This is a genomic window from Sphingobium sp. LSP13-1-1.1 (assembly GCF_040676415.1).
Classification (GTDB): Bacteria; Pseudomonadota; Alphaproteobacteria; order Sphingomonadales; family Sphingomonadaceae; genus Sphingobium.
Genome location: NZ_JBEGHU010000034.1, coordinates 115344 through 170646, shown reverse-complemented (window position 1 = coordinate 170646; position 55303 = coordinate 115344). Strand labels below are relative to the sequence as shown.

Genomic DNA, 55303 nt, shown 5'->3' with positions numbered 1-55303 from the left:
CCCGATCCATGCGCGCTTGTCCCGCGCGTTGCAAGGATAACCCTGAACCATGAACAAAAGGTCATAACGCCTTGTGCATGAAGGGATACAAAGCGCGGGAGGGGCGTATCTCGTCCCATGAGCATATTGATCGAGGATAATCAATGAGCGGCGCGCGGGGCATAGGGGAGATGATCGCCGCCCAGGGCGCGCTGGGCGCGCTGACCGCGCGCATCGACGCCGGGTCGCCGCTGGGGCCGGTTGACGGCTGGTCCCCGGCGCTGGTGTCGGCGGTCCGGCTGATGCTGTCGTCGCAGGCGGAAATCGTGCTGTTCTGGGGTCCGGAGCTCTGCGCGCTCTATAATGAAGCCTATGCGCCCACGATCGGGGACAAGCATCCCCGCGTGCTCGGCCGCCCGGCGCGGGAGGGGTGGACGGAGCTTTGGGACGATCTGGAGCCGCTGCTGCGCTCCGTCGTCGAACAGGGGCAGCCGGTGCATGCCAAGGACCGGCCCTTCTATATCGAGCGGGCCGGCGGGCTGGGCGAACAGGTGTTCTTCGACATCAACTATTCGCCGGTCTACGAGGCGGACGGCTCCATCGGCGGCGCGCTCTGCATCGTCAGCGAGACCACCAAGAGGGTGATGGCGGAAAAGGAGATGCGCGCCGATCGCGCCCGTCTCTGGGCATTGGCGCGCGACCCCTTCCTGGTTGCTGACCGGGACGGCACGTGGCTGGCCGCCAGCCCGGCCTGGACCGACATATTGGGTTGGAGCGAGGCCGAGCTGATCGGCCGCACGTCCGAATGGATGGAGCATCCCGAGGATCTGGCGAAGACCAGGGGCGAAATCGCCGCCCTGGCGCAAGGCATGCCGACGGCGCGGTTCGAGAACCGTTTCCGGGCAAAGGACGGCAGCTACCGCAATTTCAGCTGGACGGCGGTGCCCGAAAACAACCTCGTCTATTGCGTCGCCCGCGACGTGACCGAGCAGCGCGCCCGTGCGCGGGCCCTCGCGGACGCCGAGGATGCGCTGCGACAGGCGCAGAAGATGGAGACGCTGGGCCAGTTGACCGGCGGCGTGGCGCATGATTTCAACAATCTGCTGCAGATCGTCACCGGCAATCTGGAACTGCTGCAACGCGACCTTCCCGAGGATCAGGCGCGGCTGCGGCGCGCGGCGGACAATGCGATGGCGGGCGCGGAGCGCGCGGCGCTGCTGACGCAAAGGCTGCTCGCCTTCTCTCGCCGCCAGCCTCTGGCGCCCGAACGAATCGATCCCAACCGGCTGGTGAGCGGCATGTCCGACCTGCTCAACCGCACATTGGGCGAGACGATCGAGGTGGAGACGATCCAGAGCGCGCGGATCTGGCCGGTCGAGATCGACGTCAACCAGATGGAGAATGCGTTGCTGAGCCTGGCGGTGAACGCGCGCGACGCCATGCCGGACGGCGGCAAGCTGACCATAGAGGTCGCCAACACCCATATCGACGAGGCTTACGCCGCGCAGGAGGCGGAAGTGTCGCCCGGCCAATATGTGCTGATCAGCGTATCCGACACGGGCCAGGGCATGGACGAGGACGTGCTGAGCCACGCGATAGAACCCTTCTTCACCACCAAGGAGGTCGGGCGCGGCACCGGGCTGGGCCTGTCGATGGTCTATGGTTTCATCAAGCAGTCGGGCGGCCATATTCGCGTCTATTCCGAACGCGGCCATGGCACGACGGTCAAGATATACCTGCCGCGCTTCTACGGCCCCCTGCCCGACAATGACACGGGCACGGTCAGCCGGGCCACGCCGGTATGCGGCGGCGGCGAGACGGTGCTGGTCTGCGAGGATGACGACAAGGTGCGCGCCTATACCGTCGATGTGCTGAAGGAACTGGGCTATCGGGTGATGGAGGCGGACAACGGCGCAGCGGCGCTGCAGGCGCTGGAAATGGCGTCGGAGCCCATCGACCTGCTGTTCACCGACGTCATCCTGCCCGGCGGCATGACCGGCGCCGACATCGCCCAGCAGGCGCGGGCGCAGCAGCCGGGGCTGAGGATATTGTTCGCCACCGGCTATGCGCGCAACGCCATCATTCATCACGGCCGGCTCGATCCGGGCGTAGAACTGCTGACCAAGCCTTTCACCTATGCCGAACTGGCCGCCAAGGTCCGCGACATGCTGGACCGCGACGACGCGCGGCAGGCGGGATGATGCCTCCCGGCGGTCAGAGCGACTGCCGCCAGGCGGCGACCAGTTCGACCGCCCGGTCCCGCACCGAGGCACCGCCGTCGCCCGGCCGGTAGAGCGCACCGCCGACGCCGATGCCTTCGCAGCCGGCGGCCAGCCATTCCCCGATCGAATCCGCGCCGGTGCCGCCGACCGCCCAGATGCCGACATGGCCGGGCAGCACGTCCTTCAGCGCCCTTACATAAGCGGGGCCGAGACGGGCGGCGGGAAACAGCTTGATCCGGCGCGCGCCGGCCTGCACCGCGGCGAAGGCCTCGCTGGGCGTCATGAAGCCGGGGAGAAGCTCCAGTCCCAGTTCCGCCCCGCGCGCGATCACCTGCATGTCGCTATTGGGCGTCACCATGATCCGTCCGCCAGCGCCATGCAGTTCCTCCACCGCCGTCACGGACAGTACCGTGCCGCCGCCGATCAGCGCGCGATCGCCATATTCGGCCTGCATTGCAGCGATGCTGCGAAGCGGATCGGGGGAGTTGAAGGGCACTTCGAGAATGCGGATGCCGGATTCGATCAGGACGGCGCCGATCTCCAGCGCTTCTTCCGGCCGGAGACCGCGCAGGATCGCGCAAATAGGCGGCGCGCCGTCGGCCAGCAAATCATCGAGGGTCATGGTGGGACTCCGTTGGAATAGGGCAGATGCGCCGGGGACGCCGAATGCTCCCGCCAGCAGGAGATGGGGGAATGAAATGGTCCCCATCCCTCATCAGGAAAGGCCGAGGCCGGCGAGCGCGCAGGCATCGCCCTCCAGCACCTGCGTCGCCAGCCCCCGCCTGCCCAGCGCCTGGGCATAGAGCATCGAGAGGCGGCCGTCGCCGATCAGCAGGATATCGTCATCCTGTTCCAGCATGTCCGCGACTTCCGCGATCTCCACCCCGATCAGCAGGCCGGACAGATAGCCCGCCGCCCACTGAGCCGATCGCCCCGCCCGCAGCCGCATGCTCCGCGCGGCGAACAGGGAGGAGAGCAGCCGCCCTCCCTCCGCACGCGCCAGGCCTTCGGCAAAGCCCTGCGCCTCCTGCGCGGGATCGGGCTGGTCGGTCTGGGCGCCGAGGGTGGAATGGTCCCGCAGCAGCGCGAAAAGCTCTCCCGTCGGCATGGTGCGGAAGGTGGTGACATGGCCGTCCTCCACCACCGCCCATTTATTGTGCGTGCCGGGCAGGACGACCAGCCGGCGGCCCTGGCCCAGCGCGGGATCGCGCGCGATGGCGCCGAAGATCTGCGTCTCCTCCCCGCGCATCACGTCGGGCGCGCCGTTCGGGTTCGTGCAGGCAAGGCCGGCCATGATCGCGACGGGCACGCCACGCCATTCGAACCGGGCCGACGCCATGCGCCAGGCGACGGCGTCGGCCGGACAGTCCGCATAGGGCGCCTCCACCCAGCCGTCGCGGGCGCCGGCCATGCCGCACAGGCGGATCTGCGCGGGTGCGGCCTGGTCCAGCCAGGGGCCGATGGTGGCAGCGAAGGCCGCCTCCGCCTGTCCCCGCGCCGCGGCGATGCCGGGGCCGTCATGACGCGCCGTCACGCGGCCCTGCTCCACCCGGAACAGCCTCAGGCGGCTGGTGCCCCAGTCCCCGACAACCTCATAGCGGCCCATCAAATCCATCACTTTGTCCGAAGCATCCTTGATATTCTATTTGTATGAGTATATCGGAGAGGCAAGCGGGTCAACTTGCCCGGAATAAAATGGTCATTTTCTTCGACAGGTGCCTTTTCCATGAATGATTCGTCCAAGCCCGTTAACAAGCTTCGCAGCCGCGCCTGGTTCGACAATCCAGACAATATCGACATGACCGCGCTCTATCTGGAGCGTTACCTGAATTTCGGCCTCAGCCTGGAAGAACTGCGCAGCGGCAAGCCGATCATCGGCATCGCCCAGACCGGCAGCGACCTCAGCCCGTGCAATCGCCATCATATGGTGCTGGCCGAGCGCGTGCGCGAGGGCATTCGCGAAATGGGCGGCATTGCGCTGGAATTTCCCGTCCACCCGATCCAGGAAACCGGCAAGCGGCCGACGGCGGGGCTGGACCGCAACCTGGCCTATCTGGGACTGGTCGAGGCGATGTACGGCTATCCGCTGGACGGAGTAGTGCTGACCACGGGCTGCGACAAGACGACGCCCGCGCTGCTGATGGCGGCGGCGACGGTCAACATCCCCGCCATCGCGCTGTCGGTCGGGCCGATGCTGAACGGCTGGTTCAAGGGCGAGCGGACGGGTTCGGGCACGATTGTGTGGCATGCGCGGCAATTGCTGGCGGCGGGCAAGATCGACGATGAGGGCTTCATCAAGCTGGTGGCGTCGTCGGCACCCTCCACCGGCTATTGCAACACCATGGGCACGGCGACGACGATGAACTCGCTGGCCGAGGCGCTGGGCATGATGCTGCCGGGTTCGGCGGCGATCCCCGCGCCCTATCGCGACCGGCAGGAGGTCGCCTATCGGACCGGCAAGCGGATCGTCGAGATGGTGGCGGAGGACCTGAAGCCCTCCGACATCCTGACGCTGGACGCCTTCCACAACGCCATAGTGGTGAACTCGGCCATTGGCGGGTCGACCAATGCGCCGATCCACCTGACCGCGATCGCGCGCCATGTCGGCGTCGACCTGCCGCTCAAGGATTGGGAGACGGTGGGGCACAGGGTGCCGTTGCTGGTGAACCTCCAGCCCGCGGGCGAATATCTGGGCGAGGATTATTATCGCGCCGGCGGCGTTCCGGCCGTGGTCGGCCAGTTGATCGGGCAGGGACTGATCCGCGAGGGCGCCATGACCGTCAACGGCAAGACGATGGGCGAGAATTGCAGGGGCGCGGAGATCGAGGATGAAAAGGTCATCCGTCCCTTCGCCCAGCCATTGAAGGAAGAAGCCGGCTTCCTCGTCCTGTCGGGCAATCTGTTCGACGCGGCGGTGATGAAGACCAGCGTGATTTCGGACGAGTTCCGCCAGCGCTATCTGTCCAATCCCGAAGATCCCAATGCCTTTGAAGGGCCGGCGGTCGTGTTCGACGGACCGGAGGACTATCATGCGCGGATCGACGATCCCGCCGTCGGCATCACGCCCGACACGCTGCTGTTCATGCGCGGCGCGGGTCCGGTCGGCTATCCGGGCGCGGCGGAGGTGGTGAACATGCGGCCGCCCGCCTATCTCATCACCGAGGGCGTGTCCGCCCTGCCCTGCATCGGGGACGGGCGCCAGTCGGGCACGAGCGGAAGCCCTTCCATCCTCAACGCCTCGCCCGAAGCGGCGGCGATGGGCGGCCTTGCGCTGCTCCAGACCGGCGACCGGGTGCGGATGGACCTGAACAAGGGTGTGGTGAACGTCCTCATTTCCGACGAGGAACTGGCGAGCCGCCGGGCGAAGCTGGTGGCCGAGGGCGGCTATCCCTATCCCGCCTCGCAGACGCCCTGGCAGGAAATCCAGCGCTCCGTGGTCGGCCAGCTCAATACCGGCGCGATCCTGGAGGGCGCGGAAAAATATCAGCGCATCGCCCAGACCATGGGTCTGCCGCGCGATAATCACTGATCCTCTTTTCGGCATTGATCCCATTTTCGGAGTTTTCCCCATGTTCAACGGAGCCATCCTTGTCGGCGCGAGCGAGCGCCAGGGCGGCGCACCCTTCTTCGCCATCGACCCGTCGACCGGCGCGAAGGGCGAGGTCGCCTTTCACAACGCCTCGGCCGCCGATGTCGCGGACGCCTGCGCGCTGGCCGATGCCGCGTTCGAGAGCTTCTCGACCCTGACGCCGGACGCCCGCGCCGCCTTTCTGGAGGCGGTGGCGGACGGCATCATGGCGATTGGCGACCTGCTGATCACCACGGCCATGAGCGAAACCGGCCTGCCGCGCGGCCGGCTGGAGGGCGAACGGGGCCGCACCGTCGGCCAGCTTCGCCTGTTCGCCGGCTATGTGCGCCAGGGCGACTGGCTGGACGCGACCATCGACAAGGCCCTGCCGGAGCGCCAGCCGCTGCCGCGCAGCGACCTGCGTCGCGTCAACCAGTCGGTCGGCCCCGTCGCCGTGTTCGGCGCGTCCAACTTCCCGCTCGCCTTCTCCGTTGCGGGCGGCGACACGGCATCGGCGTTCGCGGCGGGTTGCCCGGTCGTGGTGAAGGGCCACCCGGCCCATCCCGGCACCGGCGAACTGGTCGCCCGCGCCATCGCGACGGCGGTCAGGGAAAGCGGCCTGCATGAAGGCGTATTTTCCTACCTGCCCGGCACGACCAACGACCTTGGCGGCGCGCTGGTGGCCGATCCGCGCATCAAGGCGGTGGGCTTTACCGGGTCGCGCGGCGGCGGCCTGGCCCTCATGAAGATCGCCGCCGAGCGCGCCGAACCGATCCCGGTCTATGCCGAAATGTCGAGCATCAACCCGGTCGTGCTGCTGCCCGGCGCACTGGCCGCCCGCGCCGAGGCACTGGGGACTGCCTTCGTCGGATCGCTGACCCTGTTTTCGGGCCAGTTCTGCACCAATCCGGGCCTGGTGATCGCGCTCGACAGCCCCGACCTCGACCGCTTCGTCGCTTCGGCCGCAGAAGCGCTGTCGGGCAATGCGGCGCAGGTCATGCTGACGCCCGGCATCCATGCCGCCTATGAAAAGGGCGTCGCCGCCCTGTCCGGCGCGGAGGGCGTCACCACGGTCGCGCGCGGCGTCGCGGGAGACGGCGTCAATCGCGGGCAGCATGCGCTGTTCGCCACCAGCGGCGATCGCTTCCGCGCCAATCCCGCGCTGGCGCATGAGGTGTTCGGTTCCTCTTCCATCCTCGTCAAATGCGCGACCGTCGAGGAGATGATCGCCACCATCGCCGATCTGGAGGGCCAGTTGACCGCGACGCTGCAGATGGAGGAGAGCGATCAGGCCGATGCCGCCCGGCTGCTGCCCACGCTGTCGCGCAAGGTCGGCCGCGTGCTCGCCAATGGCTGGCCGACCGGCGTCGAGGTGACCCATGCCATGGTCCATGGCGGTCCCTTCCCCTCGACCTCCGACGGGCGCTCCACATCCGTGGGCACGCTCGCCATGATGCGCTTCCTGCGCCCGGTCTGCTATCAGGATGTGGCCGACGCCGTGCTGCCGCCCGCCCTGCAGGCCGCCAATCCCTGGCAGCTCAACCGCCGTGTCGAGGGCAGGCTGGAGATCGCCCGGTGACCCTGTCCCCCGATCAGGCCCCCGATCAGTCCCCCGATCAGTCGGCCATCCGTTCGCTGGTGCAGTTCGAGGAAGGCGGCCGTCGCGGTGTCGCCGCCCTCGACGCCAGCGGCGCGGCCCGGCGCGTGGAGGGCGCAAGCTCCACCCGCGCGCTGGCGCTGGAGGCGATTGCGGCCGGACAGGCCCTCGCCGCCATGGCGCAAGCGCGCCTGGGCGGAGCGGTGGACCTTTCCACCGTCCGGCTGCTCTGCCCCATCGATCATGAGGATGCCGCGCATCTGCTGGTCGCGGGCACCGGCCTTACCCATCTTGGCTCGGCCGAAGGGCGCGACAAGATGCACAAGGCGGCCGCGGCGGGTGAACTGACCGACAGCATGCGCATGTTCCTGATGGGCGTGGAGGGCGGCAAGCCCGCCGACGGTGGCATCGGCGCGCAGCCCGAATGGTTCTACAAGGGCGACGGCCAGAGCCTGATCCATCCCGGCGAGGATTTCGCCATGCCCGCCTTCGCGGAGGATGGCGGGGAGGAGCCGGAGGTCGCCGGCATCTACCTGATCGACGCGGACGGCACGCCGGTCCGGCTGGGCTTTGCCCTGGGCAATGAATTTTCCGATCACGTCACCGAACGGGGCAATTATCTGTGGCTGGCGCACAGCAAGCTGCGTCAGGCGTCCCTGGGGCCGGAACTGCTGCTGGGGGACCTGCCCGACGATCTGCGCGGCACCAGCCGCATCGTCCGCAACGGCGAGACAGTCTGGGAAAGGCCGTTCCTGTCGGGCGAAACCAACATGTCCCACCGGATCGACAATCTGGAACATCATCATTTCAAATATGGTCTGTTCCGTCGCCCGGGCGACATCCACGTCCACTTCTTCGGCACGGCCACCCTCTCCTTTTCGGACGGCTTCGCGACGCAGGAAGGCGACGTGTTCGAGGTGGAGGCCGCGCCCTTCATCCTGCCCGTGCGCAACGGCCTGCGCCGGGCGGCCGATGAAGGCCAGACAAGGGTGAAAGTGCTATGACCATCCGGGCAGGCCTTGTCGGCCTGGGCAAGATCGCCCGCGACCAGCATCTTCCCGCCATCGCGATGACCGAGGGCATAGAGCTGGTCGCGGTCGCCAGCCGCAATGCGCAGGCGGAGGGCGTGAACAACTATCCCGATCTGGACGCGATGCTGGCCGGGGAGCGGGACATGGACGCCGTCATCCTCTGCCAGCCGCCGCAGGTCCGATACCAGGCGGCGCGGCAGGCGCTGCTGGCGGGCAAGCATGTCTTCCTGGAAAAGCCGCCCGGCGCCACGGTGTCGGAAGTGGAGGCGCTGACCGCCCTTGCCCGCGCGCAGGGCGTCACCCTCTATGCAAGCTGGCACAGCCGCTATGCCGCGGCGGTCGCCCAGGCGAAGGCGTGGATGGCGTCGCGCACTGTCAGGCGCATCGACATCCAATGGCGCGAGGATGTCCGCCATTGGCATCCGGGCCAGCCCTGGATCTGGGAAGCGGGCGGCTTTGGCGTGTTCGATCCGGGCATCAACGCGCTGTCGATCCTGACGGAAATCGTGCCGGAGCCGGTGACGATGCTGTCCGCCAGCCTGGAGGTGCCGGAAAACAAGGACGCGCCGATCGGCGCCGCGCTGCGCATGGCGACGGCTTCCGGTGCGGCGGTGGAGGCGGTGTTCGACTGGCGCCAAACGGGGCCGCAGACATGGGACATCGCGGTCGAGACCGCGAACGGCAGCCTGCTGCTGTCGGAAGGCGGTAACATGCTGCGCCTGGACGGGGAGATCCAGCTCAAGGCGCCGGACCAGGAATATCCCGCCATGTATCGCCGCTTCGTCGATCTGGTGGCACAGCGGGCGATCGACGCCGACATCGCGCCGCTGCGGTTGGTGGCGGACGCCTTTCTTTGTGGCCGGCATTGTCCTACGACGGCATTTGAGGACTGAACAGGGGGAACAGGGCAGTGGGAAGCGAGCGCAAGGACGGACCGGAACGCAAATTTCCGACGGACGAGGGCTCGCTGCGCATCCACCAGGCGATCGCCCGGCAATTGGGCACCGCGATCCTGACGGGCGTCCACAAGCCCGGCGACCTGTTCGAGGGCGAGATCGAGGCGTCGGTGCGGCTGCACGTATCCCGCACCGCCTATCGCGAGGCGGTGCGCATCCTGATCGCCAAGGGCATGCTGGAAAGCCGGCCCAAGGCGGGCACCCGCGTGCTGCCACGCAGCCGCTGGAACGTGCTGGACCCGGAAATGCTGGCGTGGATGTTCGCGGGCGAGCCGGACCGCGATTTCGTGCGCGACCTGTTCGAACTGCGTGGCGTGATCGAGCCGGCGGCGGCCGAATTCGCGGCGCGGCGACGGACCGATGAGCAACTGGCCGTGATGGCGGCCGCGCTCGACGAGATGGAGAAGCATGGACTTTCCACGCCGGAGGGCCGGTCGGCGGACCAGCGTTTCCACCATGCGGTGCTGGCCGCGACGCATAATGACGCGCTGGCCGCGCTGGCAAGTTCGGTGGGGGCGGCGGTAAGCTGGACCACCACGTTCAAGCATCGCAAGAAGCTGCTGCCGCGCGACCCCCTGCCCGATCACAAGGCGGTCCACCAGGCGATCGCCGCCCGCGACACCGCCGCCGCGCGCAACAGCATGGTGGAACTGCTGCGGCTGGCCATGGCCGACATGGACGTGGTGATGGCGGAGCCTCGCAGGCCCTGAGCCTGGCGCGGCGACGGGAAAGCCCCCGTCAGTTCAACGTCCTCAGTTTACGGGGGCGCGCCGCCGGTAGCTGAGCGCTTCGGCCACATGGACGCGCCCGACGCGCTCCGCGCCTGCCAGGTCGGCGATGGTCCGCGCCACGCGCAGCACGCGGGTATAGCCGCGGGCGGACAGCTTCATCGCCGCGGCCGCCTGCGCCAGCAATTCGCGCCCGGCCTGATCCGGCCCGGCAACCTCCTCCAGCCTTTCTCCATCCACCTCGGCATTGGTGCGCAGCCGCGTGCCGTCATAGCGCCGCGTCTGCACCGCCCGCGCCGCCGCGACCCGTGCGGCGACCTCCGCCGATCCCTCGGCGGGAGGCGGCAGGACCAGGTCGGCCGCCGTCACCGCCTGCACCTCCACATGCAGGTCGATGCGGTCGAGCAGCGGTCCCGACACCTTGGCCTGATAGTCCGCCGCGCAGCGCGGGGCACGGGAACAGGCCAAGGCGGGATCGCCCAGATGGCCGCAGCGGCAGGGATTCATCGCCGCCACCAGTTGCACCCGCGCCGGAAAGGTCACATGCGCATTGGCCCGCGCGACGGTGACTTCCCCCGTCTCCAGCGGCTGCCGCAGCGAGTCGAGGACGGTCCGCTGGAATTCGGGCAGTTCGTCGAGGAACAGCACGCCAAGATGCGCCATGCTGACCTCGCCGGGCCGCGCCTTGTGCCCGCCGCCGACCAGCGCCGCCATGGAGGCGCTGTGATGCGGATTGCGGAAGGGACGGGCGCGGCTGATCCGGCCGCCCTCCAGCGTGCCGGCGACGCTCGCCACCATGGATGTTTCCAGCGCCTCGCCCGGCGTCAGTTCGGGCAGGATGCCGGGCAGGCAGCTCGCCATCAGCGACTTGCCCGCGCCGGGCGGGCCGACCATCAGCAGATTATGGCCGCCCGCCGCCGCGATCTCCAGCGCGCGCTTGGCGCTTTCCTGGCCCTTGACCTGGCGCAGGTCGGCGGTTCGCTCCGGCGGCTGCACCTCGCCGGGCTGCGGGGGCGACAGGGCGGCGGCGCCCTTGAAATGGTTGAGGATCGCCAACAGGTCCGGCGCGGCGATTACCTCCACCTGGCCGGCCCAGGCGGCTTCGGCGCCCTGCGCCACCGGGCAGACGAGGCCCAGTTCCCTCTCCCCGGCATGAAGCGCAGCGAGCAGCACGCCGGGCGTCGGGGCGATGCGGCCGTCCAGGCCCAGTTCGCCCACCACGACATAGCCCGCAAGCGTTTCGGCATCGATCACGCCCATGGCGCCCAGCAGCGCCAGCGCGATCGGCAGGTCGAAATGCGACCCCTCCTTGGGCAGGTCGGCGGGGGAAAGGTTCACGGTGATGCGCTTGGGCGGCAGCGACAGGCCGATGGCTGCGATGGCGTTGCGCACCCGCTCCCGGCTTTCCGCGACCGCCTTGTCAGGCAGGCCGACGACGATCAATGTATAAGCGCAAACACTGATTAACGATTACAGCGTTAAGGTGTTTGAATGGACGCGATTATCTATATCCGCTGGTCGTCGTTGGAGCAGACCAAGGGTGACAGCTATGCCCGCCAAATCAACCGCTGCACCAAATTCTGCGCTGACAAGGGCTACAACGTCCTTGAGACGGTAGTTGACGAGGGCAGGAGCGCCTACACAGGCGAAAATATCCTCACCGGCAACCTCGGTAAGCTGGTCGAGCGTTTCGAGCGCAGAGAAGTCCCAGAGGGCACTCTGGTTGTCGTAGAGCAGCTAGACCGTCTCACCCGATTGCCGGCGCTTGAGGTCGTTGGCTGGCTCACCAGGGTTTTCCCTACCGGCATCAAGTTCGTTACCGCCGACCGTGGTACGATGGTCAGTAGGGCCGCGATGGAGGCCGATCAACTCAGCTTCATGAGCCTCATCTTCGACAGCTTTCGAAGCCATGGCGAGTCGAAGCGAAAAAGCGACCTACTTCTCGATAGCTGGCAGAACCGGCGTAAGGATGTCGTAGAAGGCAAGAAGCGCAACATTACTGGCGTTTGTCCAGCTTGGCTGCGCTGGGACAAGGAGGTGAATGAGTTTGTTGTGATCACGGACCCTGATCCGCACCTTGACCGCAGGCTGATCATCCAGCGCATCTTTGATGAGCGCGACGCAGGAGTCGGACACGCCATCATCGCCCGCAAACTGAACGAAGATGGCATTCCATCATGGGGCGTCGGTAAGCGCAAAGCTGATGGCTGGCATCCAAGCTATGTCTACAAAATTCTCCACAACCCAGCCGTGATCGGAGAATTTCAGCCGCGCAGCAGGCGCAAGGGTGAAGTGACCGGGACAAAGATGGGGCAACCCATCCCCGACTATTACCCTCAAATAATCTCGCCAGCGCAGTTCGAGCGCGTGTCAGCATCGAAGCAGGTTATGAATGTAGGGGGCGGCACCAAGGGCCGGGTGAACCTTCTAGCCGGTCTTGTTTACTGTGGCGTTTGTAACCAGCGAATGATCTACCTCAAGAAAGCGAATGCTGGTCGCGCCAGAACCAACCCGAAAACCGGCACGGTGACGATCGATAAAAGCGAGGGCGTCTACCTCAAATGTAGCGGCGCTCACCGGGGTCACAGGTGCGATCACAAAGCCGCCTTCAATTACCACTGGATCGCTGAGGCCGTGCTGGACAACCTGCTCAACTCAGCACTCCGCGATGTTCATTTCGAGCAGCGCAGCGTCATGATCCAACTTGCCGACCAACTAGCCAGTGCTCGACGCGAATTGGAACGCTTTGAAGCGCAAGCGCAGACAGCGTTGGATATGACGCTCGATCCGGCGTTCAAGCATGACCAGCGCGTCAAGCAGCGGTACATCGATGTAGGACGCCAAGCAGACCAACAGCGTGAACTCGTCAATGCACTGGACGAAAAGCTGTCACTCTCCAAGGGCCAGGTTAGCCCGGCCGAACATCTCAACCGGGTCGCCAGCGTTCGGACATCCATTGACAGTGAAGACGAGAAGGTCAGGGACGCTGCGCGAACGAAGGTCATGGATGCCTTTCAGCGCCTAATCGACCGTATCACGTTCAAGCCTGATCGGACAGTCGAGGTATCCGCGTTAGAAGGTAGCCTTGGTTGGCAGTTCGATGACAAGGGCAAGCTGGTAAACCGCTTTGATTTGACAGTCGGCCTTAATGAAGATCGGCTTCGCAACGGATTATTGCGCCGGGATAATGTGGACCGGCAGGACATTGCTCAGCAGATTGAGGAAATGCAGAAGCGCAGGCTTGAAGCCCTGTAAAGCTCGTGGAAGCCCTCTCGCAGAAAAAGCGCCTCGCTTGCTTGCGGGCGCTTTTTCTTTTGTATGGGCTTCTGAGGGGATCAGTGACGCGGCAATTCGTAAACTGACACGCCGTGTTCGATCCGAAAATATGCGGGATGCCTTTCCACATACAGGCGCTGTTCGCGGAAGACCAACCCGAAGCAATCTTCCTCATAGTCAGCGGAGCAATCGACTTCTTCAATCAAGTAGTCAGCCAACGCGCTGAGATCAATCTGCTGAAACATACAAGCACTCCACGTCCGTTTCGTGCCATTTCAGCTATTGTCTCCTGAACTGCCTTGTCATCCAGAAAGTGAGCTATAGAAAACTCTTCTGACCGAACCACATCTTGTCTTGCGTTTCTGGATAGATGGCTTTGTATGTCCATAGGCACTTAGAAAAGGAATGTGCCGATGAGACTTGAGATAAAGGAGTTGCGCCACTTTCGCGACGCAATCCGAAAGGACGTTTTGATCGATCTTCGAAGCCGGAAGCACCTTGTCAGTGACGAAGAGGTGATGATGAAGGTCATCGACTACGGAAACGCATTTCTCGAAGCCGAAAAGATCAAACCCAGCAATCGGGGTCGCGTCTTGTGGTTCGATCTACATTTCGGGGAGCCAGCGAAGGTAGGCTTCACTTGGGCCTATAATCCCTACCAGCCTCTTGATGGGCGCAACAACTCAACAATGTTTTGGCGCATGTGGTGGGAAGATGAACCCATAGAGGGCGTGCAGCGTTTGGCAGAGGTTCAGGAGGAGATGGCTGCCTATCTGTTACAACACCAACCGAAGCCGAACTAAGGAATAAATATCAGGCAATCAAAAAGCCGACATAATCGGCTTCAGTTGCTCCTTATGATCAATGGGAAAAGCCCTAGTGACCGGCATTAGGGCTTTTCTTGTGTCTTATTTTCCGGGCCGCTTGTAAGCGATGGCCGCGTCAATCGCCGCTTTGTCCACGCCTTCGTCGGTCAACTGCTTGCGGATTTGGGCATCCGTCTTGCCACCCCTACGGAACCCGCCGACGCGAATATTGAGGCGGCTGGCGTCACTGACATTACGTTCACGCTTCGGCGCTTTCTGAGAAGCCTGCGGGGCAGCAGCACTGGCCGTAAACACGGTATCAAACGCACCCTCATTCGTGGCTTCGATCAGAGCGTTGAGGAAAGGCTCGAACTGGCTTTCAGGAATGTAGTTCGTGGTTGCGCCATTGACGGTGAGATCGACGCCATTCACAGCAGCCTTGAACTCCACGACGCCATTCTTTGCCTTCCAGAGCTTCGGCCCCTTAACGTTGGCGCTGCCCGTGAACTGGGCGAGTGCAGCTTCAAAGCGAGCAACCAGCTTAGCCCGATCCTTGTTGATGTCGTACGGCTTGGCTTCGAACTCAGCCTTCAAGCTATTATCGATGAACTTAGACAGGTCGATCTTTGCCACAGTGCGCCTCCATGAAACTGATGGCCGCATCCCTGCCCGACATAGATCGGCAAGTCAAAAAGAAAGGGAGGCGCAATGGCCCCCCTTGTATGAAGTGGTCTGCCGGTCAGCCTTTGGGCTTGTTCTTCCTCGTCTCGCGCATCTTATCCGTGCGCTTTGCGCGAGCAGCCTCAAGCTCGATCAACTGCGCGTCGAACTTGCCCTTGCTGATCTCATCAGCGAAGTAGTTGAGCGCGTCGGGGAAGGACTTCGTTTCAACGGCTAGCTGCGTCTCGTCACCGCGCAACTTTAGCGCAGTGTTGGCGTACCGAATGCTGAATGCCGTATCGTTGGCACCGGACCTGAACCAGCGCCGCCCCTCCTTCTTCGGCTCCGCGAATAGTGCCAGCTGCATTTTGATCGCCTCAAGCACAACGTCCCGCGCAGTCCGCTTACCGGTGGTCGTCAGGTCAGCAACAGCGGAAACCGACTTCAGCGCAGTGGGATTAAAAGCCATTTCGTAAATTCCTATCTTCGTAAGCAACAGCGCCTACTCCGATCGTATGCATTCAGGTGATCTGGCAATCATCCAATCAATGAACTTGATTTTCAGAAAGATCGGAAGAGCTAGCCACGCCAACTAAGTAGATGATGACCTGCCTAACGACCGTCAAGATCATCTGCGATCCCGATCACGCCAGACTATCCGAAGTCGCGGCATGGCTGATAGAAAAGCAGAAGATCGGCCACATCATCCTGACGACGACCGAGTTTGGCATTGACCTATCAACGATGAAGATATGGGTCGATGTCATATGCCGGTTCGTGGACGCAAGGGCAGCGATGGAATTCAAACTGACCTTCGGATAACCCCTATGCCCAATCTTCCACCCAACTTCAATCATGGCGGCAGGAAGGTAAAAGCCGTCAGAAGCGATCAATATGTCTATGACAGCAATTGGCGTAAAGTCAGAGCAAGGCGGTTGCAGGAAGAACCGCTATGCAGACATTGCCATGAACGCGGACACATCACACCCGCGACACAGGTGGACCACATCAAGCCGAGAGCAGATGGTGGGAAGGATGTTTACGAGAATACACAAAGTTTATGCGTCCCGTGCCATGCTACCAAGACAGCAGAAGAGAACAGCCAACGTTTCAGAATTTAATGCCAAACAGTTTCGACTCAAACACAAGACCGCTATCATCCCATGCCTGCTGAGTGGCCATGACGTTGCCAACTGCAATTGGCCCCAAAGCGATTATGACAATCAGCGCAAGGCAGATGCGGGAAACGGCTTTGAACATTGGCTTCGTCCTTCAAGTAGAAGTCAACTGCGTAATGTCTATCGACACGTCGTGTCTACTAAAGACTTGGTTAAGTTCAATGACTTCGCCATCAACCCAACGGTTTAGAGAGAAGTGCTGTCATTACGCTAGCGATTATGTTATAGTTCGATCATTGACGTCATAGCCCACGAGCACGACGTCGACAGAGAGTAAATGGAAAGCTCCCGCTTAGTTGAGGAGCATTCAAATGCCTCAAGAATTTTCCCAACCGCCGCCCAATTTGACGGCGCATCCTAACCTTGCGTTCGATGCCGACGCGATATTCCAGAAGATCACCGCGCTTCGGCAGAGCATCGTTGACGCGTGGCAGGAGCGAGCAGTCACCTTTACCCCAGAGGAGCAGCATCGATTGAAGGAGGAGATTGGCGCAACAGCTTCGCTTCTTCATGATCTTATCATGAATGGTTAGATCGCTGGTCGGACGATGCAAAGGACGGAGATCGCAGGGGGCAGTCATTTTTCTGCGGAGCGCCCTCTATGGTAACAGCCCCCCAACACAAAAGATGCGTGTGCGAATTAAACAGTTCAGGGCTTGCCCGCTCAGTCTGACAAAGCCCTCATCAACGAAAGCCCGGTAAGCGTGGAAACTATTTCGGCCATCACTTCAAGCTCAGTTCCACTTCCGTATGAAGGATAAACAAGCCCAGATGAGGTATCGGTTTGGAGGTTTGATAGCAGCCGGGTGACTGACTCGGTTGAAATATGGTTGCGCTTTTCGAGAACGCCTAATGCAATAAGGTGTTCGACCGACTGCCAGCCTCTGGCGCCAAATTCATCCTTCAATGATTTATAAAGCGACCATTCATCAACGGAGACTTCCACTAATTCACCGGCTTGAGACATATGCCGCTTAGCTAATTCGCCGTTGTAAAATATGTCCATGACCTTTGCATCAAGAGGCACAAAACGGGCGACTATCTCCAAGTGCCTACGATCCGCTGCATCTTCGTCACCCGCTGCCGCGTTCGCCAATAAGCGAGCGAACAAGTCCTGTATCTCTGTCTCGTCCTGCTTGGTCGCCTCTTCGAACCATGCCATTGCGTATCGCTCAGGTATACGGGCCGGTACAGTCTTTAGACCCAACGCAGCAAGTTTAGTGTTGACCTTCACCTGTATCTTGGCAGCGTTCTCCAACCGCCACGCGGCTATTCGGTCGCCAAGCAACCATTGCCAAGCATCGCTCAGGCTGCTCGTCAACGGTTGGCTCACATCCTTCACAATGTCGGTGGGGTCGATCATCGCTATCGCCCCCAGCGTGACGTTAGTAGTTCAGCGATCCAGACTGCGGGGCGCACAATTAGCCGATGTGAAATCGTGCGGCGCGTCGCACTCTTGCCTATGAACGCTGCCCCCTTTGGGCCATGACGATAATAAAGGGTGATCAGCATGGCTCCCCAACCACGATCTCTCAGCCAGTCATCACGGAACGCTTGAAGGAATTTCACATCAGGGTGAAGAGGATCGCCCATGGTAGCGGTTATGACAAAGCAGTCCTCTGCCTTCTTTTTCTGAATCGATGGCGGCGTATATTCGGGATCAAGAGCTATCAATTTCTCCGCGGCATCGTCCAGTCTAGATCTGAGAAGTGCTTCATACTCAGGCGTAAGTGACCAAAGACCCGGAGCGTTGTTGTTAAATTGATCGCGGTAGCTCACTCCCTCGATATTATCCTTACACAGGTGAACGATATTCTCCAGAGTTGTCCGGTCAGTTGGGTTCCAACCTAGGACCGTATCAAGGGCATCAACCATCTGCCCCATCTGAGCGACATAGGTTGGCCAGCTATTTTGTAGCGACACATATTCAAGCATGTGATCGCGAGCCAGCTTATAGATCGTCGCTATGAGGCGATTAGCTTCGTCGGTCACTGTTTGAAGGACGGAATTTTGAGAAACTGGATCAACATTGGCCAGTGCGTGATTGAACGCCACCAGCATCTCTGAGACTCGAAAGTTCACCAGTGTCGTTTGCCAACCTGCGGCCTTACCCTTGCCAATCCATGCCTCCGCATTACGGGGATCGGCTTCAAGCACTCGATTGTAGTAGGTCAGTGCTTCCGCATTGTTCCCTGCGATCTCGGCTGTCTTTGCCATACCCATGAGAGTCGATACCGTGGCCGCGGGTGCTGCCGCTTCATGACCTACCACCGTGCCGCAATATGGACACGACGGAGAAGGAATATCGGCAGGAACCTGAATGTCGCGCTCGCATGACCCGCAAACCGCAGCTTTGAAGCTCATATTTCCCCCTTCGACCTAATCGATCGCAATCTGGATCACATACACAATCAAAGCCGCATATGGTCAAGATGCCTCCGCTAAATAGGAGATGCAGCGCGGACCCAAGAAGAAATCCATAGAAGAGAAGAAGGCGGTCGGTTCCTATCGTCCGTGCCGTGACGATCCGACCATCATTCTCTCCGCGATTGTCATTCCACCCAAGATGCCAGACTATCTTCCGGCTGCGGCTCAGGAGGTATGGCACGAAGAACTGGAACGCGTCGCTCAGAGTGGTACGTCGGACCTCGATAGCAGCCTGTTCGCGGACTATTGCTGCCTCGCCGCGATTGTCCGCACCACATTCAAAGCCGGTGAAGTGCCCAAGGGCAACCAGCTTGTCGAACTCCGCAAACAGCGCGAACTCCTTGGCATCGGTGGCGCACCATCGAGAGCGCAGCGCGGCAAGGTAGCCGAACCCGACATCCGCAACGATTTCGCCAAACTCCTCGGTGAGTAACCGATGTGGTTGGAGGGCGACGGCCATTTCACGCGCATCGCTATTAGCTATGCCGAGGGCGTAACCGCTGGCACGATTCTCGCCTGTCAGCAGATTACCCAATCCTGCCAACTTTTCCTCAACGACATCGACGGCGACGAATGGGAGTTCAAGCCCAAGGCCATCGAACGCGTCTGCAAGTTCATCGAACTGCTGCCGCACAGCAAGGGCCAGTGGGCCAGCAAGCGCGAGACGATCCGGCTGGAGCCGTGGCAAGTGTGGGTGCTGGCGGGGATCTTCGGCTTCGTTGATCCCACTACCCAGTATCGCAAGGTCACGGAAGCCCTGCTGCTCATCCCGCGCAAGAACGGGAAGTCCACATTCGCGGCGGGCATCGCCACTTACATGGCCTTTCTCGATAATGAGGCAGGCGCGGAAGTCTGGATCGGCGCGAATAGCAAAGATCAGGCAGACGCCTGTTTTGAGCCTGCTCGCCAGATGGTGCTGCGCTCTCCACAATTTATGGAGGCCGCTGGCATCGAGGTTCATGCCAAGTCGGTGTTCAGCCCCGGCACTGGCTCCTTCATCCGGTCGATGATCGGCAAGCCCGGCGACGGCTCCAACCCGCATTGCGCGATCTTGGATGAGGCGCACGAGAATGACAGCAGCGAACAATATGACACGATGAAAACGGGCATGGGTTCGCGTACCCAGCCCTTGCTCCTGACGATCACGACGGCGGGCTTCAATGTCGCCGGCCCCTGTCGCCAGCTACAGGTCGATGCCGAACTCGTCCTGGCGGGCATCGTCAGCAACCCCAGCCTCTTCACGGCGATCTTCACCATCGACAAGGAGGATGACTGGACGGATTTCGAGGTCTGGAAGAAGGCCAACCCCAATTTCGGCGTCAGCATTCAGGAGAATTATCTCCGCAACCAATATGAGGACGCCCTCAACAAACCGGCCAAAAAGGCCGCGCTACTCACCAAGCACCTCAATGTTTGGGAAAACAGCACAAGCGGCTGGCTGGACATGCGCGCATGGTCGGCATGTCGATCCGACAAGACGCTGGCCGATCTAGCGGGCCTGCCTGCCTTCGCGGCCTATGACGTATCGACGCAGACGGACATTTCCGCGCTGGTCCTGTGCGTGATGGACGGTGTGACGCCCTATTTCTTCCCCTTCTTCTTCCTGCCCGAAGGTGCGGTTCAGGGCAGCAAGAATGCCGACGCCTATCGTGGCTGGTCGAGCAGCGGCCATATCGTCCTGACACCCGGCAATGCGACGGACTTTTCCAGCATCAAGGAGCAGTTCGCAAAGCTGGTGAGCCAATTCCACATCAAAGGCGTGGCCTATGACCCATGGCAGGGCCATCAGTTCGCGCAAGAGATACAGGATCAATACCCCAACATCGACGTCCGAAAGTTCGCGCAGAACATCGGCAACTATAATCCGGTCATGTTGGAGTTCGAGGCGCTGGTTGCGGACAACAAGCTACGCCACTCCGATAATCCTTGCATGAACTGGATGGCTGGCAATGTCAGCATCCGGGCGAACTCAGCCAATCACCTGTTCCCCAACAAGCCCGATAAGCAGCACCACCTAAAGATCGACGGCATAGTCGCGGCACTCATGGCTTACGCGATGAAGATGAATGAACCTGAGTTAGTCACTCCAGGCATCGACTGGCTCTGATCCCACGAACTGCCCTCCGCATAAATATCCAGAACAAAGGAGACGGGCAGAAAACATACATGTCAAAGCTATTAGACTTTCTTACCGGTGGACTTGAGTTCAAGTCACTTTCGCCAATCAGGCGCAGAACATTAGACGAGATTGGCCGCGCCATCGAAGCCGGGCAAGCAGGCAGGTTACTTGATCCGGCTGACAGCAACGCACTTTATTCAACTGCTGTCCTCTGTATCGTTCGCGTCATTGCAGACGGCATCGCGCAAGTTCCCTTCCGGCTGCAAAAGAGCGGTACAGGCCGCCGTGGTGAAGATGCCACGGACCACCCGGTATATGAACTTCTCCGCCATGAACCGAACGAATGGCAGACCTCTTATGAGTTCCGCGAACAGTTCGCCATCCATGCTGGCCTGACCGGCAACGCATATATCTTCATCAACCGTGATGGGCGTGGGGTGCCGCAAGAGCTTTACGCCTTTCTGCCCAACTCGGTCACGACTGTCCAAAACGACGACATGTCGATCAGCTACCGCGTCGCCACCGAAAAGGGCGCGTATATCGACGTTCCCGCGTCGGACATGTGGCATATCAAAGGCCCAAGCTGGGACGGCGTTGTCGGCCTGAATGCTACCAAGCTGGCGCGTGAAGCGATTGGCCTTGCACTGGCATCAGAGCAATTCGGCGCAAACCTTTTCAAGAATGGTGCGCGACCAAGCGGTGTCCTGACTTCTCCCACGAACCTGACCGCCGATCAGAAAGCCGCGCTCAAAAAGGCATGGCAGGATCAATACAGCGGCGTCGGCAACGCCCACAAGACCGCCCTCATTGAAGGCGGCATCACCTTTCAGTCCATCGCGTCCACTGCGAACGAAGCGCAGTGGGTCGAAAGCCGCAAGTTCCAGATTGAAGAACTTTGCCGCGCCTTTCGTGTGCTGCCCATCATGGTCATGCAGTCGGGGGCCACTTCCTACAATTCGGTCGAGCAGCTTCTACTTGCTCACCTCACCCATACATTGATGCCTTGGTATGAGCGCATTGAACAGTCAGCGCGCAAAGCTCTCCTGACAAAGGAAGAGAAGAAGGCCGGATATTATATCAAGCTGGACAGTCGCGCGCTCATGGAAGCGTCCACGACTGATCGCATGGCCTACTACAATGCCGGTCGAACCCAAGGCTGGCTCACCACAAATGAAATCCGCGAGAAGGAAGACCTTCCTCGCAGCGATGATCCGATGGCCGACAAGCTGATGCCAGCAGCAAATCTGTTCGGGCAGCAGGCAACCGAAACTTCCGAAACCAACATGGAGAAGCAGGACGAGAACAATGGCAACGCAGATTGAGAAGAAGACTGTAATTGGCTTGGAGTGCAAACTAGCTGTTGAAGCTGTCGAGACCGACACCGACACAATGACATTCAGCGGCTATGGCTCTGTGTTCGGCAATGTCGATAGCTATGGCGACATCATCGAGAAAGGCGCGTTCAAGGCCAGCATAGAAAGGCACTTGGACGCTGGCACCATGCCGATGATGTTTCTTAATCATCGCATCTACGACAGCCTGCCGATCGGTTCGTGGACTGCTGTTGAGGAAGATGACTACGGCCTCAAAGTGACCGGCGAACTGCTCGACACCAGCGATGGCTTAGATACCTACAAGGCACTGAAGAAAGGCCTGATCAAAGGTCTGTCGATTGGCTTCTACCCCGTCGTCTGGGAAATGGCGTCCAAGTCGGATGAATATCGCCGCACAATCACGGAAGTCGATCTTGTTGAAGTCAGCGTGGTCAACATGCCTGCCAACGGCAGCGCGCTTATCGCTGATGTGAAGTCCAACATCGATGAGATGAATATTCGCGATCTTGAACGTCTGCTGCGTGATCGCGGCCTAAGCCGCAAAGAAGCCGAGACTGTAGCAAGCCAGTTTGAGAGCAAGAAGTATCTTGCTGAGCAGGAACAGAAGCGCGCCGAAATGAACGCTTTGAATGAGCGTCTGAACAAGCTGCTCGGCAAGTAAGAACCGACAGTCAACCAATAAATAGAGGGAGAGCAAGAGCAACTTGCTCAAGTGAGCCGCTACAGGGGCGATCCTGTCAATAGGTCACATAACAATAAAAACAATCCTATTAACAGGAGAGAACATAATATGTCAGATGAAACTGATAAGACCGATGCTGTCGTGAGTGCATTTGAGGAGTTCAAGTCTACTTACGACGCAAAGCTGGAAGAGACCGGTCAAGCAATCACCACTCTCACCGACGCGGTCAACAACCTGACCGCCGCTGTTTCCAATGTTGAGGAAACCGTTGATACCGTCGCGGAAGAACAGAAGAGCATTTCTGTTAAGTCGGGCCGCATTGGCGCTCCTGCGATCATCACCAAGAGCAATTGGGGCCTTGAACTTCGCAACTATGTTGCAACCGGCCTCAACACCCGTGCCGTAACCACGCAGACCGGCGCAAACGCAGGCGTAATCGGCGCTGCTGGTGGCTATCTCGTTCCCGAAGAGTTCGATAAAAACCTTATCACTCTTGCTCAGGACGTTGCGCCCCTACTTGCAGAGGTGGACGTTCAATCGACCAGCACCCCGGATGTGAAAATCCACGTTGATCTGGGCGGCACTGGCTCTAGCTGGGTTGATGAAACCGGCACCAACGGCCTCTATGATCCAACCAACACGCCATCGTTCGCGGAAGTCTCGGTTCCTTTCGGCACCCTGTTTGCGAAGCCGCTGATCTCCCACTACGCGCTGAACGACGCCTATTTCGACGTTGAAGCGCTGGTGACTGACCGCGTTGCGACCAAGTTCGCAAAGGAAGTCGCTTCCTCGATCATCAACGGCACCGGCGTCAATCAGCCAAAGGGCCTGCTTACCCACACGACCGCAGCTACCGCAGACAGCGTTCGTGCTTTCGGCACCATCCAGTATATCGCTTCGGGTCAGGCTGCTGCTCTGCCGGCAGCTAACACCTACGCGAACAAATATATCGACATGGTGACGGCTCTGAACCCAATCTACCGCGCAAACGCCAAGTGGTATGCTCCACGCTCGGTCGTCGGTGAACTTCGCAAGGTTCAGGACGCGAACGGCAATTACATGTGGCAGCAGTCACTTGTGCTGGGCCAACCTTCTTCGTTCCTCGGTTTCCCTGTCGTGGAAGTAGAGGATATTCCGGGTGTGGCAGCAGGCTCGCTCAGCCTGATCTTTGGCGATCTCAAGCAGGCTTACCGCGTATATGATCTGGTCGGCACCACCATGCTGCGCGACCCATACAGCTATGACGCCTACATTGCATTGAAGACCTCCAAGCGTTTCGGCGGCACTGGTGCGAACACCGAGGCGGTCAAGGTCATGAAGATCGCCGCTTCGTAAGCGATCAGCGAGACGAACTCGCAAACTGAAAAGCCCGGTCAGCAATGGCCGGGCTTTCCCATGGGGTTCGCTGGCCGTGCGATACGGAAAAAGCGGTAATTCAGCAGGCGACCAAGCCGGTCATTCGTTGCGCTCTGCATAACGTCCAAAGCGGACGCTCACGAAAGACACCTGATTTACGGACGATGCCCCTGGGGAAGCGGGGCCAAAATGAACGCCAGCACCTTATAACCACGCGGATGGCTTTGTTCTGAAACGAGAAGATACCTCTTCTCTTTTGGCGCGGTCCAAGCCCGCACCCGTGCGCCGTCCGGCCCTGTGCTAGTCGGGCTTTTTACTGCGCCGGGATGCCGAGACGCCCATTGATCGACCAACGCTATCCCTTGGGCAAATGTCATTGCAGGCGAGGCTTGAACCGTGCAGACTCGGGGTGCATCGGACACCATCACAATAACATCCCCCTTAATGAGGGCGGGATAATTTCCGACTTTATCGCCCTTGAAGCCGTCAGCTTTAGCCATTTCAGTTATCTTACTGGCAGCTGCGCCGGAGACGAGGGGTTCACAGTATCGAGTTAGGGCGGCCGAAGCGTCGATGTTTGTAGCAGCGGAAACTGGATAGGTAGTCACGCCTGCCAGACACAGCGCCGATGTCTTCCAAATTCGGTTCATGACGGCTCCAATTGATAGATTTCCTTCACGCATAATGCTGCGGGGCTAAAGATGCATTAAAGCCGACAGTCAGCTTTCCACCCGCCTTCGCCATTCCTCACCCCAACGCTGCCAACATAAATATCGGGGAGGTATCCCCGATGCAAAACACAATAAGCCGCGATCCCGATTATCTTGCCATCACCGTCGATGAAGCCAAACAATGGTGCCGGATCGACACGGACGATGACGATACCCTCATTGCGGGCCTGATCGCTACAGCTACCAGCGCGGCAGAAAGCTACACGGGCCGCACTATCGTTCCCGCGACCGTCGAATTCTCCTTCGATGAGGGCGACAAGCGATACCTGATCCCCACCGCACCCGTCATCGCTATTAGCGATGTCGAGCTGATGGACCCAGAGGGCGTCAAAGAAGCCCTGCCGATCCCTGACCGCTATTGGGTGCTATTGCGGGACAGCGGGGCTGTGCTGACGCTCGCAGGGGGAATGAGGGGCTGTCGCACGCTCGTCGTTACGTGTGACGCCGGATACGCAACCCCTGACGAGATCCCCACACCGATTAAACAAGCGATCGCTGTCCATGTTGGCTCCTTCTACGCCAATCGTGAGGGCCAGGACGCGGCAGCAGCCACATTCCAGAACTTGCTCAACCCGTTCCGGGTCGGTGTTCTGTGAAGGCAGGCGATTTAAAGCAGCGCATCACGTTCCTGAGCAGCACCACGACCACGAATGACATTGGCGAGGTGGTTGAGGACGCTCCAACTGAGGTCGCAACGGTCTGGGCCGCCAAATATCAGCTGACCGTCAAGGACATCACTCGCGCTGCCGGTCAGTCCGCGCAGGCAGAGGTAAAGTTCCTCATTCGCTACCGTGCCGACATCACAACAAAGATGATCGTCCAGCACAAAGGCGTCACTTACGCGATTACTGGCCTTGAAGAATATGAGGCCGGTCAGGGCTTGTTCGTGATGGTCCGTAGCATGACCGCATAAGCATCTAGATAAAGAGAACATAAAAGATGGCTGACAGACTACGCATTGAAATGAGGGGATGGGACGAACTCAAGAGGGGTTTGGAACAACTCGGCCCAGAACTAGCTACTAGGGCTGGCAAGTCCGCGATCCGTGCTGGCGCTAAGGCCCTTTCGGAAGAAGTGAAAGCGGCAACGCCGGTTGGCGATGAAGATACTTCGCGCAGCTACCGCACGAAAAGTGGAGAGAGCGTCACCGTCGATTACGGCCACATGCGCGATAACATAAAAGTTAAAATGGGTCGCCCCAAGAAGGCGTTCAATGTCGTGGCCATTGTTACGTTCGGCTCTGCGTTCTGGGCACGCTTCCTTGAATATGGCACTGTGAAGATGGCTGCGAAGCCATTTGCCAAGCCAGCGTTCGACAATGCGTCGATCATTGTTCTTGAGAAAATCAAAACTTCGCTAGGCGCATCCATGGATCGCCTCGCAAAGAAGTATGGGAGGCGCTGAGCATGGATAGTGCTTTCTACGCCGCTCTCAGCGCACAGACAGGAACTGTGAAGCTCTATCCGGTTCTCGCCCCTGATGATGCCGTCGCTCCGTTCGCTATTTACCAGCGCACCAGCACCCAGCGCGGGGTCGCACTTGATGGCTTAATCGGATTGGCTTCTGCGTCATATCGCATCGATGTTTACGCAACCTCTCTCAAGGCAGCACAGCAGATCGCCGACGATGTTGTGACCGGCTTTGCTGCTTATAGCGCAGCACCAATCAACTTTATCAGGATCGATAATGAGTTCGACGCTTCGGACCTATCCGGTGATCCCAAGTTGTTCAGAATGATTGTTGAAGTGACGGCTCACTTCACCGCCGACTAAGAGAACGGCCGAAGTCTCCAGAAAATAAATAGTTGGAAGCAAGCCCTGAGAGGCGAGCTACCAACTTTGGAGGCTAAAACATAATGACAACCGCCGTAGAAACTCAGGGCACTGTCCTATCCATTGAAACCGCCACTGGCGTTTTCACCCCTGTCGCTAAGATCACCGACTTCTCCGCATTCAGCGGCTCGGCATCGGTCATCGATACAACCAACCTCGACAGCACTGCTAAAGAAAAGCTGATGGGCTTGCAGGATTTCGGTCAGGTATCCATCAACTTCCTTGTCATCCCAAATGATGCCGGACAGGTCGCGCTTGAAGCAGCCAAGGCTTCGCGCTCCCTCAAGAATTTCAAGCTACAGTTGAATGATACCGACAACACAACCTACGCTTTTTCCGGCTTCGTTATCAGCAAGCCACTGAACGGCGGTGTCGACGCAGCAGTCACCGGCTCGGCCACTATCGAAATCTCCGGCGACGTAACGGTGAGCTAATGGCAAAGCTGGCTACAAAATCGTTCTTGCTATCGCAAAAGCCACGTTCGACCGAACTGTTCATCCCAGAGTGGAATGCAACAATTCGCTTGGAGGCGTTCAATGTCGAACGTCGCGTGGCTTTCGTGACGACCCTTCAAGACAATGCCAAAGCGGTTCAGGTTCACAACGATGATCCGAAAGCCAACCCATATGTCGAACCTCTTGACGAAGCGATGGTCGGTATCGTGTTCAGTGTGGTGGATGGCAAGGGCAATCTCATGTTCTCCCTTGACGATATTCCAGCACTAAAGAAGCTACCATACCAGCAAATCCAGAACATTTATCTGCATATGCTGTCCATGTCGCTTTCAGGCGGAAATATGCCGCAGCAGGTCGAGGCCGAAAAAAAAGATTGATGGATAACCCGGAGAGGCTGTTTATCTGCCGACTAGCTTTGGCACTTGGCAAAAGCCTCTCCGAAGTCGCAGCCATGCCGTTGCCAGAGTTCACAACATGGGCCGCCTATTATGAGCTTGAGCCATGGGGCTGTCCAGTCGAGGACGAGCGTTCCAGAAACCAGCTCACGCTGTTCTACTCCGCTTATCGAGCTTCGTCCGATACTCCGATCCCTACATTCTATGACAGATGGAAGTTGGAAGAGAAGTCCGAACCAGAACCGGAAAGCAATCTGCACAACAAGATCAAGGGCTACTTCAAGGCATATGCGGAACGCCAGAACAAGAAGCGCCCTGCCTAGCCAATAAATACTCCGTAAGTCCTACGGAGTATTTTTATGTCACAGTTCGGCAGTCTCTACGCCAGCCTTTCGCTTGAGAGCGCATCATTCTTGAGCGGCATGAAGAAGGCCGCCGATGAAAGCACCAAGACATCGCGCATCATTCAAGGCTCGATGGACAAGGCCAGCATTGCGGTCAAAGGTTTAGCTGCTGCCGTGGGCATAGATATGCTTGTTGGCCTTACGCAGAAGGCGCTCGATTTCAGCGATGCCATTGCGGATATGTCAGATCGAACGGGCGTCTCGACTAAGATGATCCAAGAGTTCCGTTATGCTGCCCAGATGGCGGGTTCGGATTTCGAGACAGCAGATGCTGGCTTGGAAAAGTTCTCTAAGACCGTAGGTGACGCAGCGAATGGCAATGAAGCAGCGATCAAGAAGCTGAACGAATACGGCGTCACCACTCTTGAGGTCGATAAGGCGGTTAAGCAAGCCGCCGACAGCATCAAGAAGATGGATAATCCGACCAAGCAGATGTCTGCCACGATGGACCTGTTTGGCAAAAAGGCCGGCACGTTGACGCAGACACTTGCTGGCGGCTCCGAAGGTCTGGAACTCCAAGCAAGGGCTGCTCGTGATCTCGGTATCGTGCTGGAAGACGGCATTATCCGCAATGCGGGTCAGGCGAACGATCAGCTTGATACCATGAAGATGATCCTCAGCGCGCAAATGGCAGCGAATATCTCGGCTAATGCTGGCGCAATCGCGGGATTTGCCAGCGGTATTTCGAGCGTGACATCGGCACTCATGAAGTTTTGGGCACAGAACCCCAGGACTGCAATGGGTATCATGGGCGCGATTGCCGGTGGTTTGGCCTCCGGTCCATGGGGTGCCGCCGCTGGTGCTGCTGGTGGTGTCTATCTTGGTGGCAAGATGGATCAGGCCATGCAGGACGGCAACATGGACCTGCGCTTTCGTCAGCAGAAAATGCACGAAGCGAGGCGGAAATACTATGATGCGAAGGCAGCGGGCAACATCGCGGATGGTGGACCGCTCGGCACTATTAGATATGACACTCAGGGCTTGTTGAAAGAATGGCAGCGCCAAGTTGGCCTGCTCAATAAGGCAGTTACCGCCTCCAAAGCTGGTAACGCCGGTCAGGGCACTGCGCTTCCTACCCCAACTCCAAAGCCTACTCCCGCTAAGTCCGGACCATCGGCGGCAGAACTAGCGCAGAAGGAAGCTGATCGCCTAGCTGCATATCAGGCTGATGTTGCCCGCGCCAATGTCGATCTGGCCCGCGCTTCTTACATTGACCACGGGGACTACGCGCAAGGATATGCGTTGGAGCGCGAAGCTATCGACAAGGAATTGGCGCAGCGCAAGCAGGAAATCCTCAATGATGTAAAGACGCAGCAGAACACCAGCGGCAAATACACTGAGGAAGAGGCAAACAGCCTCATTCAGCTACAGGAGAAGATCGCTCTCGCGGAGAAGAGTCAGATTAACAACGAGGAAGCTGTCCGCATTGAAGCTGAACTGCTCAAGAGCAAGGAAGCCGAACTATCTGATCAACTCGACATGCTGGGCATAGTTGGCGAAATGTCTAAGACAGCCCGCCAGCGCCGCGAGGTCGAACTTCGCACGCTCGAACTGCAAAAGAAGCGCGAAAAGCTGGAACTTGAAGCCGTTCTGTCAGCAACCAGCACGGCTTCGCCGGAAGAACGCGCAACAGCGCAGCGCAGGCTTGACGGTTTGGATGCCAAATATGGCGCGCTCTCGGACAATGCGATCAAGAACACGATGGGGCCGCTGGAAAGCTATCTCGACAGCTTGCCCGGTAGCGCAGCAGAGGTTCAGGAAGCCCTAGAAGCCATCGGCACAGAGGGGCTTCAATCGATCAGCAGCGGCTTGGCCGACGCAATCGTGAACGCGAAGAATTTTGGTGATGTGTTCCTAGAGGTCGGGAAAAAGATCCTCGCCACCATCGCGGAAATCATCATCCAGCAGGCGTTCATTAAGCCCATTGGCGGCCTGCTCAGCGGCGCGCTATCGGGCATCGGTATCGGCGGTGGCGGTGCTGGCAGCGATATTGTGATGGGCGGGGCCTACAACAATTACATGGGCGCTCATGCGAACGGTGGCCTTGTGTCATCGTCAGGTTGGAAGCTCGTCGGTGAGCGCGGCCCTGAACTGGCCTATCTCAACGGCGGGTCGAAAGTGATCTCACACAATGTTCTCTCGAACATCAGCGGAAACGCTGGAGGGATGACGATCAATGTCGATGCCCGCGAGAGCCAGAATGAAGCCCGCACTCAGGAACTCGTGATGAATGGTATCATTCAAGCCCTACCAATGATCAAGAAGCAAGCCAACAGCTACACAATGGATCAATTTGGTAGAGCCCGACTTTGATCACAATTCTAACGTATCATTGGACCAAAAATAGGCATGAAATCGGCGCGAAACTGATTCCACCCCGCATGAGCAAAGATGCCGCAAAGAGCTTCGCGCACTGCCTCTTCGGTGCGCTGAGTGCGCTGTTCGAGGTATGTAATTAGCTCATCTTTAATATCTTTAGCAGCATTGCGGAGTCGACTTCCTTCCAACGTAGCGTCATACTTCCGAACGATGTCAGCTATCCGTAGCTGATTGTCCCCGCATCGGTGCCGTAAGCTTTGCTCAAAAGCTGTCAAATTCCCCGCTATGTACCCGATCAAGCCGACTTCTGGAGTAAAAGGAAGGAATTTGATATCTTGTTCTAGTCGCTGAAACTTCGCCAGTTGACCGTGGTTATCATTCTGTCTCCAGTTGACAAGCGTCTCACTCGAAGCATCCTCATCCAACACTGCTTTCTGAAGCACTCGGTCGGGCAGCACCGAACGATTGCGTTCAAGAAAAGATACAACTTCTTTAAATCCACCGACCGGAACGACCTTCGTTGTCGGACGCTCTGTGGGATCGGCAAATCTCTCGTCAGAGAACTTTTCGAAAAACGCCGTTAAGACATCACGTGCAAAGACATCTTCTACATACAACATTATGTCGGGGAGAGTTTCTTCATCAGCGGCAATGTTGCCAATCGCATATGTTGGAAAACAACCGATAATCGGCTTCGTCTCGCCATCATCTTGTTTTTCTAGATAAATTATGCGCTGGCGCTCTATCGTTTTCAGCAACGTCACTGAATGAGTAGAAAATATTACCGTAAGCGACTTTTCACGAGCTTGCGCTTCAAGATATCGAAGCAGTTTCACCTGCGCTCTCGGATGAAGCGCCATTTCCAATTCATCGACGATTATCATACTGTTGTTGTTTACCTGCTTCAGCAAGCGCAACAGTTTCAGTACGCATAACTCTCCGAGGCTAAAGTGCTTTTCAGAGTGATAAGTTGTCGGATTTCCATCTAAAGCAAGAACGAAAGCATCGTTTCCAACTCCCCGGCTCAGATTGATTGTTCGGAGCATTGAAAACTTGTTCGTCTCAAATATCTCATTAGCCGCTTGGATGATTGTGCGGTCCGCAGCCCTGATGTGCCGGGTTTCGAAATCCTCTGGCCTTGGAGTTATTCGTTCGGCAGTTGCGCCGATGTATGTCACAGACGCATAACCAAACCTCTGGAATAGATGAGAGTTGGTCCTCGGCCTTGGCGTCCAGCGCTCGCCTCGATAGGCATACTCAACGGTGTCCCCGTTAATTTCATATGTCACTGAGCCTTCCGAATGATTATCCAGCCGGTCTGACCTAAGTGACGAAGCGAAGTGAACCGGGAATGCGTTAGGATGCCCAATTCTTCGAAGGCACGCTAACAACGAAGTTTTTCCTGCCCCGTTCCCTGCCGTAAGCAACCAAACGCCGCGATCAGGTATGTCGAAGCGCAGCTTCTTGATGTTACGGAGATTGCTGATTTCAACAGTGCCAGCCATTTGATCGTTGAAGCCTGTGTTGGATAGAGGACAGGGGCTCATAGCCAGTCCTTCATGATCTTTCAACATTCCACCTCACCTCCCCCACTAAATATCTAAAACGGGCGAGAGGCACCAATAATGACAACATATCCGATCAGCGGACCCCCAATCACTCCATCGACTGAAGATATAAAACTGGTCAACAATCAGGGCATCGCGCAGTCACCCTTCAGCGGCCACGCTTCTATCGTGAACAACTTCTCACAGTGGCAAGTTCAGCTTTCCTTCCCCAACCAGCAGCGCGGCAGCAGCATAGCGAAACAGCAAATCGCTTGGGTCATGTCCTTAAACGGCACTATGGGCAGCTTTCTCTATCAGCCTCATGGCAGTGGTAAAGCGATCATCGGCAAGTCGATCTACAACGGTGCATATGCTGAAAGTAACGTGATCGCCGTTCAAGGCTGGACCGGCAGTGAGGCAACCGGACTGGAAGTGGGCGACTATTTCAGCCTCAACAATTCCCTTCACCAGATCACGGTCGTCCCCACCAACGCCAGCAGCGGACGCGCCAATATCGAATTCCAGCCTCCGCTTAGGAAGGATTATGCCGGTGGCGCGATTGTTGAGTTTGTCGCGCCAAAGGTCGAATTGCGCTTGTCATCCGGCGACCAATCCAACGGCTACAGTCAGGATGCGGAGGTCATGTACCTGCGCTCGCTGAGTTGCGTTCAGAAGCTGTAAGGAGGCAACATGCGCGACGGTATTACAGGGCCATGGCTCGACGCATTGGAAGCCGAAGGCATCCGCACCGCCATTATGGGCTTCCTCGATTTCAAAACAGAACCGGCACGGCTTTGGACAGGCTGGACGGCGCTCCAGCCTATGGGCAGCGGCGACATTTACCTCGACAATTATGTGTTCGATCCGATTGCCGAAGGCATCCCGATCCAAATTGGCGAGAACGCTTTCACCTATCAGGGATCGGAACAGCTATCCTTGGCGCTGGCAGTGCCACAGACGGCTCCCGACTCCCTTGTCGCCGCCTCCCTCGACAGCACCGAATATAAGGGACGCAAAGCCATCCTCTGGCGCGCTCTCATGATTTCCGCACCAAACGCCAACACTCCGGCCGTTTGGGCGTTCAGGCGCATTCGCAGCGGGATTATGGACAAGCTCTCCGTGTCCTATGACGGTCAGCAGCGCCTTTTCACCCTCACCATCGAAAGCCATTCGGCGTCGATCACGAACGCCAGTGCCTCTACCTACCTCGATCAGCCGCTATTCGATCCCGACGATACCAGCCAAGCCTATGCTGTCAGCATCGCCAACGATCCCCGTGTGCCTGGCCGCCTTGCAACGGGAGAAAATTGATGTTCCAGCGCACCAAATACTGGCCTGATTCCCTTTCGACCTATCTCGACCGCGTGAGCGAATATCGCTTCGATTGGGGCGCCACCAAAGCCGATAGCCATGACTGCGCGACATTCATTTGCGGAGCGATCAAGGCGCAGACCGGCGAAGATATTACCGGCGATTTTGCGGGCAAATATACGAGTTGGAAAGAAGCCGGAAAATGGCTGATCGATAATGGCTACAGGTCGTTCTACGATTGCGTCACTCAACGCCTTGGCGAGTCCGTTCATGCAAGTCAGGCAAGGCGAGGTGACATTGTGGGCCGACAAGAAAATGGCCGCTTCTATCTCGGCGTCTGCGTTGGAAAGTTCAGCTACTTCCTAGATGACAACGGACTTGTCCCTTGGCCGTCAATGGACTGCGATGCTTGTTGGCGCATCGGCTAAGTAAGAACGCCTAAACGGTAAATACCTCAAAATAATTGAGGTATTGAAGTGGGCAAAATCATTAAGTTCGTGGCGATTGTGGCTCTTGCCGCAGTCGCCATGGTTGCTTTCAGTTATCTAGCACCGGCACTTTTCTCAGCGTTCGGTGGTTCGGTCGCGGCCGGTATGACTGCATCCTCTGCTCTCGCGGCAGCAGGAACTAGCGCAGCGGCTATCGCGGCTAAAGTGGTCGCAGGCATGATCGTCACGCTGGGCATGTCGCTGGCTACTCGAATGATCATGGGCAAGCCCAAGACACTCGGCTCTGCTCTCAGCTTCAACATCACGACCGACCCGACAGCGCCGCGCAAGATCGTCTTCGGACGAACAGCGGCAGGCACAGACGAACGTTTCCATGAGAAGGTGAAGCGCGACAGTTGGGCCTACATGACCGAACTCATTGCAGCCAATTCGAAAAGTGCTTTCTGGAACCAACAACCTCGCGTGACTGCTATTCTGAAGAAGGGCGACTATCTTCACAGGGTCATCGCTCTCGCAAGCCATCGCGTTCACAAGGTATCGAAGGTCTATCTAGAGGACGAACTGTCCTATCTCAATGGCAGCACCACCGGCAAATATGATGACAAAAGCGGCCTCGTAATTGGCGCGGTTGAAGAAGGTGACACTGAGAACGCGGAAAAGTTCGGCAGCGGCGATTATTGGAAAAACACTGCTACATTTACCGGCTGCGCCTATCTCAAAATGATCTTCCGTCTCAGCACGGATAATTACCCTGACGGCCTGCCAACCCGCATTACGACAATCGTTGACGGCTGCCCTGTCTACGATCCGCGACTCGATAGCACGGTCGGCGGTGTTGGCTCTCACCGCGCCAATAATCAGGACACCTGGTCCTTTATAAGCGGGTCGGAGGATATTGGCCGCAACCCTGCTCTGGCTCTGCTGACTTACCTCATCGGCTGGAAGATCAATGGCCGCCTTGCTTGGGGCATGGGCATTCCAGTGGATCGCATCGACCTCGGCAATTTCATGACCTACGCCAATATGTGCGAGGAACCGGTTGTCACCAATGGCGGAACCACGGTCAATCGCTACTTCTGCGATTGCCTCCTATCGACCGCCGATACCCACGAAGCGAATATCAACATCATTTCGGCGGCCATGGGCACGGCAAAGCTGGTCGATACCGCTGGCATGTATCAGCTTATCGGCGGCTATGACGATCTCGACGGCCCGACGATCACGTTCACAAGGGACGATCTGATCGGCCAGTATGAATACACGCCAGACAACCTATCCCTCAAAGATACCTTCAACATCGCTCGTGGTCGCTTCCCTGATCCTGAGAACCTGTACCAGTTGAACGATTGGGGGCAGATCGAAATTGCCCCGCTTGAGGATAATATTCCTCGCCCGCAGGTCTTCGATTTCGCGGCTGTGACGCGATACGAGCAAGCGCAGCGCATCGCCAAGCAGAACCTCGTCAGGAACAAATACTCCGCGACATTCTCATCCGTGTTCGGCCCGAAGGCATTTGCGGTTCAGGTCGGTTCGCTGGTCCGCATGGTCGTCCCTGAATTGGGCTGGGTCACGAATGGCAAACTGTTCCGCGTAATCAGTCAAAGCGAGACGATCGACCTCGCTTTCAACATGACGCTCCAAGAGGAAGCCGCGCAAATCTACGCATGGGACGATGACGAGACGAAAGACCTGCCTCCGGTCGTCAAAGTTCCGGCTTATGACCCGAATGAGAGCATCGGCGTGGAAGGGCTGACAGCTTCAACGCGAACCATCACCAACAGCAACGGCGCACAGGTCAGCCAGATTGACGTTAGCTGGATCGCGCCCGACGCAGGCGTTCAGGCCATCCAAATCCAGTTCCGTGAGCAGAATGGCGACACATGGAATACCGCTACTGATCGTTTCAGCCATGAGGCGGAAATCTTCTCATTTTCCGCAATCGCAGGCGGCGTGAACCACATCATTAGAGCGCGCTTCCTCATGTATAGCGGCATGTGGGGAGACTGGACTGAGACGCAAGTGGACAGCGCAAGGGATAGCTATGCTTCAAGCGTCGTCGGCTATCTGACGAATGAGAATGTCTCGTTCCCGTCCGACGCATCCGGCAACATCACATAAATATTGGGAGTTCCAATATTAGGTGACAGCATGACTTCCCTCGATACGTTTAGCGGCCAGTTCAAAATCTACGACAATGCGGTTGATGTTACGACCGGCAATGGTGCAACTTATGAAGTTGCCTATCAAGAGGGTTGCTCTGTCGCCATCAATAGCAGCAATGGCCAATATGGCGTTACGGCTGTTGCGAATGACAATGCGAATGCGACATTTCGCGCCTACTATAATGGCTATGAAATCTACAAGACTTTCACCATTGCAAAGGCTCGCGCTACTGACGGCACGAGCAAATATGTTGAATTAGCGACAAGCCATTATTTCTATGCCTATGACGCGAACAATCAGGTTCTACCGCAAACCACTACCCTGACGCTGACAAAGTATAATCTTTCTTCAACAACACAGTGGCGGTTGAAGAGGGTTGATAACACGGCTCTCGCAGAGGGAACCGCTGCTGCTCTGCTGACAGCCGGGAAGATCAGTAGTTCAGCTAACGCGAACAGCATAACCCTTGAAGCCGCGCTGTTTGACGATCTGTGTCGGTCGAATGGCGTTTCGGCGCTCGTCATTGAGGCTGTCGTGGCAAATGGCACCGCGTTCAGCACTGACCGGGTTACGCTCTGTCAGATGCTCCGGCGTTCCCGCATCGCATGGGACAGCGTTACCGACCCATACGGCACAAAGCCGGAAGACAATGCCACTGTTGGCGCACCAGAGGGCACAATGATCGGCCTTCGTCCGGTTAGCGAGGTGCTTGCCGATCTGGAGTTCAATGCCGACTCCATGCTGGAACAGGTCTTTCGCGTCGATAACATGGAAACGGTCTATGATGCCCGCACGTTTGTCGAGGGACAGCCGGTAGGCACGTTTGTTCTGAACGAACGAACCCAGCGCGAAACGGACATCGCCGCGATCAACACAACGCTCGATCTCATCGGCGCAAAAAGCTCTGATGGAACGGCCTTCATTCTAGATGCGGCAACAGTTCAAAGCCAGCCGGGTAAAACCCTCGCGTCAACACTCGATGAACTAAGCGCAGCGACGAGCGAGCATGAAGCCTCGATCATCAACTTGAGCGAAGTTCTCATTTCGTCCGATGGCGTCACTGCAAAAGCAGTCCATCAGATCAACGTTGACGGGCATATTACCGGCGTCGTGAATACGAATGATGGGACCGTTGGTGACTATGCGATTGTCACGGACGTATTCAGGCTTATCGATCCGAATGAGGGAACGTCAATCACTCCTTTTGCTTACGCCGATGGCGTGATCAAGATGACCAATGTTGAAGTCGATACGCTAAAAGTGGGAACAGGCGGCACGGTCGGCGCTCCATCCATTAGTTCCGCAACATTAGCAGTCGCCGGAACGGGGACGAGCAACTGGCTCACCATATTGTCGCAGTCGATAACGCTGGCCAGTCCCGGCACAATCTTTGCCAATGTGAGCGTTGCTCTTGGCTTTCCAGATGGTGACAAGACTTGGAATACAAAGCTGCGGATCAACGGACAGCAAGTCTTCCACATCGGCGGCATGAAGACAGCAGACAGCGTTCCTATGATGGGTGCACTACAGCTTGCAGCAGGCACCTATACCGTTGATGTTATCTTCGCTGCGGAGACTTCCGTTACAGCCAATAGCCGTACGCTCTTCTCCATGACGATCTACTGATAAGTAGCGTATGTCCAGAACACTCGATCAGCTTGATACCGATCTAGCGGCGCTCGAAACAACCGTTGGCGCGGAGTTGTCGCCTAGCCGCGCTGACCTCACCAACCAGATGTCCGAACTGCTCGATAAATGGCAGGCGCGAGAAACCGAATTTCGCACATGGATGACCGGCACGATCAACGGCGGTCCCAATGGTGACGGCTTTTACCCTCTCACCGATTCCACTGGCTATGCCCAGCTCGCGGCCTGTCCCGCGAAACTGAGGAATATTTCACAGGTCATTATCCAGCGGATCACCCCTACGTCCTCAAGCCTGTTCGTGGATGCTTTTGCGGGGCCGGTGGCGCATATCACGCTAAACACGGCTAGCCTGACCCTCACAGTGGGCGTTACTACCGTCGATACAGCCCATGAGCATCGGCTGCGCCTGTATCTCACGCAGGACGGATCAGGGGGCCGGGACATTAGCTGGCCCTCGAATATCATGTGGAACCAGCAGCGCGAACCCATCTTGTCGGTGACGCCGGGTTACACCGATATTATCGACCTATCGAGCATCGACGGCGGCGTGAGTTGGTTCGGCATCTTTGCCGGGGTGGCGTTCACCTCATGACCGGCACATTCTCGAACGACATCGTTAGCATGATTATCAGCCTCCACAATTTCGTGGAGCGATATACCGGCGATGCTGCCGTGGGCGAGGACGCCAATTACCTCGTCAACAATGCCGGGGTGGTCAACAACTCGCTGCACTATGAAAGCGGTCGCGGCAGCTATCTGCCTAGCAATGCGGCTACCAGCGAAAGCCAAGTGCTGCTCGCACTGGGCTATATCCGCGCCTATGAAGCAACCGGCATCCCGATATTCAAAGACCGTGCCGTCCGGTTCACTAACGCCTATCTCGAAAACTACTTTCCGGCATATTCGCTGCCGATCTCCGTCGGTGAATGGCGGCATCATTGGGTTATCAACGGCAAATACCCGTTCAAGGTGCTGGGGCCGGTCGATACGCGAGATTATCAGCAGTCCGGTTCTTTCGATCTTGTCGTGGATTTCGAAGATGGGATCGGCTTCATCCCGCACGGCTCCCCGAACTTTGGCGAACTGACTGCCCGCGTCTATTTCGCCTACGGCCCTGTCGCTACCGCAAAGCTGCTCTGGAAAAACGTCTTTGCCGATGTGCTGGGCGATACCGGCGAGAAATATGCGGTGGATTGTTTCATCGATAGCCGATTGATGAAGATGGATGCCAATGGCGTTGAACTCGGCATCTTGGAAAGCGAGACAGCCGGAAAAATCAAGCTTGTCGAGCCGTTCACCGGACAACTCAAGGTCGCATCTGCTGCCCGTACAGGAGCCGTCATTGCGCGCAACAATGGCTTCGATGCTTGGCCTATGTGGCGCAAGCTGGGCTATGGCGAGTGTGCGAGCGCGATGGACGTTGAACTCTGGCACATCGAACTGTTCAAGGCGATGTACGACAGCACCGGCAACACGGACTATCTGCGCGCCTTCAACTCCGCTGCCTATTCATTGGATGCCGCAACACGGCTGGAACCGGAAGCCTACTACTTCAAGAAGAACTCTACTTCTTCCAAGCCTTTCAAACATGGCATCGCTTATTGGTCGCTCAGCAATAGTTCGATGACCGCTTATGTAGGCGTTGATCGCGGTTACAGCACAATCATGAAATATCGCGAGACCGGCTCTGACGTTGCGGAACTTGAAGTCGCACAGACCGCGATCATCAATCGGGTGACGCCCGAAACCGTCCTTAACTGCGAAATGCTGTTGAACAGCCCCAACACCTTCTGCGATCTGACCATCACTGTTAGCGATGAACTGGGAGCGGAGCCGCAAACGTTCAGCGAAATCCTGCTTGCCGATGACAGCCTGAGTTCCGTGCCCATTCGCGCATTCAAGTTCAAAACCTTTCGCCGAAAAAAGAAAAGCGACGGCACCAGCTATCTGACCGCCGATCAAGCCGAGTTCATGCCCAATTCGGGCGCGGTAGCGACGAAAGAGATGGGCTATTTCAATGATCGCCTCGTCGGTTTTGCAGGCATTTCCCTGCCATCGCCGGAAGCATATTGCGTCGTAGGGTTCTGGACCGTCACATCAGGATCGATCGGCCTCGACACGCTCACATATCGCCTCAAGTCCGGTCGCTGCGCTATCACTGTTCAGGATGCCGATGGATGGATTTGGGGGAAGGAATTAGCGGCAGGCACAGGCGGCTGGAGCCAATACACTCTCGGCGCGGGGGATCTCACGCCATGGCCCTACCAGAACAACACAGGGACGCCGCCGAGCGCGTTTCCATCCGGCACCAGCTTCAACAGCTTCAGTTTCGCGCCGATCCCTGAAACCGGGCCGGCCTCCATCGACGTATATTGCTATGGCGAGGAGCCGACGAACTTTGATCTTCCCGAAGCGATGCTGACGGAGGTGAAGCTGAAAATGAAAAGCCGCGCCGCGATCACCGCGAAGTTCGGGGACATTTATGTCTCGAACAGCTTGCCGATCAGCTACCGTTACAGCCCCGGCGTCGTGCCATTCACGACTGATAGGAACGGCAAGGAAGGCACGAAATTTTGGCGCGGCACTCCGTATGTCGCGTACCAATATCCCTCTGTCTGGGCGATGCTGGGAAAGCTGGATCATGTCAGCCAGGTCATAGAATTCTACAGAGACAGCCAGGACGATTATTACAGCAAAACCGGCCTGCGCGGCCCGTTCTCGCAGGTCTATATCTGGCCTAAGTGGGATAACGTCGCATACGGGCAGGCAGAGGGCTTCTCAGCAACCGGCCCTGACCCGAACACCTATTGGGGCGGCTTCCAAGCACGCTCTTTCAACGGCGCTGCTAGCCTATTGCTGCAACTGGACAGGGACGGCAATGCGATCCCGACCGCGCTTTATGAGGTCGTTGACGACTACGTGGCGTTCCTTGCAGATTTCTTGCGTGATAACGGCAATCAGCCACCGACATATTTTGCTCAGGATGGTTCGTCGCTGCCCAGTACCTCCTATGACGAGCCGCATATTGCTGCGCTCCATATCAACGCCCTATCGGCGCTGATCGAAGCCGGTCATTCGACCGCCGACATTTTTGAGGCGCGTGAACGCAGCCTCAGCTACCTCTACGCCCTGTTCAGCAAGAGCGGGGAAATGTCGGGCAGCTTTTCCCCAAGCCCCTCTACGAGATTGTTTTACGGGTTCTGGGTAGGCGAAATTCTCAGGGCGCTATCCTCGTCAGTCCTGATGGAGGATCAGCAGTTGCGAACGCCGTCATCTGTCATCGTAGAACCGGAGCAGATGGAATTTGAAGAGGAAACCTTTGTCACCCTCGAAACCGGGGAAGTGCTGGCGTTCGACATGCCGGTTATCATGCCAGTGATTGAAATGGAATTTGCCGACGCAGTAACAGTGGCCACGGAAACCGGAGACGTCCTCGCCTTTGAGTAAATAACGATAACAAAGGAGGCGCCATGGCGACAAAGAAAATATCCGAACTCACTACAGTTCCAAGCGTTGACGGCACCGAGACTTTTCCGATCTTGAAGTCCGGCTTCAATTACAAGATGACCGTGGCGCAGATTAAAGGCTGGATTGGCAACGCGACCTCTTCTGTCGCTGGATTGCTTTCCGCTTCCGATAAATCGAAACTCGATTCCATTGAGACTGGCGCAACCGCTAACGCGAGCAATGCCCAGCTTCGTGACCGCTCCACACATACCGGCACTCAAGCAGCCAACACGATCACTGGCCTGTCCGACGTTGCTACCACGGGGGATTACGACGATCTGACCGGCCAACCAACGGCAGTTACCACATCGGTTGACGGCCTTATGTCCGCGTCGGACAAAACGAAGTTGAATGGCATCGCAACTGCCGCGACAGCGAACGCAACCGATGCCCAGCTACGCGACCGTTCCACCCATACAGGCACCCAAGCGGCCAGCACGATCACCGGCCTTGGGGCGGTAGCTACGAGCAACAGCTATAATGATCTCTCCAATAGACCCATCGACGCCAGCTATGTGCGGTTGCCCACAGTTGCTTTCCAGAGCGCAACAGGCACGACTGCTGGCACCGCTGCTTTGGTCACAAAATCTGTGTTTCACATATCCAGCGCCGACGCATCCAACAAGGGCCTCATACTCCCGGCCAGCATGACCCTTGGCACCACATTCTCGATCTTCAACGGCACGGGCACTGGACTGAATATCTATCCACCTACAGGCGGCCAGATCAACTATGCCGGGGTGAATACGCCTTACGCGCTCGGGGCCTATACGCCGCTGACCATCGTGCTGATCGATCAAGCCAACGGCGTCTATCAGCAAATCTGACGCGAAGCCCAATGGCGATGGCCGGAAGGGGTGGCAGGCGGTCAGTCTGCTTGCGGGATGGATATAGCGAAAGCAGACTTCGAAGCTCACGGCCTCTACATACAAAAGGGGGGTGAACGCCCCACACTTAATGCAGGTAGTGGTGCAAGCGCGGAAAATAGCTAGGCTGTTTGGTCCTTTAGCAGGACGCTGCGATGCCCATTTACTTTATGCACATGACGGAAGGGGACGAGTTCATCCCGGATTTAGAAGGCATTGAGCTTCCCAACATAGCTGCAATTCAGAAGGCCGCGATCGCTGGTGCGAGCGGTCTGATCGCCGAGGCCGTAAAGCAGGGCCGGCGGGATTATAGTGGCCGGTTCGACGTGGAGGATGAGCATGGCCAGAAGCTGCTCACCCTGACATTCGCATGTCCGATTCACATCGAACTTGCCTCGCCCGGCTAGAAAGCGGCTAGGCCGGAAGCGCAAAGCATTGATGAAGATATGCGCTATTAAAGTCGCCTGCATCCTGCAAATCTTGCCAGTTTGTGATGGTCACTGATTTGCTGCCCAAGCTGATGAGCCCGTCTTCGCGCAGGCGTTGAAGCGTGCGGTTCACATGAACATTTGTGAGGCCGGTGGCATCACCGACCTGTTCCTGAGTCATCGGCCACTCGAAACGCGGCCCTTCGCAAATTCCCGCCGCCTCCTGCCGCAGCGCCAATTCGCAGAGCAGATGCGAAATCCGTTGGCGTGCATCCCGCTGGCCAACATTGAGTATCCATTCACGAAACACCGAAGCGTCCACCAGTGTGTCGCGCCAGAAGGCCTGCGTGACTGCGGGATACGCCGCCGCTACATCCAGGATTGCCTCCTGCGATATATAGGCCAGTTCAACGCGGGTAAGCGCCTGCACATTGTGGTCCGCTACTTCGAGCAGACTGTTCTGCAGGTCCACGAGGTCGCCTTGCAGATGGATTGAGAGAATCTGCCTATCCCCATCACCCGTCATCTTGCTTCGATAAGCGAAGCCAGAAAGGAGCACGATGCAACTATCGGCTCTGTCACCTTCTCGAACTAAATAGGTGCCAGGGTCGCGAGTAGCCAAGCGATAAGGCAGGGCGAGTAAAGCGGCGGTGTCAGCGGGGCCGAGCGGCGAACGGCTCGCCAGCTTGTGAACCATGGGTGCGAGCACGGGAGAAGTCGGGGTATGCATAAACCCTCCGTCCATTCAGGCGGGGGAAGCTAGCCCTCAGCCGCCAGCGCCCTTGGAAGTGGCTGACGATGAGCGATCTTAACATAAGCATTTCCTGGCCGCTACAACTTACATCAGCTTGACCCGTCTCTGCGACAAGCTACGGAAAGCATGCATCCGAGATCGGCGAACCTCTGGGAATGCCATCTGGCTTTTCGGAAAAGCGAGCCACCCTATTGGTAAGCAAAATGAAAGGGAAGACTGGAACTGATTGAACGCTCCTGCGCTCTGGTAGGCGGAGAAATCGGATGCCCAATTACATTTTCAACATCCGAACCGCATCTCATATTGGGGATGCCGTGACCGTACAAATGGACGACCATACCGCTCTTCGAACTGAGATGGCCCGCTTTGTGGGAAAGCTGCTGAGCGATCACGCCGAGGTCATCTGGGTGGATGAAGATTGGCAATTTGACGTAACTGATGAAAGTGGATTGATCCTCTATGCCATGAACATCAGCGCGATGAAGACCGCAGCAACCATGAATAAGAGGCCCTAGGCTGAGCCCCCGGCGAACAACGAGCACCTTCGTAAATCCCAAGCCTCCTATGTGGTCGAGTGGATTTCGTCCTGCGCGTTGTGGGGTCAGTAAGCGTCCACTTGTGAGAGGCGTGATAGCGTTCATCAGCGACAACAAGTGGTCGACGGCGGCACGGCCGCTTTCGCTTCCACGCGATGCCAACGACGGCGTTAGGGCGTTCTCTTCTATACTCCCGTCGATTGGACCGCGATGGCGATGGAGTGGCGTGCGAATAGTTGGCTGCAAGGGAGCGGGGTAATGCCAATGGGATCGCGCCACGACGAAACAGGCTGGCTGAACGATAACGGCGGCCAATGGGTGCTCCGGGTCGAGGGAGGCGGCCAGTGGCAATTAGACGTGGGCCTGTGGACGGCTTGGCGATCCCGTAACCTGATCGGCAAACGGGTGCGCGTCATCGGTAAGCGGGCGGGTTTCGACCTGTTAGACGTTGATCGGATCGAGGCGCTTTAGGTCCATGCTTCAAAGACGGTCTTTTATGCGGCCTAGATTGATCTCCACCTGCGCCCTCTACTATACCGCCATCGAAACAAATGTTGGTGAAGCATGGCTGGTGCAGATTTAGTTGGTCCCAGTGACCCCCCGTCCCTAGATGGGCTGGAGGAAGACGAAGCCGTTGAGGCAATGGTCGATTGGTTCGCCGCTAACTACGAAGACCCTGCTCAATCCACGCCCTACGACAGCAGCGAAGGGGGTTATCAATATATATGGGGCGGCCCTTATGACGCCGAGGAGGAAATCTGGGGAGCCTTTCCCGATGCTGACGAAGAATGGATCGCCCGAGCCGTTGACGAAGTGCAGAATGACGGAACTTTCGATTGGGCACCAAATTCAGGACGCGTCCAAGAAGTAGAAGAGGATTTCGAGGACGACGATTACGATCAGGCCCCCAGCCTGAACGAACGCCTCAACGCACTAGGTGAGCAGCTTGACCGGATCGAGCAGCACATCGAATTCTGGCAAAACCGTCCTGCGGGCATGGGCCACAATGCACCGCCAGAGGAATTCCAACTCAGCCCAGACGACATTGATCTTGTGGAAGCTCGCGAAAGCGTAGCAGAGGTTCGGGCAGAATTAGCCAAGCCGGATCGTGAAACGTCCGCTGATTTGGAAGTAGTTGAGCGGGCGGAAAGCCGGTTCAAAAAGCTCGCGGCCCGCATCTTGAATTTCTGCAAGAAGCCGTGGGCGGTCGCTGGCGCAGTTTTTATTGGTGACCATATCGCCGACAAGGCATTTGACGCCGCTTGGGACAATCCGGACGCCTTCTATTCGGCATTGCACACAGCTGGACATACCTTGGCGTTATGGGGCGCAAGCATAATCGGCATCTGAGTGGCTCTGAGCCAGCCATCGCTTAAAACTTATCGAACTTCGTCCCCCGGTCTCGCCAACTTTCTGAGCGGCACCGTTGGAATGATGCACTCGCCATCATCGTCCTTGCCCTCTCTGGTGATAATCGGGATGGGTTCAGTGGTAATCTGGACTGGCTCGCCCATCCATTCGCATTCAGGACAAAACGGCCCCTCCCAAACATCTTTCGGGTCTTCCGGATTTTCGGCTCTCAGCGGAGTAAGGCGCAGGTTGCCGCATTCTGGGCATTGGCTGGGCACCTTCCGAATGAAGAGGGTCGTAGCGGTCGAGCAAAGCGATATAGCCCCCTCCGTGGCATGAACTCCGGTTTCGGCATCGTGCCAGTTCGATGATGTGCTATGCGTGAGCCAGTTCACGAACGTCCATGCAGCATCGGCCTGCGTCTTCAATAGCTGACGCCGATATTTGTTGGTTTCCCCCGCCAAGACGACACTACAGACATGATCAATCCACCCCTTGAAGTCGGCCTTCTTCGGAGCATCGCCTTCCTTCGTCCATGGAATGGCGACCTGAGCGATTGCGACGAATGCCAGCAGGGCCTCACGGCAGCGAACTCCGACAGTCTGAAAATCAGAAACTTTATGGGCCTGACCCAACGCTTCATAGGCCGCTGCCATCGCCTCGAATGACTTGGAAAACGGCTCGATCTGGGCCTCCATGATCGCAGGCCGCTCTGAACGGGGCATCCGCAGCATCAATCCCAAATGGAATGTGACCGCATAATCCATGTTGGGGAATTGATCTTGGGAATAGAGGTTGGTCGGGTTCGTGATGACCCACCAGCGATCCTTGGTGGTATGAACATCCCAGACATCATGGCGATGACTCAAGACGCTCTCACTGTAGATTTTCTGACAGAACGTGACTTTTAGATCAGGTGCCTGCCATTCCACATAATCAGTGATCTTTTGGACTTCTTCGTCAGTCGCAGATAGCACGCCATTCACCTCGATTGATCCATAGCTATTACAGGAGAATCGCGCTGAGCGATAGTTTCTATGTAGAGGAGGACGAACGCTGACGCGCTGTCCTGCTTCTACACAATCTACTCGCTTTCCGTGCGGATCGCACTCCAAGCGGCAGATTGTTTGAAGCGACTTCTTTTAGAAGTTAGTCGGAAGAGCGATAAGCAGAAGCAGTGGAAGCTATCTTGATTAGTTCTGATCCATTCCAGGTGGATTGATACACACTTCCCCCATATACCAGAACCATTGCAAAGAGAGATAACATTCTCAAAACTCAATTCTAGTATATGGGGGAAGCTATGTGGGTATTCCAGTACGGACGTCTCACACTTCGTATCTAACGCCCTTATCAGGGGCAGCGGGGTTTAGCCGATCGCTCTTTAGGTTAGGCTTCAGGATGCTTCTTGTGGAAGCAGAGCCTCATGCGGACACACACGAACCATACGATTAGCGTCGTGTGTGCTAGGACTTGTCAGGCAACAGACAGTGGTCCTCCTTCTACCAACTTCCGGGGACTCGTGACGCTCGTTGTCCATTTGGACCGGGGAATTTAATCCTCCTGAGCATTCTTTGCGATCACCTGCGTGTCTTCACGTGCCGTCATTGGCCTGCACTTTTTAACGTGGTGCCATGCGGTTGTCCGGAGTGGGATCGCAATTCTCTTCCACGACGCTTTGCTAGAGCCCTTGTGGGTTAGCAGTCCGGCGGCTCATCCATCCTCACTTACACAGCAAGGGTCAGGGCTAGTTGGGGCCGGTATAGTATAAGGGGGAAATGTTGGGCTATCGAGATCGTCTCAGAGGACGGTGCAGCCATAAAAGAATGACCCGCCTGCGGGGTGGTAATCGCAAGCGGGTCAATGTTTCTACAGTGGGCCGCTTGAACAGCGATACCACCCACCGTTCACATATCTATTTATACATTCAGCCCTTCCGAAACGCGATATTAATTTGATATTCCTGTAAGCCCCACCAAACTGCCGACCTACGATGTTCCCTTAGCTGTTGCGCCAGAGCTACTAGTGCTGGGCTTTTTCTTCTTCTTCAATTGGCCGTTGGCGTATCGGAGACCTGCCTTGATCTCTGCCTCGCGCTGTTCCTTAGCCTGTTTTTTTGCCAAGTACCGGCGAGCATCTTCTCTGTCCTTCTCCACCTTTTTTGAACCAGCCTCTAACTTGCGGTAAAGTATCTGCACTTCCCGGACAGTCTTCTCGCCGCGCAACTCTGCAAGCTTCTGCCTGAGCTTCCTTCCTTGCTCTCTCGTCTTGTCCTGATCGGCTTGACTGACTGGCGGCTGACCAAGGACAGTAAGAACCGAACGCTGGCCATAGTTCCGTGGCGATGCGATACGATGCGAGCTTGCGAACTCATCCCTTAACAGTGGTGCCGGGAACTCTATATATGCCCAGTCATCATCCCAAGTCTCTTTATGGTTCTGAGGGTCAAGGTGCTTGAACTTTGCCTTGTCATGGTCCGGCACCCGTTCGTCGAACGCTTCTTGCAGACGTTCTGACGCTTTGCTGATCTCGCTTTCTGCTTCTTTGTCGCCTCGCGCCTGCGCCGCCTTACCGCGCTTAATGAGAAGTTGAACTTCTTCCCAATATGCGCCAGCCTCAGGGGTGAGGATTGCACCTCCAATTTCATCCGCGTTCTTGTTGAACTTTTTTGCGACTTCGATTTCGGCTTTGATGTCATCTAAGACCGACTGGGGGAAAGTTCGTTTGAGAACATCGGCCTTGTGGTAGAACTCGTGGTCATTGTTGAGAGGCACGAGGGCTTGCCGCGCAGCCGCGCGCTGAAGTGGTGTAATCATGTAAATTGTCCTCTATTGTGGGGAGGCTCAGGCCTCCCCATGAGCATTAGTTCGCTTCGACCGACTGCTTGGCCACCAAAGCAGCGCGAGCGTTCGCCTTTATCTCCGGCGTGAGTGTTACTTCCCCGGAAGCAATATTGTTGATCTTCTCGCCCTTCTCGGCTTCCTGCTCGGCTTTAAGCTCCGCTTTGAGTTCAGACCTGAGCTTGAGATCGTCATATGCGACTTCGGCGAGCTTTTTCAGCTTGGCAGAAGCATCTTTTTCCGCGACACCTCGAACAATAAACGATCCATCCGAACCCTTCTCGATAACAAGCGTAAAATACGCTGCGGTGCCTTCAGGCAGTTTGATCGCGTTGGTGTCGAGTGAGATGGAAGCTTGCGGTCCATCCCGCAGATAAAGTTTGCGCTGCTCCTCTTCTCTCTTCTCACGTTCGGGCTTTTCATCTGCTTTTGCTGCTGCAAGCCGCTTGATAACAATGGACTGTGAACCACCCTGAGCCATGATCCAGTCAGTCATCATTTTCACGTCGCTAGTTTCATCGAACCCGGCCTCATCAAGAGCTTCCATAGTATGGAAATAACGCTTCATGTTGGCGTCAGGCACCCACTTTGGATACTCGTTGCCGTCGATAGCCTTCACCTTGTCGGCACCCGGCTTTTCCTCACCGCAAGAGGCAGCGATCCAAGGCGAAAAGCGATTGACGTTGCCGGTCATATTGATTTGATGCTGCGACAAGATGAGCGCCTGAACGCTGGGTTCTGATTTCAAGAACTTCTTGCCTGCCTTGAAGCTGGTAGCGACGATCATTCCCAACGCGCGATTACCACGCATTTTCTTGTAGGTGCTTTGCGCCTTGTCCAGTTCACTTCGGACATCGGCAAGGCTCTGCTCGTAGGCTGCGTCCTGCTCAAAGGCCGCGTCATCGATGGTGTTCTTGGTTGCGTCTGCGTCAGTCATCTTTTCTTACTCCTCAATTTCCAGCGAAGCGTCGGTGCGTCGTGGCGAGGAATTGATAGGCGTGAGTTATCCTGATACGTGATTATCCTGTTTTTGTTGGCTGTAACGAGATAACCTTTTGACCAGTAAACATGGCGACAAATCGCCGCAAATTCCCGTTAGCGACCGTTGGGTGAACCGAGAGCAGGCCGTATTCGGATGGCTCTGGTATGAATTTCTTCATTTGAGTCCGAGCTACGAACTGGCGCACAGGGAGAGGACCGGGACGCTGAGCGACACGGATCGCGCAAGGCTTCCAGCCGACTTCGAGGCCGTGTTGTCAGTGTATGACAATCTGGGCAATCTGCACCGGATCAGCTTTGACGACTGGTGGGCCGCGAAGGGTATTCGCCATTTTGGCTATCAGGGCGAGCATCCGTCGGTTCACGTGATGGAAGCGCTTCTCAAAGAAACCGACGAACCTTTGGCTCACCTGACAGCTAAAGCGGGCGAATACATAAATGGCAGGTGGGCCGATCAAGGCCGACAGACCTGCCTAATTGTTTCGATACCAGTTGGACTGCCAAAGAAGCTGGTACTAGATCACATCGCAGACATATTATCTCGAACCACGGAAGAACACAGACAGATAGTGCTCACTCCGCCAACATACAAAGTCCTTCCCAGAAAGAAGGATAGTGATAGCCTTTTCCGCTATTTGCAATGCCTATGGAATAGATCATACTATCCAAAAGCCAAATTATACGAGATCGGCGTCATCGCAGAACTGAGTACTACATACAGTCTCAGACTTGCCAAATATGAAGGGGGCGTCGAGGATCGACATGCTCTGAAAATTCTAACCAGCCGCGCGCTCAATCGCGGGATCATGATCGCTGAGAATGCAGCCCGTGGTGTATTTCCTACGTACGCAAAGTGCGAGCATTGCGTCAGGCCGGACTGGGAGGAGTTAGGACGCACTCTTAACAGCAGAATAGACTGGGAAAACAGCACTGACTGTTAAAGTAGAGTATCTCATCAGGAAACTGGCGGGCTTTCTCATCTATGCTAAGGCCGGGCCAAACGGAGGTTCGCTTGGTTGCTTTCCCTTTCAACATGGCTGGCGTCGCATATCAGGATGGCATCGACATAATCGGTTTCAGCTATCTCGCTGCCCATGACGCCCTAAAAAGCAAGATCGACGCCACACAAGAGGCGATTGATGCATATGAAAAGTACATTGCCGATGGCGGCGAATGGGAAGGTGAGGTTGACGATGAAGGCTTTACAATATGGAGCCAAGATCAGGTTTTAGAGCTTCGCCAACGGGAAGCCATTGAGGCTGCAATCACGCTGCGTAAAGCCTTTGTGACCACACTCTATCATCATTGGGAGCGCCATGCCCGCTCATGGTTGAAGAACGACAAGTTCGATCATGCGAAGCTTATTACGAATGTCAGAAAATTGAACTACCCTGTCGATGATGACATGGAAATTCTTTGGATGCTGAACAACCTGCTCAAACACAATAATTCGCGTTGGGGCGCGCCATTGCACGAGCGCAGAGGAGATTTGTTTCATCCATTCTTCAAACCCAAAGCTGATACGACACATTGGGAAAGCGTGCTCATCGTGCAGGATCGCCATATTCAGGAATTTATAAACATCGTAAAGGCATCAGGTCCGGAAATGAGCACACCGGCACCGCCGAAGGATTAAAATCAAATAAAAGCCCGCCTTTTCCAGACGGGCTTTTCGCAACGGCTCGCGCCCGCTTTCGCGGAACACCGATCAGACGATGAACGATCCAACCCTGTTGGGATACAGCGCCTCTTCCTTGTTCTGCCACCTGAACTGCACTTCCAGTTTGATGCCCAGCTTATCGGCAAGCTCGAAAGCCTGACGGAACGCAGCATTGCTGTCCTGACCTTGCACCGAAATGCCCACGCTGGGCAGATATTTGTAGCCGTTATCGACCTTCTGACCGACCATCGCGTTAACGGAAAGCGCGTCCTTGATCGCAGACGCATCATGCCCCTGCTCGCTCATCAATTTGATGACGCGTATCATGATGGTGTTCCAATAGCAGTCGGCTTTCGGAAACATGACGCCTTCAAGATTGACCGCAGTAACAGTCGTATGCGCCAGTTGCGGCGGATTGCGCCAATCGAAAGTCATAATGCGACCATCATCGGTCAACGGCGCGCCAGGCATCACTGTCGTTGGAGCCGGGGTCGCAGCCGACGAACCCTGCTCATATAAGTCCAGCAAGCGCCGGATGACGGAATCGTAGGTATCAACAAGCGGCTTCGCCATGCTCTGCAAACGCAGGTTCGTGGCTTCATCAATATCAATGCTGGGCACTGTAATCTCCTTAGAACGCTTAGGCATCCGAATCGCCTTGCGATCCGTAACACCCTTATGACGTCGATATGGTTATATGGCAAAATATTATTCTATAAGAGCCATATGAACGTATAACAGCCATATGAGTGAAAATCAGCCTCAAGCCGCTTGCTCAATTGTTCCCTTTATGTTCTAATTCTTGCATGACCCAGCCTGATTCTCTGTGGCTCGCTCAGAGCCTCCTCAATGCGCCCGGATGGGCACGAGTAGCACTGACTGCCCCGAACGAACGCCTGCGTGAGCAAGCCGCTGTTGAACTGGCACAGACCATCATCTGTGCTATGGAACGACCGCCGACGATACACGACATGCGACAGATGACCTTGCCGCTGTGATGCACGTCGGACGCGCGCTATTGGCTGCATTTTCCTAAGAAATCTGCGGATAGCGGATTATTGTTTGCGCTTACGCAAGCATGAAATTGGGGAGGCCGGGCACGAGCTGGCACTGAACCTCCACGCCGCGCGCTTCCAGCCCCAGATAGGCGACCGTCGATACCGTCGAAACCAATGATGTTCCCCCAACGCCCCAAACGGCCTGCCTTCGCAGGAACAGGCAGGCATTTCAATCTCTTGGTAGAGATGAGCGGGATCAGCCTTCTTCGGCGCGCCCCTTGAAGCCCTGGGCCACGACATACCATTCGACGCTGCCCTTGCGGCTGGCCGGCGGCTTGGCGTGCTTGATCGTGGTGAAATGCCTTTTGAGGATGGCGAGCAGGTCGGCGTCCGTGCCGCCCGCGAACACCTTCGCCACGAAGGTGCCGCCCTTGCGCAGATTTTCGACGGCGAACATGGCTGCCGCCTCGACCAGTCCCATGGTGCGCAGATGGTCGGTCGCCGCATGCCCGACGGTGTTGGCTGCCATGTCGGAAATGACCAGGTCGGGCGCGTCGCCCAGCGCCTCGGCCAGAAGAACGGGCGCCTTGTCGTCCATGAAGTCCATCTGGAACAGCGTGACGCCCGGAATGGGATCGGTCGGCAGCAGGTCGATGCCCACCACCTTCGCCTTGGGGCAGAGTTTCCGCACCACCTGCGCCCAGCCGCCCGGCGCCACGCCCAGGTCGACCACGGCGCGGGAACCCTTCACGAAATGGAATTTCTCATCCAGTTCGATCAGCTTGAAGGCGGCGCGACTGCGCCACCCTTCCGCCTTGGCGCGGCGGACATAGGGGTCGTTCAACTGTCGTTCGAGCCAGCGGGTGGACTGTGCCGTCCGCCCCTTCGCCGTCTTGACCCGCACCTTGCCGGCACCAGTGCCTCTCACATCTTCACTCCGTCGCGGTCCATCAGGCCGCGCAATATGCCCTCGCGAATGCCGCGATCGGCCACGCCCAGTCGCAGGGCGGGCCAGATGTCGAGGATGGATTCCAATATGGCGCAGCCGGCCACGACCAGGTCGGCCCGCTCCGTCCCGATGCAGGGCAGCTTCTGCCGTTCCGCCAGCGGCATGGAGGACAGCCGCGCCGAAATCGCCCGCATCGACGTGGAAGGGACGATCAGCCCGTCAATCGCCTGCCGGTCGTAGCGCGGCAGGTCGAGATGCAGGCTGGCGAGCGTCGTCACCGTGCCCGATGTGCCCAGCAGGCGAATATCGGCCTGCGGCGAGGGCAGTCGGCGCGCCAGCGGCGCGAAGGCGTCCGCCACACGCGCGCGCATCCGGGCATAGGCCGACAGCCGGTCCATGGGATCGGCATGATCGAACGCCTCGCTCTCCGTCAGGGAGACGACGCCCCAGGGCGCGCTCACCCAGTCGACGATATGCGGCGCGCCCGCGCGATTGGCGTCCACCAGCACCAGTTCGGTCGACCCGCCGCCAATGTCGAAGATCAGCGCTGGCCCATCGCCCGGCTCCAGCAGCGCGTGGCAGCCCAGCACCGCCAGCCGTGCTTCCTCCTGCGCGCTGATGATGTCGAGGGCGATGCCGGTTTCCCGATAGACCCGCTGGATGAATTCAGCCCCGTTGGAGGCGCGGCGGCAGGCCTCTGTCGCGACCGAACGGGCCAGCGTGACATGCCGGCGGCGCAGCTTGTCGGCGCAGACCGAGAGGGCCGAAATCGCCCGCTCGATGGCTTCGTCGCTGATCCGGCCGGAAGCGGCAAGCCCCTCCCCCAATCGCACGATACGCGAAAAGGCGTCGATGACGATGAAGCCGTCCGCCGAGGGTTTGGCGATCAGCAGGCGGCAGTTGTTCGTGCCGAGGTCAATCGCCGCATAGGACCCCCGGCCCCGCAGCGCGTGAGGCAAGAGGCCCCGTGATTTCGACGGGGGAGTGAGGGCCGCAGCCTTGCTCCCATTGCCCGGACCGGAACGGACCCCCTTGCCCGAAATTCCGCCGGCCGGGCCGGAACTCTGCGGCGATGGGCGGCTGTGCTGCACCATGGCCGTATCTCTTTTCTTCTTCGCCAGCGCCGAGAGGCGCCGGAACTTGCCCCAAGAGTAGGCAAAGGAAGAGGAAAGCGCAAGGCGGGGCGGACAGCCCCCCTCAGACAAGCGGCATGAGGGCCGCGACGATCCACCGTTCCTCCGCGCGCAGCACGCCCCAGGCGCGGGCGGCGGCGCGGCTGTCCATCACCTCCACGCCGATCCCGCGGCCTTCCAGTTCGCGCACGAAGGCGCGCGGCGGCTGGCGCAGGGCCGCGCCGGTGCCGACCAGCAGGAATTCCGGCGGGACATCCAGGTCGAGCAGGTCGCCCAGATCCGCGACGGTCAGCGCATCGACGGCGGGGGCATGGCGCCAGGCGAGCGCCCGCACGGGAGACAGCAGCAGGCCGTCGGGAAAGACATCGTCCCTGACGCGAAAGCCGCGACCCTGAAAGCCGGTGACGATCGGCCCCTGCCCCGCATCATCGCGGCGCAGCTCTATCCCGGACCTGTTCCCGTTCAGGGCCGCGCCCCGTCGTCGCGCGGGCCCATGCGCTCCGCCTGGGCGGCGGGATTGGCCTTGCTCGCCTTCTTCTCCGCCGCGGCGGGGGACAGGCCAAGGCTGATCAGCAGTGAGGAGGAGACATAGACCGAGGAATAGGTGCCGACGATGATGCCCAGCATCATGGCCGCAGTGAAGCCGCGCAGCACATGGCCGCCCAGCAGCAGCAGCGCGCCCAGCGCCAGCAGCACGGTGAGGGAGGTCATGACGGTACGCGGCAGCGTCTCGTTGACCGACAGGTCGATCAGCGACTTCATGTCCATCTTGCGATATTTGCGCATGTTTTCGCGGATGCGGTCGTCGATCACCATCTTGTCGTTGATCGAATAGCCCACGATCGTCAGCACGGCGGCGACAATGTTGAGGTCGAATTCCAACTGGGTGATGGCGAAGAAGCCCAGCGTCATCAGCACGTCGTGCATGATCGCGACGAAGGTGGAGACGCCGAACTGCCATTCGTAACGGAACCAGGAGAAGATCGCGATGCCGATCACCGCCAGCATCACCGCCAGCACGCCGTTCTGGATCAGCTCGCCCGAAACCTTGCCCGACACCGTGTCGTAGCGGGAGAAGGTGACGCCGGGGAATTCCGCCGTCATCGCCTTGCGCGCCTTTTCGACGATGGCGTTGGCCGCGCCCGCGCCGCCCTGTTCCGGCAGCGGCAGGCGGATCTGCACTGTCCTGGGATCGCCGAACTGCTGGAGCGAACCGTCGCCCACGCCCAGCCGGTCGATCACGCCGCGCACCTTGTCGGTTTGCGGCGGCGTTTCGAACTTCGCCTCGATCATCAGTCCGCCGACGAAATCGACGCCGAGATTGAGGCCCTTGTAGAAGGTCGCGCCGACCGCGACCACGGTCAGCAGCGCCGTCAGGGCAAAGGCCCAGTGGCGCAGCTTCACAAAGCCGATATTGGTGTTGTCCGGGACGAGCTTAAGCAGTTTCATGTTTCTCTCCGCCCGTCAGATGTGGATTTCGGTCGGGCGCTTGGCGCGAACCCAACGCGACACCAGCAGGCGCGTGAAGGTGACGGCGGTGAACACGCTGGTCGCGATGCCGATCAGCAGCACGATCGCGAAGCCCTTGACCGGACCCGACCCCAGAGCGAGCATGATGCCGCCGGCGATGGCGTGGGTCACGTTCGCTTCGAAAATGGTGCGGCTGGCTTCCTTATAGCCATGTTCGATCGACTGGACCACATTGCGGCCCCGACGGCGTTCCTCGCGGATGCGTTCGTAGATCAGCACGTTGGCGTCGACCGCCGTACCGATGGTCAGCACGAAGCCGGCGATGCCCGGCAGCGTCAGCGTCGCGCCGAGAATACCCATCACGCCCAGGATCACCAGCACGTTGATGGCGACGGCCAAATTGGCGTACATGCCGAAGCGGCCGTAGCTCAGGAACATGAAGGCCGCGACGGCGACGACCGCGATGATCGAGGCGGTAAGGCCGGCCTTGATCGAGTCGGCGCCCAATTGCGGACCGACCGTGCGCTCCTCCACCACGGTCAGCGCGACGGGCAGCTTGCCCGACCGCAGCGCGATCGCGAGCTGGTTCGCGCTTTCCACCGTGAAGCTGCCGCTGATCTGCGCGCTGCCGCCCAGGATCG

The 55303-nt window shown here is 58.0% G+C and carries 60 protein-coding genes and 2 pseudogenes (1 of these 62 running past the window's edge); 40 read left to right on the top strand and 22 right to left on the bottom strand.

The genetic code is table 11. The features are described from left to right. Positions 1–143 precede the first annotated feature (143 nt). Entirely contained in the window at positions 144–2180 is a 2037-nt protein-coding gene (locus tag MRBLSP13_RS16050; protein ID WP_363755552.1) for a hybrid sensor histidine kinase/response regulator, read from the top strand. Positions 2181–2193: 13 nt separating this feature from the next. On the opposite strand, the gene MRBLSP13_RS16045 is transcribed toward MRBLSP13_RS16050, so the two are convergent. Together MRBLSP13_RS16045 and MRBLSP13_RS16040 are read right to left on the bottom strand one after the other, a co-directional pair. Continuing rightward, positions 2194–2823: a 2-dehydro-3-deoxy-6-phosphogalactonate aldolase gene (locus tag MRBLSP13_RS16045; protein WP_363755550.1), complete on the bottom strand. Its 630-nt coding sequence runs from the start codon at positions 2821–2823 to the stop codon at positions 2194–2196. A 93-nt stretch (positions 2824–2916) separates the two neighbouring features. Continuing rightward, positions 2917–3816, bottom strand: coding sequence for a 2-dehydro-3-deoxygalactonokinase (locus tag MRBLSP13_RS16040; RefSeq protein ID WP_363755717.1), 900 nt, complete (start codon positions 3814–3816; stop codon positions 2917–2919). Between the two features lie 111 nt (positions 3817–3927). On the opposite strand from MRBLSP13_RS16040, the gene MRBLSP13_RS16035 reads away from it, so the two are divergent. From MRBLSP13_RS16035 to MRBLSP13_RS16015, 5 genes are read left to right on the top strand one after another with little or no spacing between them, the layout of a single operon-like run. Further along, on the top strand, positions 3928–5730 hold the full coding sequence (locus tag MRBLSP13_RS16035) for an IlvD/Edd family dehydratase (RefSeq protein ID WP_363755549.1): 1803 nt from the start codon (positions 3928–3930) through the stop codon (positions 5728–5730). Positions 5731–5770: 40 nt separating this feature from the next. Then, positions 5771–7348 (top strand): aldehyde dehydrogenase (NADP(+)), encoded by a 1578-nt coding sequence (locus MRBLSP13_RS16030; protein WP_363738589.1) that lies wholly within the window; start codon positions 5771–5773, stop codon positions 7346–7348. A gap of 2 nt (positions 7349–7350) precedes the next feature. Beyond that, complete coding sequence (gene araD1, locus MRBLSP13_RS16025) at positions 7351–8370, top strand: AraD1 family protein (RefSeq protein WP_414714724.1); 1020 nt, start codon at positions 7351–7353, stop codon at positions 8368–8370. Continuing rightward, complete coding sequence (locus MRBLSP13_RS16020) at positions 8367–9290, top strand: Gfo/Idh/MocA family protein (protein ID WP_363738585.1); 924 nt, start codon at positions 8367–8369, stop codon at positions 9288–9290. Before araD1 ends, MRBLSP13_RS16020 begins: the two co-directional genes overlap by 4 nt. Before the next feature lie 17 nt (positions 9291–9307). After that, positions 9308–10063: a FadR/GntR family transcriptional regulator gene (locus tag MRBLSP13_RS16015; protein ID WP_133652647.1), complete on the top strand. Its 756-nt coding sequence runs from the start codon at positions 9308–9310 to the stop codon at positions 10061–10063. 42 nt (positions 10064–10105) lie between these two features. On the opposite strand, the pseudogene MRBLSP13_RS16010 reads toward MRBLSP13_RS16015, so the two are convergent. Then, a pseudogene (locus MRBLSP13_RS16010) lies at positions 10106–11521 on the bottom strand (YifB family Mg chelatase-like AAA ATPase); the annotation flags it as partial. 51 nt (positions 11522–11572) lie between these two features. Between MRBLSP13_RS16010 and MRBLSP13_RS16005 the strand changes: the two are divergent. Beyond that, positions 11573–13336, top strand: coding sequence for a recombinase family protein (locus MRBLSP13_RS16005; protein ID WP_363755545.1), 1764 nt, complete (start codon positions 11573–11575; stop codon positions 13334–13336). Positions 13337–13416: 80 nt separating this feature from the next. On the opposite strand, the gene MRBLSP13_RS16000 is transcribed toward MRBLSP13_RS16005, so the two are convergent. Next, positions 13417–13602, bottom strand: a complete 186-nt coding sequence (locus MRBLSP13_RS16000; protein WP_363755543.1) for a hypothetical protein — start codon at positions 13600–13602, stop codon at positions 13417–13419. 168 nt (positions 13603–13770) lie between these two features. Here MRBLSP13_RS16000 and MRBLSP13_RS15995 point away from each other — a divergent pair, with 168 nt between their 5' ends. Further along, positions 13771–14160: a hypothetical protein gene (locus MRBLSP13_RS15995; protein ID WP_363755541.1), complete on the top strand. Its 390-nt coding sequence runs from the start codon at positions 13771–13773 to the stop codon at positions 14158–14160. Positions 14161–14265: 105 nt separating this feature from the next. Here MRBLSP13_RS15995 and MRBLSP13_RS15990 read toward each other — a convergent pair whose 3' ends face one another. After that, on the bottom strand, positions 14266–14796 hold the full coding sequence (locus MRBLSP13_RS15990) for a hypothetical protein (protein WP_363755539.1): 531 nt from the start codon (positions 14794–14796) through the stop codon (positions 14266–14268). A 106-nt stretch (positions 14797–14902) separates the two neighbouring features. After that, entirely contained in the window at positions 14903–15292 is a 390-nt protein-coding gene (locus MRBLSP13_RS15985) for a hypothetical protein (RefSeq protein WP_363755537.1), read from the bottom strand. A gap of 131 nt (positions 15293–15423) precedes the next feature. On the opposite strand from MRBLSP13_RS15985, the gene MRBLSP13_RS15980 reads away from it, so the two are divergent. After that, complete coding sequence (locus MRBLSP13_RS15980) at positions 15424–15645, top strand: hypothetical protein (RefSeq protein ID WP_363755730.1); 222 nt, start codon at positions 15424–15426, stop codon at positions 15643–15645. Next, the gene (locus tag MRBLSP13_RS15975) at positions 15576–15944 is read left to right on the top strand and encodes an HNH endonuclease (RefSeq protein ID WP_363755535.1); all 369 of its coding nucleotides are present in this window, start codon (positions 15576–15578) and stop codon (positions 15942–15944) included. Before MRBLSP13_RS15980 ends, MRBLSP13_RS15975 begins: the two co-directional genes overlap by 70 nt. On the opposite strand, the gene MRBLSP13_RS15970 is transcribed toward MRBLSP13_RS15975, so the two are convergent. Next, positions 15934–16083: a hypothetical protein gene (locus MRBLSP13_RS15970; RefSeq protein ID WP_363755533.1), complete on the bottom strand. Its 150-nt coding sequence runs from the start codon at positions 16081–16083 to the stop codon at positions 15934–15936. The genes MRBLSP13_RS15975 and MRBLSP13_RS15970 overlap by 11 nt on opposite strands. 229 nt (positions 16084–16312) lie before the next feature. On the opposite strand from MRBLSP13_RS15970, the gene MRBLSP13_RS15965 reads away from it, so the two are divergent. Then, positions 16313–16534, top strand: coding sequence for a hypothetical protein (locus MRBLSP13_RS15965; RefSeq protein ID WP_363755531.1), 222 nt, complete (start codon positions 16313–16315; stop codon positions 16532–16534). Between the two features lie 131 nt (positions 16535–16665). Here MRBLSP13_RS15965 and MRBLSP13_RS15960 read toward each other — a convergent pair whose 3' ends face one another. Both MRBLSP13_RS15960 and MRBLSP13_RS15955 read right to left on the bottom strand, forming a co-directional pair. Continuing rightward, entirely contained in the window at positions 16666–17364 is a 699-nt protein-coding gene (locus MRBLSP13_RS15960) for an Abi-alpha family protein (RefSeq protein ID WP_363755529.1), read from the bottom strand. Positions 17365–17366: 2 nt separating this feature from the next. Continuing rightward, positions 17367–18365 (bottom strand): tetratricopeptide repeat protein, encoded by a 999-nt coding sequence (locus MRBLSP13_RS15955; RefSeq protein WP_363755528.1) that lies wholly within the window; start codon positions 18363–18365, stop codon positions 17367–17369. 88 nt (positions 18366–18453) lie between these two features. On the opposite strand from MRBLSP13_RS15955, the gene MRBLSP13_RS15950 reads away from it, so the two are divergent. The 5 genes from MRBLSP13_RS15950 to MRBLSP13_RS15930 all read left to right on the top strand — a co-directional run bounded on the left by MRBLSP13_RS15950 (position 18454) and on the right by MRBLSP13_RS15930 (position 23898). Next, complete coding sequence (locus MRBLSP13_RS15950) at positions 18454–18861, top strand: hypothetical protein (protein ID WP_363755526.1); 408 nt, start codon at positions 18454–18456, stop codon at positions 18859–18861. A gap of 3 nt (positions 18862–18864) precedes the next feature. Beyond that, positions 18865–20535, top strand: a complete 1671-nt coding sequence (locus MRBLSP13_RS15945; protein ID WP_363755524.1) for a terminase large subunit — start codon at positions 18865–18867, stop codon at positions 20533–20535. Positions 20536–20594: 59 nt separating this feature from the next. Continuing rightward, entirely contained in the window at positions 20595–21869 is a 1275-nt protein-coding gene (locus MRBLSP13_RS15940; RefSeq protein WP_363755522.1) for a phage portal protein, read from the top strand. After that, on the top strand, positions 21853–22542 hold the full coding sequence (locus tag MRBLSP13_RS15935; RefSeq protein ID WP_363755520.1) for an HK97 family phage prohead protease: 690 nt from the start codon (positions 21853–21855) through the stop codon (positions 22540–22542). The genes MRBLSP13_RS15940 and MRBLSP13_RS15935 overlap by 17 nt, the downstream gene beginning before the upstream one ends. Before the next feature lie 129 nt (positions 22543–22671). Beyond that, a complete protein-coding gene (locus tag MRBLSP13_RS15930) occupies positions 22672–23898 on the top strand; it encodes a phage major capsid protein (protein ID WP_363755518.1) in 1227 nt (408 codons plus the stop codon). 176 nt (positions 23899–24074) lie between these two features. Here the strand turns inward: MRBLSP13_RS15930 and MRBLSP13_RS15925 are convergent, their stop codons facing one another. Further along, positions 24075–24569, bottom strand: a complete 495-nt coding sequence (locus MRBLSP13_RS15925) for a hypothetical protein (protein WP_133652942.1) — start codon at positions 24567–24569, stop codon at positions 24075–24077. A gap of 140 nt (positions 24570–24709) precedes the next feature. Here MRBLSP13_RS15925 and MRBLSP13_RS15920 point away from each other — a divergent pair, with 140 nt between their 5' ends. The 8 genes from MRBLSP13_RS15920 (at position 24710) to MRBLSP13_RS15885 (ending at position 30049) form a co-directional block, all read left to right on the top strand. Continuing rightward, the gene (locus MRBLSP13_RS15920) at positions 24710–25246 is read left to right on the top strand and encodes a head-tail connector protein (RefSeq protein ID WP_363755516.1); all 537 of its coding nucleotides are present in this window, start codon (positions 24710–24712) and stop codon (positions 25244–25246) included. Then, the gene (locus MRBLSP13_RS15915; RefSeq protein WP_363755514.1) at positions 25243–25563 is read left to right on the top strand and encodes a phage head closure protein; all 321 of its coding nucleotides are present in this window, start codon (positions 25243–25245) and stop codon (positions 25561–25563) included. The genes MRBLSP13_RS15920 and MRBLSP13_RS15915 overlap by 4 nt, the downstream gene beginning before the upstream one ends. Before the next feature lie 26 nt (positions 25564–25589). Then, the gene (locus tag MRBLSP13_RS15910) at positions 25590–26054 is read left to right on the top strand and encodes an HK97-gp10 family putative phage morphogenesis protein (RefSeq protein WP_363755512.1); all 465 of its coding nucleotides are present in this window, start codon (positions 25590–25592) and stop codon (positions 26052–26054) included. 2 nt (positions 26055–26056) lie between these two features. Next, on the top strand, positions 26057–26422 hold the full coding sequence (gene gp17 / locus MRBLSP13_RS15905) for a tail completion protein gp17 (protein WP_363755510.1): 366 nt from the start codon (positions 26057–26059) through the stop codon (positions 26420–26422). An 83-nt stretch (positions 26423–26505) separates the two neighbouring features. Further along, the gene (locus MRBLSP13_RS15900) at positions 26506–26916 is read left to right on the top strand and encodes a phage tail tube protein (protein ID WP_363755508.1); all 411 of its coding nucleotides are present in this window, start codon (positions 26506–26508) and stop codon (positions 26914–26916) included. Then, positions 26916–27314: a hypothetical protein gene (locus MRBLSP13_RS15895; RefSeq protein WP_363755506.1), complete on the top strand. Its 399-nt coding sequence runs from the start codon at positions 26916–26918 to the stop codon at positions 27312–27314. Before MRBLSP13_RS15900 ends, MRBLSP13_RS15895 begins: the two co-directional genes overlap by 1 nt. Next, complete coding sequence (locus tag MRBLSP13_RS15890) at positions 27314–27655, top strand: phage tail assembly protein T (protein WP_363755504.1); 342 nt, start codon at positions 27314–27316, stop codon at positions 27653–27655. Before MRBLSP13_RS15895 ends, MRBLSP13_RS15890 begins: the two co-directional genes overlap by 1 nt. A gap of 36 nt (positions 27656–27691) precedes the next feature. Further along, positions 27692–30049 (top strand): hypothetical protein, encoded by a 2358-nt coding sequence (locus tag MRBLSP13_RS15885; protein ID WP_363755502.1) that lies wholly within the window; start codon positions 27692–27694, stop codon positions 30047–30049. 8 nt (positions 30050–30057) lie between these two features. Here the strand turns inward: MRBLSP13_RS15885 and MRBLSP13_RS15880 are convergent, their stop codons facing one another. Next, positions 30058–31629, bottom strand: a complete 1572-nt coding sequence (locus MRBLSP13_RS15880; protein ID WP_363755500.1) for an AAA family ATPase — start codon at positions 31627–31629, stop codon at positions 30058–30060. A gap of 51 nt (positions 31630–31680) precedes the next feature. Here MRBLSP13_RS15880 and MRBLSP13_RS15875 point away from each other — a divergent pair, with 51 nt between their 5' ends. The 9 genes from MRBLSP13_RS15875 (at position 31681) to MRBLSP13_RS15835 (ending at position 41952) form a co-directional block, all read left to right on the top strand. Continuing rightward, positions 31681–32283: a hypothetical protein gene (locus MRBLSP13_RS15875; RefSeq protein WP_363755498.1), complete on the top strand. Its 603-nt coding sequence runs from the start codon at positions 31681–31683 to the stop codon at positions 32281–32283. A 9-nt stretch (positions 32284–32292) separates the two neighbouring features. Then, positions 32293–32913: a hypothetical protein gene (locus tag MRBLSP13_RS15870; RefSeq protein WP_363755496.1), complete on the top strand. Its 621-nt coding sequence runs from the start codon at positions 32293–32295 to the stop codon at positions 32911–32913. Continuing rightward, the gene (locus tag MRBLSP13_RS15865) at positions 32913–33341 is read left to right on the top strand and encodes a DUF6950 family protein (RefSeq protein ID WP_363755494.1); all 429 of its coding nucleotides are present in this window, start codon (positions 32913–32915) and stop codon (positions 33339–33341) included. Before MRBLSP13_RS15870 ends, MRBLSP13_RS15865 begins: the two co-directional genes overlap by 1 nt. Before the next feature lie 48 nt (positions 33342–33389). Then, positions 33390–35480, top strand: coding sequence for a hypothetical protein (locus MRBLSP13_RS15860; RefSeq protein WP_363755492.1), 2091 nt, complete (start codon positions 33390–33392; stop codon positions 35478–35480). A 30-nt stretch (positions 35481–35510) separates the two neighbouring features. Beyond that, a complete protein-coding gene (locus tag MRBLSP13_RS15855; RefSeq protein WP_363755490.1) occupies positions 35511–37151 on the top strand; it encodes a hypothetical protein in 1641 nt (546 codons plus the stop codon). Positions 37152–37161: 10 nt separating this feature from the next. Continuing rightward, positions 37162–37764, top strand: coding sequence for a hypothetical protein (locus tag MRBLSP13_RS15850; RefSeq protein WP_363755488.1), 603 nt, complete (start codon positions 37162–37164; stop codon positions 37762–37764). Further along, positions 37761–40619 (top strand): hypothetical protein, encoded by a 2859-nt coding sequence (locus MRBLSP13_RS15845; RefSeq protein ID WP_363755486.1) that lies wholly within the window; start codon positions 37761–37763, stop codon positions 40617–40619. Before MRBLSP13_RS15850 ends, MRBLSP13_RS15845 begins: the two co-directional genes overlap by 4 nt. A 23-nt stretch (positions 40620–40642) precedes the next feature. Continuing rightward, positions 40643–41506 carry a hypothetical protein gene (locus MRBLSP13_RS15840; protein WP_363755484.1) on the top strand — a complete coding sequence of 288 codons (864 nt, stop codon included), beginning with the start codon at positions 40643–40645 and terminating at the stop codon, positions 41504–41506. A 215-nt stretch (positions 41507–41721) separates the two neighbouring features. After that, the gene (locus MRBLSP13_RS15835; protein ID WP_363755482.1) at positions 41722–41952 is read left to right on the top strand and encodes a DUF6894 family protein; all 231 of its coding nucleotides are present in this window, start codon (positions 41722–41724) and stop codon (positions 41950–41952) included. 7 nt (positions 41953–41959) lie between these two features. Here the strand turns inward: MRBLSP13_RS15835 and MRBLSP13_RS15830 are convergent, their stop codons facing one another. Continuing rightward, positions 41960–42670 carry a Crp/Fnr family transcriptional regulator gene (locus MRBLSP13_RS15830; protein WP_363755480.1) on the bottom strand — a complete coding sequence of 237 codons (711 nt, stop codon included), beginning with the start codon at positions 42668–42670 and terminating at the stop codon, positions 41960–41962. Between the two features lie 320 nt (positions 42671–42990). Here MRBLSP13_RS15830 and MRBLSP13_RS15825 point away from each other — a divergent pair, with 320 nt between their 5' ends. The 4 genes from MRBLSP13_RS15825 (at position 42991) to MRBLSP13_RS15810 (ending at position 44613) form a co-directional block, all read left to right on the top strand. Continuing rightward, a complete protein-coding gene (locus MRBLSP13_RS15825) occupies positions 42991–43242 on the top strand; it encodes a DUF6894 family protein (protein ID WP_363755478.1) in 252 nt (83 codons plus the stop codon). 176 nt (positions 43243–43418) lie between these two features. Then, the gene (locus MRBLSP13_RS15820; RefSeq protein ID WP_363755715.1) at positions 43419–43499 is read left to right on the top strand and encodes an excalibur calcium-binding domain-containing protein; all 81 of its coding nucleotides are present in this window, start codon (positions 43419–43421) and stop codon (positions 43497–43499) included. A 22-nt stretch (positions 43500–43521) separates the two neighbouring features. Further along, on the top strand, positions 43522–43734 hold the full coding sequence (locus MRBLSP13_RS15815) for a DUF5818 domain-containing protein (protein WP_363755476.1): 213 nt from the start codon (positions 43522–43524) through the stop codon (positions 43732–43734). Between the two features lie 93 nt (positions 43735–43827). Further along, complete coding sequence (locus tag MRBLSP13_RS15810) at positions 43828–44613, top strand: hypothetical protein (protein WP_363755474.1); 786 nt, start codon at positions 43828–43830, stop codon at positions 44611–44613. A gap of 29 nt (positions 44614–44642) precedes the next feature. On the opposite strand, the gene MRBLSP13_RS15805 is transcribed toward MRBLSP13_RS15810, so the two are convergent. From MRBLSP13_RS15805 to MRBLSP13_RS15795, 3 genes are all read right to left on the bottom strand, one after another. Then, positions 44643–45599, bottom strand: a complete 957-nt coding sequence (locus tag MRBLSP13_RS15805; RefSeq protein WP_363755472.1) for a hypothetical protein — start codon at positions 45597–45599, stop codon at positions 44643–44645. Positions 45600–46601: 1002 nt separating this feature from the next. Further along, the gene (locus MRBLSP13_RS15800; RefSeq protein ID WP_363755470.1) at positions 46602–47429 is read right to left on the bottom strand and encodes a hypothetical protein; all 828 of its coding nucleotides are present in this window, start codon (positions 47427–47429) and stop codon (positions 46602–46604) included. A gap of 46 nt (positions 47430–47475) precedes the next feature. Next, on the bottom strand, positions 47476–48390 hold the full coding sequence (locus MRBLSP13_RS15795) for a hypothetical protein (protein ID WP_363755468.1): 915 nt from the start codon (positions 48388–48390) through the stop codon (positions 47476–47478). 118 nt (positions 48391–48508) lie between these two features. On the opposite strand from MRBLSP13_RS15795, the gene MRBLSP13_RS15790 reads away from it, so the two are divergent. Together MRBLSP13_RS15790 and MRBLSP13_RS15785 are read left to right on the top strand one after the other, a co-directional pair. Beyond that, entirely contained in the window at positions 48509–49393 is an 885-nt protein-coding gene (locus MRBLSP13_RS15790; protein ID WP_363755466.1) for a hypothetical protein, read from the top strand. Positions 49394–49464: 71 nt separating this feature from the next. Beyond that, the gene (locus MRBLSP13_RS15785; protein ID WP_363755464.1) at positions 49465–50088 is read left to right on the top strand and encodes a hypothetical protein; all 624 of its coding nucleotides are present in this window, start codon (positions 49465–49467) and stop codon (positions 50086–50088) included. A 72-nt stretch (positions 50089–50160) separates the two neighbouring features. Here the strand turns inward: MRBLSP13_RS15785 and MRBLSP13_RS15780 are convergent, their stop codons facing one another. Beyond that, the gene (locus MRBLSP13_RS15780; RefSeq protein WP_363755462.1) at positions 50161–50733 is read right to left on the bottom strand and encodes a T4SS efffector SepA family protein; all 573 of its coding nucleotides are present in this window, start codon (positions 50731–50733) and stop codon (positions 50161–50163) included. Positions 50734–50918: 185 nt separating this feature from the next. On the opposite strand from MRBLSP13_RS15780, the gene MRBLSP13_RS15775 reads away from it, so the two are divergent. Continuing rightward, positions 50919–51110: a DUF6771 family protein gene (locus MRBLSP13_RS15775; protein ID WP_363755460.1), complete on the top strand. Its 192-nt coding sequence runs from the start codon at positions 50919–50921 to the stop codon at positions 51108–51110. A 76-nt stretch (positions 51111–51186) separates the two neighbouring features. Here MRBLSP13_RS15775 and MRBLSP13_RS22430 read toward each other — a convergent pair. The 6 genes and pseudogenes from MRBLSP13_RS22430 to secD form a co-directional block, all read right to left on the bottom strand. Further along, a pseudogene (locus MRBLSP13_RS22430) lies at positions 51187–51285 on the bottom strand (ATP-binding protein); the annotation flags it as partial. Positions 51286–51366: 81 nt separating this feature from the next. Then, positions 51367–52038, bottom strand: coding sequence for an RlmE family RNA methyltransferase (locus MRBLSP13_RS15770; protein WP_363738581.1), 672 nt, complete (start codon positions 52036–52038; stop codon positions 51367–51369). Then, positions 52035–53153 (bottom strand): Ppx/GppA phosphatase family protein, encoded by a 1119-nt coding sequence (locus MRBLSP13_RS15765; RefSeq protein ID WP_363738579.1) that lies wholly within the window; start codon positions 53151–53153, stop codon positions 52035–52037. Before MRBLSP13_RS15765 ends, MRBLSP13_RS15770 begins: the two co-directional genes overlap by 4 nt. Before the next feature lie 103 nt (positions 53154–53256). After that, the gene (locus MRBLSP13_RS15760; RefSeq protein ID WP_414714660.1) at positions 53257–53541 is read right to left on the bottom strand and encodes an MTH938/NDUFAF3 family protein; all 285 of its coding nucleotides are present in this window, start codon (positions 53539–53541) and stop codon (positions 53257–53259) included. A gap of 113 nt (positions 53542–53654) precedes the next feature. Then, positions 53655–54641, bottom strand: a complete 987-nt coding sequence (gene secF / locus MRBLSP13_RS15755) for a protein translocase subunit SecF (RefSeq protein WP_363738577.1) — start codon at positions 54639–54641, stop codon at positions 53655–53657. A gap of 15 nt (positions 54642–54656) precedes the next feature. Further along, positions 54657–55303 carry the 3' end of a protein translocase subunit SecD gene (gene secD / locus MRBLSP13_RS15750; protein ID WP_363755458.1) on the bottom strand. The gene runs 955 nt beyond the window's last position, so only the last 647 of its 1602 coding nucleotides appear in the window; its start codon lies off the right edge, out of view — the gene reads right to left on this strand; it ends in the stop codon at positions 54657–54659.

Bases quoted from the DNA above. Each gene is read 5' to 3' on its own strand.
- MRBLSP13_RS15875 (WP_363755498.1), top strand. From the start codon at position 31,681: ATGACAACATATCCGATCAGCGGACCCCCAATCACTCCATCGACTGAA.
- MRBLSP13_RS15815 (WP_363755476.1), top strand. From the start codon at position 43,522: ATGCCAATGGGATCGCGCCACGACGAAACAGGCTGGCTGAACGATAAC.
- MRBLSP13_RS15970 (WP_363755533.1), bottom strand. From the start codon at position 16,083: ATGTTCAAAGCCGTTTCCCGCATCTGCCTTGCGCTGATTGTCATAATC.
- MRBLSP13_RS15835 (WP_363755482.1), top strand. From the start codon at position 41,722: ATGACGGAAGGGGACGAGTTCATCCCGGATTTAGAAGGCATTGAGCTT.
- MRBLSP13_RS15840 (WP_363755484.1), top strand. From the start codon at position 40,643: ATGGCGACAAAGAAAATATCCGAACTCACTACAGTTCCAAGCGTTGAC.
- MRBLSP13_RS15945 (WP_363755524.1), top strand. From the start codon at position 18,865: ATGTGGTTGGAGGGCGACGGCCATTTCACGCGCATCGCTATTAGCTAT.
- MRBLSP13_RS16030 (WP_363738589.1), top strand. From the start codon at position 5,771: ATGTTCAACGGAGCCATCCTTGTCGGCGCGAGCGAGCGCCAGGGCGGC.
- MRBLSP13_RS15930 (WP_363755518.1), top strand. From the start codon at position 22,672: ATGTCAGATGAAACTGATAAGACCGATGCTGTCGTGAGTGCATTTGAG.
- MRBLSP13_RS15950 (WP_363755526.1), top strand. From the start codon at position 18,454: ATGCAGCGCGGACCCAAGAAGAAATCCATAGAAGAGAAGAAGGCGGTC.
- MRBLSP13_RS16040 (WP_363755717.1), bottom strand. From the start codon at position 3,816: ATGGATTTGATGGGCCGCTATGAGGTTGTCGGGGACTGGGGCACCAGC.
- MRBLSP13_RS15965 (WP_363755531.1), top strand. From the start codon at position 16,313: ATGCCTCAAGAATTTTCCCAACCGCCGCCCAATTTGACGGCGCATCCT.
- MRBLSP13_RS16035 (WP_363755549.1), top strand. From the start codon at position 3,928: ATGAATGATTCGTCCAAGCCCGTTAACAAGCTTCGCAGCCGCGCCTGG.
- MRBLSP13_RS15890 (WP_363755504.1), top strand. From the start codon at position 27,314: ATGGATAACCCGGAGAGGCTGTTTATCTGCCGACTAGCTTTGGCACTT.
- MRBLSP13_RS15995 (WP_363755541.1), top strand. From the start codon at position 13,771: ATGAGACTTGAGATAAAGGAGTTGCGCCACTTTCGCGACGCAATCCGA.
- MRBLSP13_RS15810 (WP_363755474.1), top strand. From the start codon at position 43,828: ATGGCTGGTGCAGATTTAGTTGGTCCCAGTGACCCCCCGTCCCTAGAT.
- secF (WP_363738577.1), bottom strand. From the start codon at position 54,641: ATGAAACTGCTTAAGCTCGTCCCGGACAACACCAATATCGGCTTTGTG.
- MRBLSP13_RS15940 (WP_363755522.1), top strand. From the start codon at position 20,595: ATGTCAAAGCTATTAGACTTTCTTACCGGTGGACTTGAGTTCAAGTCA.
- MRBLSP13_RS15955 (WP_363755528.1), bottom strand. From the start codon at position 18,365: ATGAGCTTCAAAGCTGCGGTTTGCGGGTCATGCGAGCGCGACATTCAG.
- MRBLSP13_RS15830 (WP_363755480.1), bottom strand. From the start codon at position 42,670: ATGGTTCACAAGCTGGCGAGCCGTTCGCCGCTCGGCCCCGCTGACACC.
- MRBLSP13_RS15925 (WP_133652942.1), bottom strand. From the start codon at position 24,569: ATGAACCGAATTTGGAAGACATCGGCGCTGTGTCTGGCAGGCGTGACT.
- MRBLSP13_RS16000 (WP_363755543.1), bottom strand. From the start codon at position 13,602: ATGTTTCAGCAGATTGATCTCAGCGCGTTGGCTGACTACTTGATTGAA.
- MRBLSP13_RS16050 (WP_363755552.1), top strand. From the start codon at position 144: ATGAGCGGCGCGCGGGGCATAGGGGAGATGATCGCCGCCCAGGGCGCG.
- gp17 (WP_363755510.1), top strand. From the start codon at position 26,057: ATGGATAGTGCTTTCTACGCCGCTCTCAGCGCACAGACAGGAACTGTG.
- MRBLSP13_RS15850 (WP_363755488.1), top strand. From the start codon at position 37,162: ATGTCCAGAACACTCGATCAGCTTGATACCGATCTAGCGGCGCTCGAA.
- MRBLSP13_RS15865 (WP_363755494.1), top strand. From the start codon at position 32,913: ATGTTCCAGCGCACCAAATACTGGCCTGATTCCCTTTCGACCTATCTC.
- MRBLSP13_RS15985 (WP_363755537.1), bottom strand. From the start codon at position 15,292: ATGGCTTTTAATCCCACTGCGCTGAAGTCGGTTTCCGCTGTTGCTGAC.
- MRBLSP13_RS15855 (WP_363755490.1), top strand. From the start codon at position 35,511: ATGACTTCCCTCGATACGTTTAGCGGCCAGTTCAAAATCTACGACAAT.
- MRBLSP13_RS15895 (WP_363755506.1), top strand. From the start codon at position 26,916: ATGGCAAAGCTGGCTACAAAATCGTTCTTGCTATCGCAAAAGCCACGT.
- MRBLSP13_RS15820 (WP_363755715.1), top strand. From the start codon at position 43,419: ATGCCAACGACGGCGTTAGGGCGTTCTCTTCTATACTCCCGTCGATTG.
- MRBLSP13_RS16020 (WP_363738585.1), top strand. From the start codon at position 8,367: ATGACCATCCGGGCAGGCCTTGTCGGCCTGGGCAAGATCGCCCGCGAC.
- MRBLSP13_RS16045 (WP_363755550.1), bottom strand. From the start codon at position 2,823: ATGACCCTCGATGATTTGCTGGCCGACGGCGCGCCGCCTATTTGCGCG.
- MRBLSP13_RS15880 (WP_363755500.1), bottom strand. From the start codon at position 31,629: ATGTTGAAAGATCATGAAGGACTGGCTATGAGCCCCTGTCCTCTATCC.
- MRBLSP13_RS15765 (WP_363738579.1), bottom strand. From the start codon at position 53,153: ATGGTGCAGCACAGCCGCCCATCGCCGCAGAGTTCCGGCCCGGCCGGC.
- MRBLSP13_RS15910 (WP_363755512.1), top strand. From the start codon at position 25,590: ATGGCTGACAGACTACGCATTGAAATGAGGGGATGGGACGAACTCAAG.
- MRBLSP13_RS15885 (WP_363755502.1), top strand. From the start codon at position 27,692: ATGTCACAGTTCGGCAGTCTCTACGCCAGCCTTTCGCTTGAGAGCGCA.
- MRBLSP13_RS15775 (WP_363755460.1), top strand. From the start codon at position 50,919: ATGACCCAGCCTGATTCTCTGTGGCTCGCTCAGAGCCTCCTCAATGCG.
- MRBLSP13_RS15960 (WP_363755529.1), bottom strand. From the start codon at position 17,364: ATGATCGACCCCACCGACATTGTGAAGGATGTGAGCCAACCGTTGACG.
- MRBLSP13_RS15825 (WP_363755478.1), top strand. From the start codon at position 42,991: ATGCCCAATTACATTTTCAACATCCGAACCGCATCTCATATTGGGGAT.
- MRBLSP13_RS15800 (WP_363755470.1), bottom strand. From the start codon at position 47,429: ATGATTACACCACTTCAGCGCGCGGCTGCGCGGCAAGCCCTCGTGCCT.
- MRBLSP13_RS15980 (WP_363755730.1), top strand. From the start codon at position 15,424: ATGATGACCTGCCTAACGACCGTCAAGATCATCTGCGATCCCGATCAC.
- MRBLSP13_RS15935 (WP_363755520.1), top strand. From the start codon at position 21,853: ATGGCAACGCAGATTGAGAAGAAGACTGTAATTGGCTTGGAGTGCAAA.
- MRBLSP13_RS15845 (WP_363755486.1), top strand. From the start codon at position 37,761: ATGACCGGCACATTCTCGAACGACATCGTTAGCATGATTATCAGCCTC.
- MRBLSP13_RS15975 (WP_363755535.1), top strand. From the start codon at position 15,576: ATGGGTCGATGTCATATGCCGGTTCGTGGACGCAAGGGCAGCGATGGA.
- MRBLSP13_RS15870 (WP_363755496.1), top strand. From the start codon at position 32,293: ATGCGCGACGGTATTACAGGGCCATGGCTCGACGCATTGGAAGCCGAA.
- MRBLSP13_RS15795 (WP_363755468.1), bottom strand. From the start codon at position 48,390: ATGACTGACGCAGACGCAACCAAGAACACCATCGATGACGCGGCCTTT.
- MRBLSP13_RS15900 (WP_363755508.1), top strand. From the start codon at position 26,506: ATGACAACCGCCGTAGAAACTCAGGGCACTGTCCTATCCATTGAAACC.
- MRBLSP13_RS16005 (WP_363755545.1), top strand. From the start codon at position 11,573: ATGGACGCGATTATCTATATCCGCTGGTCGTCGTTGGAGCAGACCAAG.
- MRBLSP13_RS15920 (WP_363755516.1), top strand. From the start codon at position 24,710: ATGCAAAACACAATAAGCCGCGATCCCGATTATCTTGCCATCACCGTC.